Here is a 56,917-nt window from a genome sequence, read left to right on the forward strand (position 1 = left end):
TGCTCCAGGCGCAGGGCGGCCACACCGGCACCTGGAACACCGGCCCGGTCGAGATGATGCACGAGGGTGCCCACACCCCCGCGATGGGCACCACCGGCGCGACCACCGCCATGGGGCACCCGGTGCACGGGGACACCTCGCAGTTCCGCGGCCCGATGCTGCCGCCGATGAACCCGGACGACGGCGGCTACGACGGCTACGGTCACGGCGGCCAGAAGCGGGGCGGCGGCCGGGGCAAGATGGTGCTCTTCGTGGTGCTCGCCATCGTCGCGATCGCCGCGGGGGTCGCCTTCGCGCTGAGCGCCGCGAAGAGCTCGGGCGGCGGTTCGAGCGGCACGACCTCGAACTCGCCGAAGGCTCCGCCGTCGGTCTCCCAGTCGGACACCCCGTCGACGCCGGACACCCCGGGCGCCAGCCAGGGCCAGTCGTACGGCAGCAGCACGAGCGGCGGCAACGAGTCGCCCTCCCAGCACCGCTCGCGCCAGTCGTCGCCTTCGCCGAGCAAGTCGCACCCCTCGCACTCGCCCGGCACCAGTCAGGGCACTACCTCGGGTACGGACCAGGGCACCAGTCAGGGCACGACCTCGGGTACGGACCAGGGCACCAGTCAGGGCACGACGACCGGTACCGATCAGGGCACCAGCCAGGGCACGACCACCGGCACGGACCAGGGCACCAGCAAGGGCACCACCACCGGCACCAGCCAGGGCACCAGCAAGGGCACGACCACGGGTACCTCCTCCGGGACCGGCGGAGGCACCCCGAGCCCGGGGCACTGACCGCACGCTCGCCTCAGCCCGCGAAGGCCTCGCACACCGCCTCGTACTCGCGGGTCCACCAGACCGCCAGGGCCGACGCCGCAGGAAACTGCGGGTCGGCCCTTCGGTCGTCCAGCTGGTAGCGCCAGCGCAGGATCCAGAAATCGTTGAGCCGCTCCCACCACACCCGGTGGACGGCGGCCGCCAGTTCCCCGGCGTCGGCCCCGGTGGCCCGCCGGTAGGCCCGTGCGTACGCCCGTACCTTCGCCAGCGCCAGCTCGCCCGACGGGCGGACGAAGAAGATCGCCGCGGCCCGGACCGCCTCCTCGGCGCGCGGCTGCACGCCCAGCCGGTCCCAGTCGACGATCGCGGCGGGTTCGGCGGAGCGGCCCTCGCCCCGGTAGAGCAGGTTCAGCGGATGGAAGTCGCCGTGCACCCAGGCGCCGGTGGCGGGGGCCGCGGGGCGGCGGTGGGCGTGCCGGCCGAGCAGCACCCGCCGCTCCAGGAGCCGGTGCTCGGCCAGTTCGTCGAAGGCGTCCCGCGGCCGGTGCCTGCGGGCCCGCGCCACCAGGTCGTCGATGAGCGCGAGGGTGTCCGCGGGATCGGCGCTGCGGTGCTCGGCCTGCGGCACGTCGTGCTCCATGACCTGGGCCAGGCAGGTGTGGACGAGTCCGAGCAGCGCGCCGAGGCGGCGGGACTCCACGGCGGAGAGCTGGGCGCCGTCCCGGTGTCTGCCGTGCACCCAGGGGTGCAGGGCGTAGCAGTGGCCGCCGATCACCGCGACGGTGTCGCCGTCGGCGTCGGGTACGGGCGGGGCGACCGGCACGCCGAGGGCCTGGAGGCGTTCGGTGGCCCGGTGCTGGCGGGCGATGGCCTCGTGGTCGCCGTCCAGGTGGTGCTTGAGGAAGTACTCGCCGCGGGTGGTGGCGAGCCGGTAGCCGCGGTTCAGCAGGCCCTGGGCGACGCGTTCGCAGGAGAGCGGCTCACCGGGGGACTCGTAGCGGCGCAGCAGGGCGCCCACGGGTGGGGTTGCAGATGAGCGCGGCACTCTTCAGATGTTAGATCACGCAACGTGCTGGAGTTGTCGCTCTTTGGAGTAGTCAAGCGAATGGACCGTTACGAACTGGGGTTCGATGCGCATGTACGCGGGGTCGAAGGGCTCCCCGTCCACTTCGCTGGGCGCCGGCCCGAAGAGCCTCAGTTCGTCGGCGGTCGGCTCGAAGCGCTCGGCGGTGCCGGTGAACTGCACCGACCACACCTGCTCGCGGTCCGAGCCGAGGTTGTCTGCGCTGTAGGCGACGACGCTGCCGAGGCAGGCGTGGTGGTGGCCGAGCCCCGCGTGCAGGCGCAGCAGCACACAGCCGTCGGCCACGATGTGGCGGGCCGGTGCGACGAACGGCAGGGCGCGCATGCTGGTCGCCACGCGGCCGTACGGGACGCGGCCGAGCAGGTCGATGGCGCGGGCTTCCTCGAAGGACATGCCCCCACTCTGCGCGGTGCCCGGGGAGGCGGGAAGAGCCCGCGGCCCCTTGCGGGCGGGGACATAGGTCCCGAATGCGCGCAGGGGCCGGTCGTCAGTCCCGGGAAGCCGGGCTCAGTGGTGCTTCTCCGCCTGGATCCGGGCCACGTACGCCGCCGCCTGGGAGCGGCGCTCCATGCCCAGCTTGGACAGGAGCGAGGAGACGTAATTCTTGATCGTCTTCTCCGCCAGGTGCAGGCGCTCGCCGATGACGCGGTTGGTGAGGCCCTCGCCGATCAGGTCGAGGATCTTGCGCTCCTGCTCGGTGAGGTTGGCGAGGCGGTCGTCGCCCTTGCTCTTGCCCCCGTCGCGCAGCCGCTCCAGGACGCGCGCGGTGGCCACCGGGTCGAGCAGCGACTTGCCGGCCGCCACGTCACGTACGGCGGTCAGCAGTTCGCTGCCGCGGATCGCCTTCAGGACGTATCCGGAGGCGCCGGCCATGATCGCGTCGAAGAGGGCCTCGTCGTCTGCGAACGAGGTGAGCATCAGGCATTTGATGTCCTCGTTCTGCGAACGGATCTCGCGGCAGACCTCGACTCCGCTGCCGTCCGGCAGCCGGACGTCGAGTACGGCGACATCGGGGCGGGTCGCGGGGATCCTGACCAGGGCGTCCGCCGCGGTGCCGGCTTCGCCGACCACTTCGATGTCGTCCTCGACGGACAGCATTTCGTGGACGCCTCGGCGGACCACCTCGTGGTCGTCGAGCAGGAATACGGTGATTTTGCCTGGTTCGCGCACGGAATCAGTCTCACACATTCGTCCGAAGCGCGCCGGAGAGTGCCATAAGTGACCCCTTCCCGAGTACTGCGTGACCGGGATAACGTGCCGTTGTTCCGGCGGCCTGCAAGGCTGTGACCAGGGGCTGTTCCCTACTTTCTCGATTTACTTGGAAATCCAAGCAAAATCGCAGGTCAAGTGGGGTTTCGCAGTAATGCGCAGCACTGGGTAACGTGCCTTTTGCAGGGCGCTCGCCGGGGCACCTGTCACGCCTGATTCCCGGCTGAGCGCGCACACCCCGTGCACTTGACGGACAGGCGAGCCTCCCCCAGGTCCTGACGGGCGGGGGGATCCCCAGGCTTACCGGCGAACCCGGAAGCCGGACAGACGGAGGAGCACGCACGTGACCGTGGAGAGCACTGCCGCGCGCAAGCCGCGACGCAGCAGCAAGCGCACCGCCGGCGCCGGCGCAAGGAAGACGGGCGCCGACCCCGAGCTCGTACAGCTGCTGACGCCCGAGGGCGAGCGGATCGAGCACCCTGATTACGACGTCGATCTGAGCCCCGAAGAGCTGCGCGGCCTCTACCGCGACATGGTGCTGACCCGGCGCTTCGACGCCGAGGCGACCGCCCTCCAGCGGCAGGGCGAGCTGGGCCTGTGGGCCTCGCTGCTCGGCCAGGAGGCCGCCCAGATCGGCTCCGGCCGCGCGCTGCGGGACGACGACTACGTCTTCCCGACCTACCGCGAGCACGGCGTCGCCTGGTGCCGCGGCGTCGACCCGACGAACCTGCTCGGCATGTTCCGCGGTGTGAACCACGGTGGCTGGGACCCGAACAGCAACAACTTCCACCTGTACACGATCGTCATCGGCTCGCAGACGCTGCACGCGACCGGGTACGCGATGGGTGTCGCCAAGGACGGCGCGGACAGCGCGGTCGTCGCCTACTTCGGCGACGGCGCCTCCAGCCAGGGCGACGTCGCGGAGGCCTTCACGTTCTCCGCGGTCTACAACGCCCCCGTGGTGTTCTTCTGCCAGAACAACCAGTGGGCGATCTCCGAGCCCACCGAGAAGCAGATGCGGGTGCCGCTCTACCAGCGCGCGCAGGGCTTCGGCTTCCCCGGCATCCGGGTCGACGGCAACGACGTGCTGGCCTGTCTGGCCGTGACGAAGTCCGCCCTGGAGCGGGCCCGGCGCGGCGAAGGACCCACCCTGGTCGAGGCGTTCACCTACCGCATGGGCGCGCACACCACCTCCGACGACCCGACGAAGTACCGGGCCGACGAGGAGCGGGAGGCGTGGGAGGCCAAGGACCCGATCCTGCGCCTGCGCATCTACCTGGAGAACGCCGGCCACGCGGACGCCGCGTACTTCGAGGAGCTGGAGAGCGAGTCGGAGACGCTGGGCAAGCGGGTGCGCGAGGCGGTCCGGGCCATGCCCGACCCCGAGCCCCTGGCGATCTTCGACCACATCTACGCCGACGGCCACGCGCTGGTCGACGAGGAGCGCGCCCAGTTCGCCGCCTACCAGGCGTCGTTCGCGGACGGGGAGGGCAACTAGCCATGACCGTACAGAAGCTGCCGATCGCCAAGGCGATCAACGAGTCGCTGCGCAAGGCGATGGAGACCGACCCCAAGGTCCTGGTCATGGGCGAGGACGTCGGCAAGCTCGGCGGTGTCTTCCGGGTCACCGACGGCCTGTTCAAGGACTTCGGCGAGGACCGGGTGATCGACACCCCGCTCGCCGAGTCCGGCATCGTCGGCACCGCGATCGGCCTGGCCCTGCGCGGCTACCGGCCCGTCGTGGAGATCCAGTTCGACGGTTTCGTCTTCCCCGCCTACGACCAGATCGTCACCCAGCTCGCGAAGATGCACGCCCGCGCGCTCGGCAAGATCAAGCTGCCGGTCGTCGTCCGCATCCCGTACGGCGGCGGCATCGGCGCGGTCGAGCACCACAGCGAGTCCCCCGAGGCGCTGTTCGCGCACGTGGCCGGTCTGAAGGTGGTCAGCCCGTCGAACGCGTCCGACGCGTACTGGATGATGCAGCAGGCCATCCAGTCCGACGACCCGGTGATCTTCTTCGAGCCGAAGCGGCGCTACTGGGACAAGGGCGAGGTCGACACGGACGCCATCCCGGGTCCGCTGCACAAGGCCCGTACGGTGCGCGCCGGTTCGGACCTCACGCTGGTGGCGTACGGCCCGATGGTGAAGGTGTGCCTGGAAGCCGCCGCGGCCGCTCAGGAGGAGGGCAAGTCGATCGAGGTCGTGGACCTGCGCTCGATGTCCCCGATCGACTTCGACGCGGTCCAGGCCTCGGTGGAGCGGACCGGCCGGCTGGTCGTCGTCCACGAGGCGCCGGTCTTCTACGGCGCCGGCGCGGAGATCGCCGCCCGGATCACCGAGCGCTGCTTCTACCACCTGGAGGCCCCGGTGCTCAGGGTCGGCGGCTACCACGCCCCGTACCCGCCGGCCCGCCTGGAGGAGGAGTACCTGCCGGGCCTCGACCGGGTGCTCGACGCCGTCGACCGCTCGCTGGCGTACTGAGGAATCGTGACGACAATGACTGAGAACGCTGCCCGCTACCGCGAGTTCAAGATGCCGGACGTCGGCGAGGGGCTCACCGAGGCGGAGATCCTCAAGTGGTACGTCAAGCCCGGCGACACCGTCACCGACGGCCAGGTGGTGTGTGAGGTCGAGACCGCGAAGGCGGCCGTCGAACTCCCCATCCCCTACGACGGCGTGGTGCAGAAGCTGCACTTCGACGAGGGCGTGACGGTGGACGTCGGCACGGCCATCATCACCGTCGACGTGGCCCCGGACAGCGGGTACGCCCCGTTCGCCGAGGCCGCGGAAGCGGCCGAGGCGGCCGTGGCATCGGCCGCCGAAGCCGTCGAGGACGACGCGCCCAAGGGCCGTCAGCCCGTCCTGGTCGGCTACGGGGTCTCCGAGGCCTCGACCAAGCGCCGTCCGCGCAAGGGGAGTTCCGTTCCCGAGCAGGCGCCGGCCGAAGCACTGCGGGCCGTGCAGACCGAGCTGAACGGCCGGGCCCCAGCGCCGAGCCGCCCGCTCGCCAAGCCCCCGGTCCGCAAGCTCGCCAAGGACCTCGGCGTCGACCTCACCAGCGTGGTGCCGACCGGACCCGACGGCATCGTCACCCGCGAGGACGTGCACGCCGCGGCGGCACCGGCCGCCGAGCCGACCCCTGTTTCACGTGAAACAACTCCCGCGCCGGCCCCGTCCGTTCAGGCGGAGGGTGCCCGCGAGACCCGGATCCCGGTCAAGGGCGTACGCAAGGCGACCGCGCAGGCCATGATCGGCTCGGCGTTCACGGCGCCGCACGTCACGGAGTTCGTGACGGTGGACGTGACCCGCACGATGAAGCTGGTCGAGGAGCTGAAGTCCGACAAGGACATGGCCGGCCTCAGGGTCAACCCGCTGCTCCTGATCGCCAAGGCACTGCTGGTCGCGATCAAGCGGAACCCGGACATCAGCGCGGCCTGGGACGAGGCGAACCAGGAGATCGTCCTCAAGCACTATGTGAACCTGGGCATCGCGGCGGCGACCCCGCGCGGTCTGATCGTCCCGAACATCAAGGACGCCCACACCAAGACCCTGCCGCAACTGGCCGAGTCGCTCGGCGAGTTGGTGTCCACGGCCCGCGAGGGCAAGACGTCGCCCGCGGCGATGTCGGGCGGCACGGTGACCATCACCAACGTCGGCGTGTTCGGCGTGGACACCGGGACCCCGATCCTCAACCCGGGCGAGTCCGCGATCCTCGCGGTCGGTGCGATCAAGCTCCAGCCGTGGGTCCACAAGGGCAAGGTCAAGCCCCGCCAGGTCACCACGCTCGCGCTCTCCTTCGACCACCGCCTGGTCGACGGCGAGCTCGGCTCGAAGGTGCTCGCCGATGTGGCGGCGGTCCTGGAGCAGCCCAAGCGCCTCATCACCTGGGGCTGACCGCCCTTCGTCAACATGGCCGTCCAGCACGGCAGTTGAGCCCTGGCCCCCGGTGCGTATCCGTACGCGCCGGGGGCCTCGGCGTGCCCGGGTGGACAGGGCCCCGCGAGCGGCGGACAGTGGTGGGAGGGGCGGCGCGGTCTGCCCACCTCGTGACCTGGGCAGACAGGGGGTATGGGGGTTGTGGGCTCTGTCACCCGCCCGTGACATGGAACAGACCGTTCTCGCACAGGTGATCCATAGATTTTCCTGTGCAGCCCCGCCCAGCCTCAACGGCCCCACCCGACAGAGGAGGCGGCATGCAACCTCTCCTTCTTCCTCTCGCGGCCCGCAGGCCGCCCCGCTCCATGGAGTCGTTCATGTCGACCTACGCCCCTTCCCGTCGCCGCACCGCCCTGCGCGCCGCCGTCGCCACGGCCGCCCTCGCCGGTGCGCTCCTCACCCCGGCCGCGGCGTTCGCGGTCACCCCGGCGCAGGCCCCGGCCGCGGCCCAGTCCTCCGCCGGCCGTTACGACGGCGAGAAGGTCCTCGTCTACAAGGACGCCACGCACGGCGTGCTCGCGGTGCTGCGCAACGGCCCCGAGGGCCCCGAGGCCTGGCTCCGCGCCGTGGGCCCCAACTGGAAGCCGGGCGATGTCTGGGCCGTGCGGGTCATCGCCGAGGTGAGCCGCCAGCAGCCGACCGCCACCGCCAAGGAGTACGTCGTGGGGCTCAAGGCGCGGCTCCTCGACGCGTCGGGCGCCACCCCGAGCGTCCAGGTCACCGCCCCCGACGGCAGCGTCAAGACGTACGCGCTGCCGAAGGGCAAGCCCGCCGCGAAGCCCACCACCCCGGCGAGCGGCGCCGCCAAGGGCTGCACGGTCACCCGGGACGTCTCCATCGGGGCCGGTACCGACGCGGTGATGACCCTGGGCCCCAACGGCCCGACGGTCACCTTCACGAACGGCCCCGGCGACCCGGTCCCCAGCCTCGGCAAGCTCGACCGCAACCACCCCAAGCTGCCCGCCTCGGCCGGCATCTACGCCGAGATCCTGCGTCCGTACTCCACCACCCCGCAGCTCAAGACCAAGGTCGAGGGCGGCCCCCACTCCTCGTACGCGGTCCAGGACTTCCCCAGGCTCCCCAAGGGCTGCGAGCCGGACGCCGCATCGCCCTCGGCGAACCCGTCCGGCCAGACCTCGGTCGTGCCCAAGGGGGCCGTCGCGGCCGGTGCCGAGTTCAAGGACGGGTCCGGCGACAGGACGGCCCTGGCCGCGGGCGGCGCCGGTCTCGCCGTCGCGGGCGCGGCGGGCTACGTGGCCCTGCGCCGCCGTGGCGCCGCGAACCGCGGCTGATCCGTAGGAGTTCCGCAGGTCCGTGCCCCGGGCGCCGTACGCGTCCGGGGCACGGGCGTGTCCGGACCCGGCCCGTCCCGCGATCCGGACGGTCTTCCTGATGCACCTCTGTTGTATCTATCCTGTGCGCATGCCTTCCGCCCCGGCCCCCGCCACCAAGCAGCCCCCCGCCGCCGACCGCGTATACATGCACGTCAAGCAGGCGGTACTCGACCGCCGCTACGAGGGCGGCACACTGCTCACCGAAGGGGAGCTGGCCGAGGCCGTCGGGGTGTCGCGGACACCCGTGCGCGAAGCGCTGCTCAAGCTCGAAGTGGAAGGGCTGCTCAAGCTCTACCCGAAGAAGGGCGCCCTGGTGCTCGCCGTCTCCGCGCAGGAGACCGCCGATGTGGTCGAAACCCGGCTGCTCGTCGAGGAGTTCGCGGTGCGCCGGGCCGTACCGGCGCCCGAGCGCCTCGTCGTGCGGCTCCAGGAGCTGCTCGCCGAGCAGAAGGCGCACGCCGCCGCCGGTGACCTGGCGGCGGTCGCCGTCTCTGACCGCTGCTTCCACGCCGAGATCGTGCGCAACGCCGGCAACGAGATCCTGGCCCGGCTCTACGACCAGATGCGCGACCGGCAGCTGCGGATGGGCGTCGCCGTCATGCACGCCCAGCCCGACCGCGTCGCCAAGAACATCGCCGAGCACGAGGAGATGCTGGCCGCGATCCGCGACGGCGACGGCGAGCGGGCCGCGCAGTGCGTGCGCCAGCACCTCAGCTGGGTGAAGGTCCTGGTCAGGGGGGACGACCGATGAGCTCCGCCGCACTGGAGACCCGGGATCCGCTCGGCGGGCGCCGGGCCCTGTTCGTGTGGGGCATCGGCGTCGGCGTCTACTTCGTCGCCGTCATCTTCCGCACCTCGCTCGGCGTCGCCGGGCTCGACGCCGCCGACCGCTTCCACGTCAACGCCTCGGCGCTGTCCACCTTCTCCATACTCCAGCTGCTCGTGTACGCCGGGATGCAGATACCCGTCGGCCTCATGGTCGACCGGCTCGGCACCAAGAAGGTCCTCGTGCTCGGGACCGTCCTGTTCACCGTCGGACAGCTCGGCTTCGCCCTGTCACCCTCGTACGCCACCGCGCTCGGCTCCCGCGCGCTGCTCGGCTGCGGGGACGCGATGACCTTCATCAGCGTGCTGCGGCTCGGCTCGCGCTGGTTCCCCGCCAAGCACGGGCCGATGATCGGGCAGGTCGCCGCGCTGTTCGGGATGGCCGGGAACCTGGTGTCCACCATCTTCATCGCCCGCGCGCTGCACGGCCTCGGCTGGACCCAGACCTTCGCGGGCAGCTCGCTCGCCGGGGTCGTCGTCCTCGTACTCCTGCTGCTCTTCCTGCGCGACCACCCCGAGGGCCACGAGCCGCCGCCCGCGCACCACGCCGGTGTCGCCTTCGTGCGCCGCCAGATCGCCGCGTCGTGGCGCGAGCCCGGCACCCGGCTCGGGATGTGGGTGCACTTCACGACGCAGTTCCCCGCGATGGTGTTCCTGCTGCTGTGGGGGATGCCGTTCCTCGTCGAGGCGCAGGGCCTCAGCCGGGGCACGGCGGGCACGCTGCTGACCCTTGTGGTGCTCTCCAACATGGTCGTGGGCCTGGTGTACGGGCAGCTCGTCGCCCGCCACCACGCGGCCCGGCTGCCGCTGGTGCTCGCCACCGTGGGGGCGACCGCGCTGATGTGGGCCGCCACCATCGCCTACCCCTCGGCGCACGCGCCGATGTGGCTGCTCGTCACCCTGTGCCTGGTGCTCGGGGCGTGCGGGCCCGCCTCGATGATCGGCTTCGACTTCTCGCGCCCCGCGAACCCGCCGGAACGCCAGGGCACCGCGTCCGGCATCACCAACATGGGCGGCTTCATCGCCTCCATGACGACGCTGCTCGCGGTGGGCGTGCTGCTTGACGCGACCGGTGACAACTACCGCGTCGCGTTCTCGTCGGTGTTCTTCCTGGAGGCGGTGGGCCTCGCCCAGATCCTGCGGCTTCGGGCGCGCGCGGTTCGGCGTGAGCGGGAACGCCTGGTGGCCAGCAGAGTGGAGGCGGTGCACGTCCCCGTGTGACCGCCGCTTACGGCGTCACCGCGAACCCCCGCAGGATCGCCTCGGCCAGCGGCTGGTCGCCCTCCGTCTTGACGCGGTCGGCGACCGCGTGCGGGCGGACCCGGCCGCAGGCCAGGCGCACGAAGGTCTCCCAGTCCATGGCCAGGGTGACCAGCGGGCCCAGCGAGGGCGTGCCGTCGATGGTGCCGTGGCCGTCCGCGTCCACCCGTACCGTGCGCAGGAACTCCAGCGGGCCGTGGATGTCGAAGACCACCGCCGAGCCGGCCGGGGCGCCCGCGTCCTTCGCGACCACCCGGGGCAGCGTGTGCAGCAGGATGTCGCGGGCCACGTACGCGCCCGGAGAGTCCAGGTTCCCCGGCCTGTTGAGGGCCCAGCGCAGATCCTGCTCGTGCACCCACACATCGAACGCCCGCATCCGCAGGGCCAGTTCCAGGGTCTGCTCGGCGCCGAGGGGGGCCCGCACCTTGGTGTCCGGATCCCGGTTCTCGTTGCGCAGCTGCCGCGCCCGGCGAATGATCGTGTACTCCAGCTCGGAGGTCATCTCCGGCGCCGTGTGGTGCCGGCGCACATCGACCTGCATCTCCATGTAGCGCGCGAACTCGGTCTGCACATGGAACAGGTCGCGCGGCAGTGTGTGGATCGGCCTCGGATCGCCCAGCTGCTCGCACTCCATGCCGATGATGTGGGACACGATGTCGCGCACCGACCAGTTGGGGCACGGCGTGGCACGGTTCCACTCGCCCTCGACGAGCGGCTGCACCAGCTCCGATATCGCCTCGATGGAGTGGGTCCAGGCATCGGCGTAGGTCTGAAGGCTGGGATGGACGGTCACGGGACCCCTCGGCGGTTCTTTTGTACGCGGGCTGGACTGCGGGACTGCGTGGGAGGCTTGATGGCTAAGTTACGCTGCCGGTAGGCACCCCGGCAGTGCTTTCGTATGACGATCGTAGGCTGTTTCCAATAGTGCTGACGGCTCGAAGGCCAGGACGGTGGTACTGTGCGCGCCTCGCTCATTCAGATCGATGTAAACCCGCAGGAGACGGTCAATTCCCGCCGCCGGCGCGTCGGTTCGCTGGTCCGGGAGCAGCGGGGCAGCGATCTGGTCGTCCTCCCCGAGCTGTGGACGGTGGGGGCCTTCGCGTACGAACTCTTCGCGGACGAGGCGGAGAAGCTCGACGGGCCGACGGTCCAGGAGATGTCCGGCGCGGCCCGGGACGCCGGGATCTGGCTGCACGCCGGGTCCGTTCCCGAGCGGGGCGGTGACGGGGCGCTCTACAACACCTCCCTCGTCTTCTCGCCCGACGGCGCGCTGGCGCACACCTACCGGAAGATCCACCGCTTCGGCTTCGACAAGGGCGAGGCGGTGCTGATGGGCGCCGGCGAGCACCTCGTCACCGCCTCCCTTCCGGACCTCACCCTGGGCCTGGCCACCTGTTACGACCTGCGCTTCCCCGAACTGTTCCGGGGCCTGGTCGATGCGGGCGCCGAGGCTTTCGTGATCCCGGCCGGCTGGCCCGAGCGGCGCCGCGCCCACTGGACGCTGCTCGCGCGGGCCCGCGCGGTCGAGAACCAGGCGTACGTCCTGGCCTGCGGCACCGCTGGCACCCATGCCGGTGTGGAGCAGGCCGGCCACAGCATCGTGGTCGACCCCTGGGGCGAGGTGCTCGCGGAGGCGGGCCCCGGCGAGGAGATCCTGACGGTGGACCTGGACCCGGCGAAGGTCACCACCACGCGGGAGGTCTTCCCGGCGCTGAAGGACAGGGTGCTGGGGCCGGCGGCGCCCCGGCGGTAGCGGCCGCGGGCGCCCTGAACGACCGGGGCGGGCGGATCCGCGCACCGTCGGCACCGGGCGCGGGGCGGGCTCAGTGGTCGTGGCCGCGCTCCTTCTCGTCCATGCGGATCACGCAGATCACCACCGCGATGATCAGCGCCGCGTCCGCGTCCTTGCGTACGACGTTCACCGCGTACGTCTCCCGCACCCGGAACCACTTGCGCGAGACGTGCGCGAGCAGCTCCCCGTCGTACTCGACGGTGAACTCGCGGTCCAGGATCTTGCCGCTGACGTCGAGCTCGGTGCCCTCGACCAGGCTGACCCGGTAGTGGTTGCGCAGCAGCGAGAGCCGTTTGCGGCGGACGGTCGCCAGCGCTCGGTCGTCCCGCTCGATGGTCATCGCGTCGCGCAGGCTGAACATCTTCTCCCGCAGCGTGATGAGCACGTGCCCGGAGGGGTCCTTCAGCTCCAGGGTGTCGCGCAGCCGCAGCGCCTTGCCGTCGGCGAGGAAGGCCTGGCGACCGTCCTCGGTCTCGATCCAGTAGTCGTCACCGATGGCGAAGATCTTGTCGCGCACGAGGTATTTCATGCAGGCAACCCTGCCCGTGCCGGAGCCCCGCCGAACTGCGTCACAGGGTGTTCATACCGGGATGGCAAGCTTGAACCATGAACGATGCCGCCCCGGCGCCCACCCCCGCGCCCCGCCGTGCCCGTGTCCGCGCCCCCGAGCTGATCGGCAAGGGCGGCTGGCTCAATACCGGCGGGCAGCAGCTCAGCCTCGCCGAGCTGCGCGGGCGCACGGTGATCCTCGATTTCTGGACCTTCTGCTGCATCAACTGCCTCCACGTCCTCGACGAGCTGCGCGAGCTGGAGGAGAAGCACCGGGACACCGTGGTCGTCGTCGGGGTGCACTCGCCGAAGTTCGTGCACGAGGCCGAGCACCAGGCCGTTGTCGACGCGGTGGAGCGGTACGGGGTGGAGCACCCCGTCCTGGACGATCCCGAGCTCGCGACCTGGAAGCAGTACGCGGTGCGGGCCTGGCCCACGCTCGTGGTGATCGACCCCGAGGGGTACATCGTCGCCCAGCACGCCGGTGAGGGGCATGCCCACGCCATTGAGCGGCTGGTCGAGGAGCTGGAGGCCGAGCACGGGGCGAAGGGCACGCTGCGGCGCGGGGACGGGCCGTACGTGCCGCCGGAGCCGGTCGCCACGGATCTGCGCTTCCCCGGGAAGGCGCTCGTGCTGCCCGGCAGCGGGAACTTCCTGGTGTCCGACACCACCCGCCACCAGCTGGTCGAGCTGGCCCCGGACGGGGAGGGCGTGGTGCGGCGGATCGGCGGGGACGGGCAGTTCAAGGAGCCGCAGGGGCTCGCGCTGCTGCCGGACGGGAAGGTCGTCGTCGCCGACACCGTGCATCACGCGTTGCGGGTCTTCGACCCGGCGACCGGGGACATCGAGCTGGTCGCGGGCACCGGCAAGCAGTGGTGGCAGGGGCAGCCGACCTCCGGGCCCGCGCTCGAAGTGGACCTGTCCTCGCCGTGGGACGTGGCCTGGTGGCGGGGCAAGGTGTGGATCGCCATGGCGGGCGTGCACCAGCTGTGGACGTACGACCCGGAGACGAAGACCGTCGAGGTGGCGGCCGGCACCACCAACGAGGGGCTCGTCGACGGGCCCGGCGCCGAGGCCTGGTTCGCGCAGCCGTCCGGGCTCGCGGCCACCGAGGACCGGCTCTGGGTCGCCGACTCGGAGACCTCCGCGCTGCGCTACGTCGACGTCGACGGCGCGGTGCACACCGCCGTCGGTACGGGCCTCTTCGACTTCGGGCACCGGGACGGGGCGGCCGGGCAGGCGCTGCTTCAGCACCCGCTGGGTGTCACCGCGCTGCCCGACGGCTCGGTCGCGGTGGCGGACACCTACAACCACGCGCTGCGCCGCTACGACCCGGTCGGCGGTGAAGTGACCACACTGGCAACGGACTTGAGGGAGCCGAGCGACGCGGTGCTCGTCGGGGACGACATCGTGGTCGTCGAGTCGGCCCGGCACCGGCTGACCCGGCTGCGGCTGCCCGAGGAGGCGGTGCGGGTCGAGGCCGTGGCCCACCGCACCCAGCGTGCCGCGACCGAAGTCGCCCCGGACGGGCTCCAGTTGGACGTGGTGTTCCAGGCGCCCGCCGGGCAGAAGCTGGACACCCGCTACGGTCCCTCCACCCGGCTGCTCGTCTCCTCGACCCCGCCCGAGCTGCTGCTCGCGGGCGAGGGCACGGGCACGGATCTGGCGCGCGGGCTGAGCCTCAACCCCGAGGTCGCCGAGGGCGTGCTGCACGTGTCCGCGATGGCGGCCTCCTGCGACGACGACCCTGCGAACGAGTACCCCGCCTGCCACGTCCACCAGCAGGACTGGGGCGTCCCGGTCCGGCTCGCCGAGGGCGGCGCGACCCGGCTGCCGCTGGTGCTGGCCGGGATGGATCCCGCCGCGGCCTCGTAGCCGAAGCCATGGCGAACGGGCTAGCCGAAGCCCGGCTTGAACGGTCCGATGCGCAACGGCGGCCCGCACAGGGGCAGCGCGGTCGGGCGGCCGTGGGCGTCGAGGACCGGCAGGGTGCTCGCGGTGTCGGAGCCCGGCAGGGTCACCCGCACCGCGGAGCCCAGGATCTGGCAGGCGCGGCGCGCGTTGTAGTGGACGCGCGCCGTGCCGCTCGCCCCGGGGTGCAGCGCGAAGGCCTGCGCGTACGGCAGGGCCGGGGTGGAGGTGAGCGGGGCGGCCCGGCCCTTGTCGTCGGTGAGGGTCAGTGCGGGTGAGCCGTGCAGGACGCAGGCGTGCCCGGAGGTGTTGCGGACCGCGAGGACGGCGTCGCCCCCGGCCCGCACGTCCCCCGGGGTGCGGGCGTTGCCTCCGGTACGGAAGGTGAACGACAGCGCGGTGGGCGGGCAGTTGGTGCGGGCGTCCTCCCCGCCGTCGTCCCCGGGGCCGGTGCGGGTGTCCGTGCCCGGGAGGGACGGCGCAGGGGAGGCCGCGGGCGAGCCGGCCGGGGCGGTGGGACCGGCGCTGGGCGGCGGGCTCTGCGGGGTGCCGCTCGGGCCGGGCGACGCGGGTGCGGCCGGGTGCGGCTGCCCTCGGGAGGCGCGGGCCTCCGGCGCGGGGGAGCCGCTGCGCACGGTGGGTCCGCCGGTCCCCGGCGCGGCGGCGGGCACGCCGTCGGTGCAGCCCGTGAGCGCGCCGAGCAGCACGGCGAGTCCGGCGAGGACCGCTCCGGTCTGCCCCACGCCGGTCCTCCCCCTGCCCATCGCGTCCCCCGGTCCGAGTCGAAACATGTGCCTCAGGAGCCTCGTGGGTCTCCCTATTGATCCGCTAACGCGCGTCCGTCCCCCGGGCGGCGGCCCCCGAAGCACCGAGACCCGCACCCCCCACGCTGCCGGACCGCCGCACCGGTGGCAGCCCCGCCAGCTCGGCGCGGGCCGCTGCCGCGCCCTCCTCGTAGCCGTGGGCGTCGGCCTCGCGGGCCGCGTCGGTGAGCTGGCGGCGGGCCTCCTCGGTGCGGCCGAGCCCGGCCAGCGCCTCGCCGTAGCTGGTGCGCAGCAGCACCCGGCGGGGGATCGCCTCCGGCGAGGGGCCGAGTTCGAGGCCCCGCCGGGCGTGCTCCATGGCCAGGTGGTGGGCGCCGGAGTTGAGGAAGTGCCGGGCCAGGTGCTGGTGGGCGAGCATTTCGGTGGAGCGGTCGCGGGCCCGGCCGGCCAGCGTGAGGGCGTGGCCGAGCAGATCGCCGGCCCGGTCGTTCTCGCCGTACTGGATGAGGATGACGGCGAGGTTGATGCGGGCGATGGCCTCGCTGGTGACGTCGCCGGCCTGCCGGGCGAGCTCGGGGGCCTTCTCCAGCTGGGCGAGCGCCTCGTCGTAGCGGCCCTCCTCGTGCAGCACCCAGCCGAGCAGCGCGCGGGTACGGGACTGCGCGTCGAGCTCCTGCTCCAACTCGGCCGATTGCAGGGCCTGTTCGAGGAGCGGGACCCAGCCGTCGCGGACCCGCCACAGGATCAGCGGCCACTGGAGCAGGACGAGCCGCCAGGCCCGGTCGTGCATTCCGGCGGCGACCGCGGCGGCGACCGCCCCGCGCAGGGTGGCCCGTTCGGCGTCGTACCAGGCGAGCGCGGCCTGGCGGTCCTCGAACTCGCGCACCGCCGCGGGCCGGCGGGCCCCGGCGGGCGGCACGAAGCAGGGCTGGCTGCCGGGTTCGGCGGTGGCGGTCGCCACCAGACCGGTGTGCAGATAGTGGTCCAGGAGGCGGGCCAGCCCGTCCGGGTCGGCCTCGGGGGCGAGCGCGCGGGCGTAGAGCCGTACGAGATCGTGCAGGGTGTAGGAGTCCGGCCGGGTGCGGGAGTGGTCGGGGCCGTGCGGGCCGGACTCCACCACGAGGTGGGCGGCGGCGAGGCGTTCGAGGGCGGCGGCGGCCTGGTCGGGGGTGCAGCCGGCCAGCGCGGCGGCCGTGTAGCGGTCGAGTTCGGAGCCGGTGTGCAGGCCGAGCGCGCGGAACATCCGGCGGGCCTGTTCGGGAAGTTGCTGCACGGTCAGGCGCAGGGCGGCGGCCACCCCGGTGTCCTCGACGCGCAGCAGCCCCAACCGGCGCTGTTCGTCGGCGAGTTCGCAGGCGAGCGCGGCCAGCGTCCACTGGGGGCGGGCGGCGAGGCGGGCGGCGGTGACGCGCAGGGCAAGCGGGAGGCCGTCGCAGAGCGCGGCCAGGTGGGCTGCGGCGGCGGGTTCGGCGGCGACGCGGTCCTCACCGAGGACGGCGGCGAGCAGGGCGGTGCAGTCGGCGGCGGGCAGTTCGTCGAGGCGGACCGGGCGGGCCGCGTCGGTGGCGACCAGGCCGCCGAGCCGGTCGCGGCTGGTCACCAGGGTGACGCAGTGGTCGCCGCCGGGCAGCAGCGGGCGGACCTGTTCGGAGTCGCGGGCGTTGTCGAGCACGACCAGCATCCGGCGGTCGGCGGTCAGCGAGCGGTAGAGCGCCCCCATCCCGGCCTCGGTCTCGGGTATGCGCTGGACGGGAACGCCGAGCGCGAGCAGGAACTCCCGCAGGACGACGGTGACGTGGCGGGCGGGGGTGTCGCTGTAGCCGCACAGGTCGGCGAAGAGCCGGCCGTCGGGGAAGCCGGACTGGCGCTCGTGCGCCCAGTGCACGGCGAGCGCGGTCTTGCCGACGCCCGCGCCGCCGGTGACCAGGGCGGTCGCGCCGTACTGGCCGGCGGTGGCCACGTCGAGCGCGGCGAGCTCGGCGTGGCGGCCGGTGAAGCCGCGGGGTCTGCGCGGCAGCAAGTCCGGTACGGCGACGGCCGGTTCGGGCAGGGTGCGGGGCTGGGGCGGGACCGCGGGGGTGCCGGCCCGCAGGATCGAGGTGTACGCCTCGGCGAGCACCGGGCCCGGGTCCACGCCGAGCTCGTCGGCGAGCAGGCGCCGGGTGCGGTGGAACCATTCCAGGGCGTCGGACTGCCGTCCGGAGCGGCTCAGCGCCAGCATCAGCGCGGCCGACAGGGGCTCGCGCAGGGGGTGGGCGACGGCTTCGGTGCGCAGGACGGCGGCGGCCCGGCCGTGCTCGCCGAGCTCCCCGTACGCCTCGGCGAGCGCCTCCACCGAGGCGAGCCGGAGCTCTTCCAGGGTGTGGGCGGCGGCTTGCAGGGGCGCGCTGGTGACGGTGCCGGTGAGGGCGGGACCCTGCCACAGGGCGAGCGCCTCGCGCAGCAACAGCACCGCGTCGCCGGGGCTGCGCCGGCCGCGGGCGAGGGAGACCAGCTCCTCGAAGCGGTGGGCGTCGATCAGGGTCTCGGGCAGCCGCAGGACGTACGCCGGTCCCCGCGTGGCCAGTTCGATGCCGTACGCCTCGGCGCCGTGCTCGGCGAGCAGCGCCCGCAGCCGCGAGACATGGCCCTGCAGGACGGTGCGGGAGTGGGTGGGCGGCTCCTCGTCCCACAGGGCCTCGGTGAGCCGGTCGACGGCGACGGGGGTGTTGGGCTGGAGCAGCAGCATGGCGAGCAGGCTGCGGCGCTTGGCGGGACCGAGCGGCAGGAACGCACCGTCCTCCGTCGCCACGCCCACCGTTCCCAGGACACGGAACTCCACGGTGGCGCTACCCCCTTGCTCCCCGTTCCCGGTCTGCTCGGGCCTGGTCAGGGCCCGGACAGTCGAGGATACGCGGGGCTCAGGGGGTGCGGTTCACGTCCGGGGGCCACGGGGCCCAGAGGTGGCGCGGGTCACCTCACCCGGGGTGGTTCCGACGGCGTCGGCGGGCCGTTCAGCCCGCCAGGAACGCGGTCAGCGCGCCCGCGAGCAGGTGCGGGTCGTCGGCTCCGCACAGTTCGCGGGCGCTGTGCATCGACAGGATGGCCACGCCGATGTCGACGGTCTGGATGCCGTGCCGGGCCGCGGTGATCGGGCCGATGGTGGTGCCGCAGGGCATCGCGTTGTTGGAGACGAAGGTCTGCCACGGCACCCCGGCGCGCTCGCAGGCCGCCGCGAACACCGCGCGGCCCGCGCCGTCGGTGGCGTACCGGGCGTTCACGTTGACCTTGAGGATGGGGCCGCCGTTGGCGCGTGGGTGGTGCGTGGGGTCGTGCCGCTCCGCGTAGTTGGGGTGCACGGCGTGGCCGGTGTCGGAGGAGAGGCAGACCGTCCCGGCGAAGGCGCGGGCGCGGTCCTCGTACGTGCCGCCGCGGGCGAACACCGAGCGCTCCATGACGTTGCCGAGCAGCGGCCCGTCCGCGCCGGTGTCGGCCTGCGAGCCGTCCTCCTCGTGGTCGAAGGCGGCGAGCACCGGGATGTAGGGGAGGTCGTCGCAGGCGGACACGGCGGCGAGGGCGGCCGTCCCGGCGTGCACGGAGAGCAGGTTGTCCATCCGGGGTCCGGCCACCAACTCCCGGTCGCGGCCCAGGTACGCGGGCGGCTCGACGGAGTGCAGCATCAGGTCCCAGCCCGCCACCTCGCCCTCGGCGAGGCCCGCCTCCTGCTCCAGGAAGCGGATCAGATCGCCTTCCCGCACGTCGTCGCCGAGGCCCCAGACCGGCTGGAGGTGACGCTGGCGGTCGAGCTTGAGCCCGTCGGTGTTCACCGAGCGGTCCAGGTGCACGGCGAGCTGCGGTACGCGCATGAGCGGCCGGTCCACGTTGACCAGGCGGTGGCTGCCGTCCTTCAGGGTGAGGCGGCCCGCGACGCCGAGGTCGCGGTCGAGCCAGGTGTTGAGCAGCGTCCCGCCGTAGATCTCGACGGCCACCTGCCGCCAGCCGTACGCCCCCGAGTCGGGCTGCGGCTTCACGCGCAGGTTCGGGGAGTCGGTGTGGGCGCCGACGATCCGGTACGGGGTGTGGGGCCGGGCGCCCTCGGGCACGTACCAGGCCACGATGGCGCCGCCGCGCAGCACGTACTTCCCGCCGTGCGTCCCGTCCCACGCGTCCGTCTCCTGGACCTGCCGGAACCCGGCCTTCTCCAGGCGTGCGGCCGCGTTCGCCACGGCGTGGTACTGCGACGGGCTCGCCGCGAGGAAGGACATGAGGTCGTCGGTGTGGCCGCGGTCGAAGCGGGCGGGTGTGCTCATGCCGCCACCCTAGCGGCGGCCCGGCTCTTGCTCCGGGGCTCTGCCCCAGCCCTGCCCCCCGGGGGCCTCCCACCGCTGCCCGCCCGCCCCTCGCCGTCCCCGGGGCTCCGCCCCGGACCCCGCTCCTCAAACTCCCCCAAGGCCTAAAGGGCCAGGGGGGACCCCCATGAGGGGCTTGATTTTGCCGACCAGCACGGGAAGGGGGCCAGGGGTTTGCACACCCCGAGCCCCCCCCGCACCGTGAGGCCAGAACCGCACCGTGCGGCTAGAACGCCGCCTCGTCCAGCTCCATCAGGGAGTTGTCCACCGTCTCGGCCAGCGCGCGGGCGGCGCCGACGCCCGGGAGGACGTTCGCGGCGAAGAACTTCGCGGCCGCGATCTTGCCCTGGTAGAAGGGCACGTCCTTCGCCGAGGCCGAGCCCAGCTTCTCGGCCGCGACCGCCGCGCCCTTGAGCAGCAGGTAGCCGACCACCACGTCGCCGGAGGCCATCAGCAGGCGGGTCGTGTTGAGGCCCACCTTGTAGATGTTCTTGACGTCCTCGCCGGTCGCGGTGAGGTCGGTGATCATCGTGCCGACGATCGCCTCCAGGTCCACGGCCGCCTTGGCGAGGGCGTCGAGCGCGCCCGCCAGCTCCTCGTGGCCGCCGTGCTGCTCGGCGAGGAACTTCTTGATCTCCTCGGCCAGCGCGTTCAGCGAGGCACCCTGGTCGCGGACGATCTTCCGGAAGAAGAAGTCCTGACCCTGGATCGCCGTGGTGCCCTCGTACAGCGTGTCGATCTTGGCGTCCCGGATGTACTGCTCGATCGGGTACTCCTGGAGGTAGCCGGAGCCGCCGAAGGTCTGGAGCGACTCGGCGGACAGCTTCTCGTAGGACTTCTCCGAGCCGTAGCCCTTGACGATCGGCAGGAGCAGGTCGTTCAGGCCGACCAGCGCCTTGGCGTCCTCGCCCGCGGCCTCCTTGATCTGGATCGCGTCCTGGATCGAGGCGGTGTAGAGCACCAGCGAGCGCATGCCCTCGGCGTACGCCTTCTGCGTCATCAACGAGCGCCGCACGTCCGGGTGGTGAGTGATCGTCACCTTCGGCGCGGTCTTGTCCATGAACTGCGAGAGGTCCGAACCCTGGACGCGCTCCTTGGCGTACTCAAGGGCGTTCAGGTAACCCGTGGACAGCGTCGCGATGGCCTTCGTGCCGACCATCATGCGGGCGAACTCGATGATCATGAACATCTGGCGGATGCCGTCGTGCTTGTCGCCGATCAGCCAGCCCTTGGCGGGGTGCTGGTCGCCGAACGTCATCTCGCACGTGTTGGAGGCCTTGAGGCCCATCTTGTGCTCGACGTTGGTGGCGTACACGCCGTTGCGCTCGCCCAGCTCGCCGGTCTCCCAGTCGAAGTGGAACTTCGGGACGAGGAAGAGGGAGAGGCCCTTGGTGCCGGGGCCGTGGCCCTCGGGGCGGGCGAGGACGTAGTGGAGGATGTTCTCCTCCATATCGTGCTCACCGGAGGTGATGAAGCGCTTCACGCCCTCGATGTGCCAGGAGCCGTCCTCCTGCTGCACGGCCTTGGTGCGGCCGGCGCCCACGTCCGAGCCGGCGTCCGGCTCGGTGAGGACCATGGTGGAGCCCCAGCGCTTCTCGACGGCTATCTCGGCGATCTTCTTCTGCGCCTCGTTGCCCTCTTCGAAGAGGATGCCCGCGAACGCGGGGCCGGAGCAGTACATCCAGATCGCCGGGTTGGAGCCCAGGAGCAGCTCGGCGTACGCCCAGATCAGGGAGCGGGGCGAGACGGTGCCGCCGATCTCCTCGGGCAGGCCCAGGCGCCAGTACTCGGAGTCCATGAACGCCTTGTAGGAGCTCTTGAAGGACTCCGGGACCGGAGCGGTGTTGGTGGCCGGGTCGAAGACCGGCGGGTTGCGGTCGGCGTCCGCGAAGGAATCGGCCAGCTCGTTCTCGGCGAGGCGGGCGATCTCCTCCAGGATCGACTTGGCGGTGTCGACGTCCATCTCCCCGAACGGGCCGGTGCCGTACAGCTTGTCGCGTCCGAGCACCTCGAAGAGGTTGAACTCGATGTCGCGGAGATTCGACTTGTAGTGCCCCATGGCGACGGCTCCGTAAGCAGGGTCGGTTACATCTTTACCAGCAAGTAGCTACGATGATGCTACCCGTCGGTAATAAGACGCAACCCCTAACGGGACAACTGTGACGCGGCTCTAATGGCCGCGCACTACGCTGTGGGCCATGTACGGCTACGACCAGCACGCAGGCGGCCCTGCCGCGCAGCAGCAGTACGCCCCGCCGCAGCAGGGCGGGTACGGGGAGCAGCCGCTGTACCCCGAGCCGTCGCCGCCCTCGCTCGCCGACGCGGTGCGGGCCTTCACCACCGGGTCGCTGTCCGCCGAGGACTTCCAGCAGATCTTCGCCGGGTCGAAGGTGTACTGCCCGCGCGGCGACAACCCCGGGTTCCTGGCACTGCACAACACCCAGCAGCCCGTCATCCCCATGTTCACCTCGCTCAAGGAACTGCGCCGGTACGCGGGCAAGGAGTCCAAGTACTTCGTCATCACCGGCGCCGAGGTCATCGACCTCCTGCCGACCGGGTACGGCTTCGTGCTCGACATGGAGGGCGACCACCGGATGGTCTTCGACGCGAAGGCCGTGGAGCAGATGGTCGACTTCGCGATGCGGCGCATGTACGGATAACCGCTGCTCAGAGGCCGACTTTCGGGCCCGTACCCCTTGGGGGTGCGGGCCCGAAGTGCGTCTGGGGGGGGCGGCGGGAACGGGCCGGGAATGCGGGCGCCTTGCTAGATGTTCACCATTCAACTACTTTGGATGCTGAGCATCCCGCAAGGAGGGCCGTCCCATGCCTGCTGTGACCGTCGAAAACCCGCTGACCCTGCCCCGCGTCACCGCGCCGGAGGGCGCAGCGGCACGCCCCGTCCTTGCCGTGACCACCGCGCCGCAGGGCTTCGAGGGCGAGGGCTTCCCGGTGCGCCGCGCGTTCGCCGGGATCAACTACAAGTACCTCGACCCGTTCATCATGATGGACCAGATGGGTGAGGTGGAGTACGCGCCGGGCGAGCCGAAGGGCACCCCGTGGCACCCCCACCGCGGCTTCGAAACCGTCACCTACATCATCGACGGCACCTTCATCCACCAGGACTCCAACGGTGGCGGCGGCACCATCACCGACGGCGACACCCAGTGGATGACGGCGGGCTCCGGTCTGCTGCACATCGAGGCGCCGCCGGAGTCGCTCGTCATGTCCGGCGGGCTGTTCCACGGCCTCCAGCTGTGGGTCAACCTGCCCGCCGCCGACAAGATGAAGGACCCCCGCTACCAGGACATCCGCGGCGGCCAGGTCCAGCTGCTCACCTCCGGCGACGGGGGCGCGCTGCTCCGCGTCATCGCGGGCTCGCTCGACGGGCACGAGGGGCCGGGCATCACGCACACCCCCATCACGATGGTGCACGCGACGCTGCGGCCGGGTGCGTCCGTCACGCTGCCGTGGCGCTCCGACTTCAACGGGCTCGCGTACGTGCTGGCCGGGCGCGGCTTGGCCGGTGCCGAGCGGCGGCCGGTGCACATGGGGCAGACGGCGGTGTTCGGCGACGGCGGCTCGCTGACGGTGCGGGCGGACGAGCGGCAGGACGCGAACGCGCCCGACCTGGAGGTCGTGCTGCTCGGGGGTCGCCCGATCCGTGAGCCGATGGCCCACTACGGCCCGTTCGTCATGAACACCCGCGAGGAGCTCCAGCAGGCCTTCGACGACTTCCAGAAGGGCCGCCTGGGCACGATCCCGGCGGTCCACGGCATGTGACTTCCGGGGTCCGGGGCGGAGCCCCCCACGCGGCGGAGCCGCAAAATGTCACAGCGGGAAGGGGCGGGCAGGGGGAAAGCCCCGCTTGCTGACGGACCGTCACCCGACCGGGTCGCACGGGAGGCGGCGGGGCCCCCGGCGTGGTCGGGTGGGTGGGTGGAGAACCCCAAGGCGCTGCTCCCCGACGGGGCGCGGCGGACCGCCGCCTGGTGTGTGGTCGTGCTGCTCGTCACCGGCGTCGCCGCCATCGCCATCTGGCTGTGCATCGTCTTCAAGACCGCCGTAACTCCCGTACTGCTGGCGCTACTTGGCACCGCCCTGCTCGGCCCCGTACACCGTTGGCTGATCCGCATGGGGGTCCGGCGGTCCATCGCCGCCGGGCTGACCTGTGTCGCCCTCGTCGGGGTGGTCGGCGGCGCGGGCTACGTCGTCGTCAGCGCCCTCATCGACACCGGTGACCAGATCGTCGCCTCGCTCAAGCAGGCCGGGCAGTGGGTGGCCGATCACCTCGGGACGGCCGGCGGGGACGGGGTCACCAACCTCGCCGACAACGCCAAGCAGCTGCTGTCCAAGTTCGGGGCCGGCGCGGCCAGCGGGATCCTCGAAGGGCTCAGCGTGCTCGGCTCGCTCATCGCCACCAGCGTGCTCGCGCTGCTCCTCACCTTCTTCTTCCTCAAGGATTCCGACCGGGCCGTCGACCTCGCGCACTCCCTCGCCCCGCGCGGCACCGGCGACACCGTCGAGGCCATGGCCCGGCGGGCCTTCGAGGCGGTCGAGGGGTTCATGCGGGGCACGACGCTCATCGCGTTCATCGACGCCATCTGCATCACCGCCGGGCTGCTGATCCTGCGTGTGCCCGGTGCCATCGGGCTCGGGGCCCTCGTCTTCATCGGCGCGTACATCCCCTATCTGGGCGCTTTCGTGTCCGGCGCGGTGGCCGTACTCGTCGCGCTCGCCGACCGGGGGCTCGGCATCGCCCTGTGGACCGTCGGGGTCGTGCTCGCCGTGCAGCAGCTCGAAGGGCACATCCTCCAGCCCGTCATCCAGAGCCGCACCGTGCAGATGCACCCCGCGATGATCATGATCGCGCTGACCGCGGGCGCCAGCGTCGCCGGGCTCGTCGGGATGCTGCTCGCGGTGCCGGTCGCGGCGGCGGCGTTCGGGGTGCTCGGGGAGCTGCGCAGGCGTTACGCGGCGGACGGCCCGGCGAGTCCATCGCCCGGGGAACCCGCCGGGTAGCGCGGGGCAGTCCTTACGCCGCCGACGCGCCGCCGTCCGCGGACTTCGCCTCGTACAGCTCGAACCAGATGGACTTCCCGTCGCCCCTGGGGTCCACCCCCCACGCGTCCGCGAGCATCTGCATCAGGACCAGGCCGCGGCCGCTGGACGCCATCTCGCCGGGGCGGCGCCGGTGCGGCAGCTCGTCGCTGGCGTCGGCCACCTCGACGCGCAGCCGGCGGGTGCCGAGCGGGCCGCGGGCCTCCGCCACGAGGAGCGCGTCGCCGTCGGTGTGCACCAGGACGTTGGTGATCATCTCGGAGACCATCAGGACCGCCGAGTCGATCTGCTCCTCGTCCGCCCAGTCGTGGAGGAGCTCGCGCAGCTGCTTGCGGGCGCCCGCGATCCGCTCCGGTTCGGCCTGGGCGACGGTCAGCGCGGTGCGGCGGACCGCGGCGGCGGCCACCGGAGCGGCGCCGCGGCCGACGGCGTTGCGGGAGAGCAGCAGCAGCGCGATGTCGTCCTCGCGGCGGTCGACCAGCGGGCCCGTGGTGTGGTGCGAGGAGGGGCCGTGCACGGCCTGGACCAGTTCGTCGGCGAGCTGCTCCAGGCTGTCGCCGGTGTCCTTCTCCAGGACGGGGCGCAGCCGCGTCCAGCCGCTGGCCATGTCGTGGCCGCCGGTCTCGATCAGCCCGTCCGTGCAGATCATGATCGTCTCGCCCGGGTCGAGGACGAGCCGGGTCGTCGGGTAGTCGGAGTCCGCCTCGATGCCGAGCGGGAGGCCGCCCGCGGTGGGCCGTATCAGGGCGGTGCCGTCGGCGGTGCGGATCACCGGGTCCGGGTGGCCGGCCCGCGCGATGTCGAGGGTGCCGGAGGCCGGGTCGACCTCGATGTACAGGCAGGTGGCGAAGCGCGGCGCGTAGTCCTCGTACACGTCGCCGCTCGGCTCGGGCACCCCGTACGACTCGGTGATCCCGTACAGGAAGCGGGAGGCGCGGGAGAGGACCGCGTCGGGGCGGTGGCCCTCGCTCGCGTACGCCCGCAGCGCGATCCGCAGCTGGCCCATCAGCCCGGCCGCCCGTACGTCATGGCCCTGTACGTCGCCGATGACCAGGGCGAAGCTGCCGGTGGGCAGCGGGATCATGTCGTACCAGTCGCCGCCGACCTGGAGGCCGCCGCCGGTCGGGACGTAGCGGGCGGCGACCGTCATGCCGGGGATCTCGGGACCGAGCGTCGGCATCATCGAGCGCTGCAGGCCGAGCGAGAGCTCGCGTTCGTTCTCCGCCTCGCCCGCCCTGGCCAGCGCCTGCGCCAGCATGCGGGCCACCGTCGTCAGGACCGAGCGCTCGTCGGGCGTGAACGCCACCGGGTGCTTGAACGCCGCCATCCACGCCCCGATCGTCCGCCCGGCGACGATCAGCGGCACGAACGCCCACGACTGGCGGTCGAAGCGCTGCGCCAGCGGCCAGGTGGCGGGGAAGCGGCGCCGGTACTCCTGCGGAGTGGGCAGATAGATCGCCCGTCCGTTGCGTACGACCTCGGCCGCCGGATAGTCCATGTCGAGCGCCATGTCCGCGAAGGGGCCGTCGTCCCCGGGGTTGTGCCCGTGGTGCCCGATGATCGTCAGCCGCTCGCCCGCCACCCCGAACACCGCGAGGCCGTCCGGCGAGAAGCCCGGCATGGAGAGGGAGGCCGCCACCCGCAGCACTTCGGAGGTCGAGCGGGCCTCGGCGAGCGCCCGGCCCGCGTCGAGCAGGAACGCCTCGCGCGAGCGGCGCCAGTCGCCGGTGATCGAGGGGTGGGCGGCGGTGGTGCCGGGCTGCGGCTCGGCGACCTCCTGGATGGTGCCGATCAGAACGTAGCTGTCGCCGCTGGTCAGCGGCTTGGAGCGGCTGCGTACGGTACGGATCACCCGGCCGCTCTCGTCCATGATCCGCATCCGGGCCTCGGCGAGGGTGCCCTCGGCGACGGCCAGGTTGATGATGCCGTCGACCTCGTTCCAGTCGACGGGGTGGAAACGCGACCGTACGGCCGCCTCGGTCAGGGTCGTCCGCTCCGCGGGCAGGCCGAGGAGCCGGGCGGCCTCGGCGTCGAGGGTGACCGTCCCGGATGCGTTGTCCCAGCGCCACAGGCCAGTCGCGATCGCGGCCAGGACGTCCTCTGTGCGCATTGCCCCACTTTAGGAACGTTTACTGCCTGGTCGCCACCGAGAGTGCCCGTCGCACCGGGCGGTAACCTGGACTGGTTGATTCCCGCCTGTCTCGCGAAGAATCTCGCGAAGAAGTCGCGACCACCGCTCGCGAAGAATTGGATGAACGATGCACCGGTACCGGTCCCACACCTGCGGCGAGCTCCGCGCCTCCGACGTCGGCAGCGACGTCCGGCTGAGCGGCTGGCTGCACAATCGCCGAGACCTGGGCGGCATCCTCTTCATCGACCTGCGGGACCACTACGGCATCACGCAGCTGGTCGCCCGGCCCGGCACGGCCGGCGCCGAGGCCCTGGACAAGCTGTCCAAGGAGACCGTCGTCCGCGTCGACGGCAAGGTCGTCTCGCGCGGCACCGAGAACGTGAACGGCGAGCTGGCCACCGGCGAGATCGAGATCGAGGTCGGCGAGGTCGAGGTGCTCGGCACCGCGGGCCCGCTGCCCTTCACGATCAACGCCGACGACGGCGTCAACGAGGAGCGGCGCCTGGAGTACCGCTTCCTCGACCTGCGCCGCGAGCGCATGCACCGCAACATCATGCTGCGCTCGGCCGTGATCGCCTCCATCCGCTCGAAGATGGTCGCGCTCGGCTTCAACGAGATGGCGACGCCGATCCTGACGGCGACCTCCCCCGAGGGCGCCCGCGACTTCGTGGTGCCCTCCCGGCTGAACCCGGGCAAGTTCTACGCGCTGCCGCAGGCCCCCCAGCAGTTCAAGCAGCTCCTGATGATCTCCGGCTTCGACCGGTACTTCCAGATCGCGCCCTGCTTCCGCGACGAGGACGCCCGCGCCGACCGCTCGCCGGGTGAGTTCTACCAGCTCGACGTCGAGATGAGCTTCGTGGAGCAGGAAGACGTCTTCCAGCCCATCGAGAAGCTGATGACCGAGCTCTTCGAGGAGTTCGGCGGCGGCCGCCACGTCACCTCGCCGTTCCCGCGGATCCCGTTCCGCGAGTCGATGCTGAAGTACGGCAACGACAAGCCCGACCTGCGCGCCCAGCTCGAACTCGTCGACATCACCGACGTGTTCGAGGGCTCCGAGTTCAAGGCGTTCGCGGGCAAGCACGTCCGCGCCCTGCCGGTGCCGGACGTCGCGTCGCAGTCGCGGAAGTTCTTCGACGGGCTCGGCGACTACGCCGTCTCGCTCGGCGCGAAGGGCCTGGCCTGGGTGCGCGTCGCCGAGGACGGCTCGCTGTCCGGCCCGATCGCCAAGTTCCTGACCGACGAGAACGTCAAGGTGCTCACCGAGCGCCTCGGCCTCGTTCCCGGCCACGCGGTCTTCTTCGGCGCGGGCGAGTTCGACGAGGTCTCCAAGATCATGTCGGGCGTCCGGGTCGAGGCCGCCAAGCGGGCCGGGCACTTCGAGGAGGGCGTCTTCCGGTTCTGCTGGATCGTCGACTTCCCGATGTACGAGAAGGACGAGGACACCGGGAAGATCGACTTCTCGCACAACCCGTTCTCCATGCCGCAGGGCGGCCTCGCCGACCTGGAGGAGAAGGACCCGCTCGACATTCTGGCCTGGCAGTACGACATCGTCTGCAACGGCATCGAGCTGTCCTCCGGCGCGATCCGCAACCACGAGCCGGAGCTGATGCTGAAGGCGTTCGAGATCGCGGGTTACGACCGCGAGACGGTGGAGCACGAGTTCGCGGGCATGCTGCGCGCGTTCCGCCTCGGCGCCCCGCCGCACGGCGGCATCGCCCCGGGCGTGGACCGCATCGTGATGCTGCTCGCGGACGAGCCGAACATCCGGGAGACCATCGCGTTCCCGCTGAACGGCAACGCGCAGGACCTGATGATGGGCGCGCCGACGGAACTGGACGAGTCCCGCCTGCGCGAGCTGAACATCGCCCTGCGCAAGCCGGCGGCAGCGGACAAGACCAAGTAAGGGACCCCGCGCTCCCTTTCCCAACCCCCTGGGCTGCGGCCCGGGGGGTTGGGTGTTTTCCGTCCTCCGCCCCCGGCGAGTGGGGTCACCGCATGATCAGCCGAGGTACGGCGCGCAGCGGTGCTCCAAGAAGTGCTGGAGGCGCAGGCGTTGGGTGTGGTGCATGGGCAGGGCGTCGAGGTCGGCCGGTGCCACGAACCGCAGTTCCGTGCTCTCGCCGGAAAGAGTCGGCTCCCCGCCGGTGATGCGTGCCGTGAAGCAGACGTTGAACTGCCTGCGTACCTCGCCGTCGCTGTACTCGATGATGTGCCGGGGATCCGTGTACGTGCCGGCCAGCCCGGTCGAACATGCCGCCGGATTCGTGGCGGCGAAGGTGGGGCGCACCGTGAGCGTTCGTACCGTGCGGTTGCCGATCGCCCCGAGCGAGAGTCAGTCCTCAGAGAGGAGGGGGATCTCCTTCCCGTGGTCTTCGCGCATATGGCGCCGGAGCCGCACTCTGGCGTCCACCTCCTGTGAGGGGTTGCGGTCCTGCCGTGCCTGCCTCAATCGGGCGATGAGCACGGTGCATGGCCCGCACCCTTCCTCACCACAGATCGGCTCCCGCGGCGTGTAGGGCGAGGGTGGCTGGATGGCGTACATGGGCGCTCCCTTCAGGCCCCTGAGGGGCGTGTTGGGTCGATCGTGCGGCACCCTTCGCGACGTATCTCCACGCAAGGGTGCGACAGTTGGGACTTTCGCCGATACGGTCGGACAAGGCCCAATCGCCTGTGCCAAGGGGGTTGACAGTGAATGTGGCTCTTCGCGCGGCCATGCATGACAAGAAGCTGTCCGCTCGACAACTGGCTCTTCGGGTCGGTGTATCCGTGAAGCAGGTGGAACGATGGCTCGGGGACGGTGAGTTGACCCCGCATGCCAGGAACCGCGCGGACGCCTGTCAGGTGTTAGGAGTGGATGAAGACGTGATCTGGCCGCGAGCGGTCAAGGACCGCATCAAGACGGGCGACGACCGCGAGCTGGTCCACAGCTACCCCTACCGGTCCGCATGCCCTTCCACGGTGTGGGCCGATCTGGTGGAACGCGCGGGCTCGGAGATCTTCCTGGCCGGGTACACCAACTACTTCTTCTGGACCCAGATCCCCGCGTTCGCGGACGTCGTGCGGAGGAAGGCCGAGTCGGGGTGTCGCATCCGGTTCCTGCTCGGGGATCCTGGCGGAGAGGTGACACGGCAGCGGGAGGCCGTCGAAGACGTGTCCCTGACTGTGTCCACACGCATTCAGGTCACCCTGGAACACCTGGCGCGGCTGGGAACCGTGGAGGGGCTGGAGGCACGGTTCAGTGCGCCTCTGGACGCCGTCAATCACGTGAGTCTGTCCGTGTTCAGGTTTGATGACGAAGCCCTGGTCACTCCGCATCTGGCACGGCTGGTCGGACACGACTCGCCGCTCCTGCACCTGCGTCGGCGCGGCCCCGGCGGCATGTTCGACCGGTTCGCGGCGCATGCCGAGGAGCTGTGGGGCAGGGGCGTTCCGGTGCGGTAATGGCTCGCCCCGCCGCACCTCCTCTTCGGCGCGACGGGGCGTTTTCGTTGTGGCACCCCCTAGTTGCGGGACCGGCTGAAGAATTCCAGTTCGGCGATCGCCACCTGCTTGTCGGGGCCCGCGCCGAAGGCGGAGCGCAGGATGAGGCGTACCGAGACGGCATTGCGTACGCGGACGTCGATGCGCTGGACCCCGCCGTCGTTGATGCTCTGGTGCGAGGTGTGCGTCTTGCCGCTGGAGTCGGTCACCACCAGGTCGAACTCCTGCGGGCGGGCCTGCTCCGACTGCTGGCCCTCGCGCTTGGAGGTGCCCGGCGTGATCAGCATGGCCAGCAGGTCGGTCGGCTGGCCGAACGTCGCCTCCAGCCACTGGGTCGCCGAATCGCCCTGCAGACCCGTGCCCCACCACGTGTTGGAGTAGCTGTCGCCGGCGAGCTCCGGCTTGTGATTGGGGTCCGAGTGGGATGCCTTCCACGCCGTCGGGTGTACGGCGACGCGCTTGGCGAAGTGGTCCTGTACGGCGCGGGCCGCCGGGGGGCCGCCGAAGACGCCGCCCACGACCAGGGCCACGACCGCCGCTGTGATCAGCGCCCTGGTGATCCAGCGCTTGCGGTCCCGGTACAGCGGGGGGCGCTGGCCGGCGTACGGGCCCTCCGCGTTGTCCGCGCGGCGGGGCGTGAGCGGGGTGGCGCAGCTGCGGCAGAAGTTGCGGTGCTCGTGGTTGGGGGTGCCGCAGGCGGGGCACGGCGTGCCGTTTTCCGGCGCGGGGGCGGGGGCTGCCGTGCGGACGCGGGGGCGGGCGGCGTCCGGGCGCCCGGGGAGGGCTGGGCCGGGGGCCTCCGGCGGTTGTACGGGGGTTGGTTCCTGTACGGGTACGAGTAGTGCCCTTGCGGCGTCCGCGGCTGAGGTCGACCTCGTGGTGGGGAGGGGGGTCGTTTCCCCAACGGGGTCTGATACTGCGGGGATTGGGGTGGTGGTGGCCTCCGGGGTCGCGGCCGGGGCCGGGGTGGGGGCGGCAGGGTGCGACTGGGCCGGGGCCGGGGCCGGGGTCGCCGGTTCGGCGGGCTTGGCGGCGTCCGGCTCGGCGGGTCCGGCAGACGCCGGTCGCTTGGAGGCGTCGGCAGGCGCGGCGGCGTCGGGGGCGGTCGCGGGGGTTGTGGCGTCCGGGGTCCGCCCCGCGGAACGATTGCCCGCGACGGGGGCGGATTCCGGTTCCTCCGCGGGCGGCGTCGCCCCCGCTGCCCCGGATGCGGCCGCCGGCGGGGTGGCCGTGTCCGGAGCCGGGGTGGTCGTCGGGGGTGTCCAGCGGAGGAAGGCTCCGCAGGAGTCGCAGAAGGACTGGCCCGTGGGGCGGGCCGGGGTGCCGCAGTCGGGGCAGGGGACGGTGGCCGGGGTCGACATCAGCTATCAATTCCCTTCGGGGATCAGGGTGTTACGGGTTACCTCGGCCGTGAAAGGGAGGTGGGCGGGGCGGGCCGCCGCCACCACTGCCTGGAGTCGGTAGGGGTCGATGGAGGAAGGGTCGGCGACGTGAAGGGTCACCGTCAAGCCGGCCCGCGGGGTGCCGGGGAACGGGCTCAGGGGGCGGACCGACCACGCCGCGCCGCCGCTCTCGGTGATCTCGGGACGTACTCCGAAGGCCAGTTGGACCGCCTTGGACAGGCCCTGGGCCGTGCCCCGCACGCGGTGCAGGGAGACCGCCGTCGCCACGGCGTGGCGGCGGATCTCCAGCGGCTCCGTGCCGTCGAGCTCCGTGCCGACCCAGCTGGTGAGCCAGTCCACGAAGTCCTCGGGGGCGATCGCCGGGTCGAAGTAGGCCTCCAGGCAGTCGAGCACGTTGAACAGGGGGGCCAGGACGATGTCCAGGCCCTCCACGAAGCGCTGCGCGAAGTCGTCGTCCGCGTACACGGCGGGCAACTGGCCGCCCAGCGGGTGCGAGGAGCCCAGGCCCTCGACGGTGCCGCGGGCGCTCATCGGGCCTCGATCACGCGGACGCGGTGGTCGAAGGGGAACAGGAGCGCCGAGGGGGAGAGTTCTATGCGGTCGGTGGCGTCGCCCCGGCGGCCGGTCAACGGGTCCGCCGGGTGGAGCAGGACCTCGTCCACCAGCTCCACGCCCGGGACGCGTTGCAGTGCCGCGAAGATCTCGCCCGCCCGCAGCGGGCGGCCGAACGGCCAGCCCGTGCCGTGCGCGCCGCCGGTCAGCGGGTCCAGGTAGGAGTAGAGCGCGTTGAGGGCCTCGTCGCGTACGTGGTCGGCCTTCGCGGCGCGGAAGGCGTGCAGGGTGGCCACCACCGTGACGCCCTGGTAGAACGGCGGGCCGACCGCCAGGCGGGTGCCCAGCGGGCGGCGCTCATCGAGGAACGAGGTGACCCGGCCCAACAGCTCGTCGCCGGGGACCAGTTGCTCGAAGCGCAGGCGGCCGCCCCGGTCGGGCACGGCCTGCGGGACGACCAGGACCCGTACCGCGTTGTCGCCCGACTCGGCCGCGTCCGCCGCCAGGCACGCGATGCGGGCGGTCTCGGGGGCGGCCCGGCGGGCCAGCTCCTCGTAGTCGCGGGCGGTCACGGCGCGCTCCTGGGCGCGCAGCGCGATCGGGGCGCGGGTCTTGGCCTCCTCGACGGTCTCGCCGTCGACGCCGCCGCGCGCCGCCTCCCGGTTCTCGACGCGCGCGATGTACGGGATGGAGCTGCGGAGCACCTGGATCGCGCCCCGGGCGACATTGCCGGAACGGCCGCCGCCGGTTCCGTAGCGCGAGGCCCGGATGGCCGCGCCCTTGATGGGGACCGCGCCGAACTGCCGTACCGTGCCGTCCGGTTGGCGGACCGAGGGGCCGAAGGCCAGCTCGCCGGTGGCGGCGTCGAGCGTGAAGTGGCGGTCGAAGGGGCCCGAGGACGCGAAGTCGTCCACCGCCTCCCACTCCTCCCAGCCCTCGCCCGCCGACACTTCCAGGCGTACGCCGCCGACGACGGGGGAGTGCGCGAGCAGCAGCCGCTGGCCCGGCACGCCCTCGGAGTCGCCGAGGGACTCGTCGCGCACCGACTCGGCGTGCGAGACCTGTGTCGTACCGCCGATGGTGAAGCCCGAGGCGCCGCGCACGGTCGGCGAGACGCTGTAGAAGGGCTGGCCGGGGGCGGCCTCGACGACGCGGCAGCGCAGCCAGCCCGCGTCCAGGCGGCCCGCCATCCGCGACACCATGTGGCCGCCCGGCATGTGCAGGACGACCTCGCCGGGCCGGTTGAGACCGCCGGTCGAGTCCTCGGCGATCTCGCACTCGGTCCAGCCGTCCGCGGTCCACGCCTCCCACACCAGGGGCGGCTGGCGCGGGTCGACGCCGACGCCGTCGACGCGGCTCTCCAGGCGCAGCGCGGCCGTGCAGTTCGGGATGGCCGCCGACAGGCCGAAGAGCAGCACGTCGCCGGGGAGCGGGCCGGAGCTGAACACGGAGACGTCGGTGTTGCCGAGCACGTCCTGCGAGCAGTCCTCGGGGCCGGACCCGGCGGGCTGGCGCAGTACGTGGGTGAGGTGGCAGGGCACGATCGTCAGATCGTCCTCGGTCGCGAAGACCACCGCCTCCTCGGTCTCGGTACGGCCGGTGGCGACCTCGGTGCCGGTGGGCAGCACCACCGGTTCCGACTGGGGCGCCGAGAGCCAGAACGTCACCGAGGCGCGGGCCGCGGCGGGCGGGAACAGGGTCACGCCGAGCAGGTCCAGGAAGGCGAGCTGGTTCTTCTCGGGGACCCGGTTGAGGCGGTACACCAGCTGGTCGGCCATGTGCGCGACGGCCTCGATGAGGGTCACACCCGGGTCGGAGACGTTGTGGTCGCTCCACTCGGGGCAGCGCTGCTGGATGTAGCGCTTGGCGTCGTCGACGAACTGCTGGAAGCGGCGGTCGTCGAGATGGGGTGCGGGCAGGGCCATCAGTGCAGTTCGCTTTCGCCGGCCGTCGGGCCTGGCTGGTCGCCGCCCTCGGAGGGAATCACATAGAAGGGGAAGACGAGGCTGCGCGGGTTGTTGGTGCCGCGCACCGAGTAGCGCACGTCGATGTGCAGCACGGTCGGCTCGTCGGGCGCCGGGGTCACGGTGACCTCCTGGACCTCGATCCTGGGCTCCCAGCGGTCCAGCGAGGTGCGCACCTCGTAGCGGATGCGCCCGGCGGTGGCGTCGTTGACGGGCGCGAACACCAGGTCGTGCACCGCGCAGCCGAATTCGGGGCGCATGGGCCGCTCGCCCGGCGCGGTGGCGAGCACCAGCCGCATGGACTCCTCGATCTCACGGTCCCGGCGGGCCAGCGCGATGCCGCCGCCGGGGTCGGTGCGCATCGGGAAGGCCCAGCCGGCCCCGACGAAGTGTTCGCTCATCTCAACTCTCCTAGAAGGGCAGGCCGTTGCGCAGCGTGATGCCGGTCAGCTCGATGGTCGCCGCGGTGACGTTGGCGTTGCCGATCGCCTTGATGGACGCCATGCCGGCCGCGTTCAGCTGCACCGCGCCGCCGGCGTCGAGGGAGGCCTCGGCGCCCGCCTTGACGTCGAAGGCGAGGCCCGCCTTGACGTTGATGGCCATGCCGGCGTCCATCTCGATGCCCGCGCCCGCTTGCATGCTCAGCTTGCCGACGGCCTTCAGGGACAGGTCGCCGCCCGAGTCGATGTCGATGCCCCGGGCGCCGTGGATCTTGACGGTGCCGTCGCTGCTGATGGTGAGGGTGGTGCGGGCCTCGTTCAGCTGGACGTACAGCTTGCCCTCGCCGGTGCGCAGCCGGATGCCGCTGGACATGCGCGCGGCCCCGCCCGATTCGAGCAGCTCGACGGTGTGCCCGCTGCGGGCGGTCACCGCCCGCCAGTTGATCTGCCCGCTGGTCGGGTCGACCGCCGGGATGTTGTCGGGCTCGCGGGTGTGCTTGTCGATGCCGTTGTAGAGGCCCGCGATGACGTACGGGTGCTCAAGGGAACCCCGGTCGAAGGCGCACAGCACCTCGTCGTTGACGTCGGGCAGGAGCAGCCCGCCGCCGCCCTTGCCGCCGAACTGCGCGACCCGGCACCAGTCGCTCTCGTACGTCTCGGACAGCCACGGGAAGCGCAGCCGGACCCGGCCGAGGTTCAGCGGGTCCTTGGTGTTGGTGACCAGGGCGATCGCCACGCCCGGCATGGGGGGCGCCTGGTCGGTGCCGCCCGCGGCGAGCCCGTACAGCGAACGGAACTGGCGGCCCGACACGTTCAGCCAGGTGGTGAACTGCTCGCCGGACGCGAACACATGGCGTACGCCGGTGGCCGTGTACTTGCCCTCGAAGGGGAAGCCGGCGCCCTTCACCGCGATGGGGGTGCCCGGCTTCAGGTCCGGGTTGCCCGTGACGGCGACCTCCAGCTCGGCGAAGGCTCCGGTGATGTCGTCGGCGAGGGCGAGCGCGGCGTGGGTGACCTCGGACTGGGTGGTGTACGGAACCTGGGTGGCGGTGACCTCCGCCGCCCCGAAGGGAGTGGTGACGGTCGCCGGGGTGATGTCGGCGACGATGTCCGGGCTGGTGACGGTCGGCGCGGGCGCCTGGAGCTGCTGCTTGGTCCGCATGTCCCAGCCGCGCACGGTGACCTGCTTGACCTGCCCGGCGGCCGTCATCGCGACCCGGCTGTGCAGGGTGTTCGCCCCGAAGTCCAGGACGTACGGGCTCTGGGCGGCCGGGGTGGTGTCGGAGGGGGCGCCGGACGCCGGCTTGAGGGCGGCGAAGTTCAGCTTGCCCTCGTTGTCGAAGGACAGCCGCACGTCGTTCTCGGCCGCAAGCCGCGCCAGGAAGTCCCAGTCGGTGGTGTTGGGCTGGGTCGCCAGGTCGTACACCGTCGGCGTCGAGTCGATCTTCCCGAGGGCGAGGCTGTTGAGCCCGGCCACGCGGCGCACGATGTCGGAGGCCGTCATGCTCGGGTAGCCCACGACGCGGCGGTTGCGCAGCAGCCGGTGGCCGGGGTCGTAGCCGCGTACGACGAGGTGGCGGCCGGTGCTCGGGTCGGCGTCGACCTCCAGCGCGGTGACCTCGCCGGTCAGCATCGGGTCGCCGCGCCTGCCGTCGGTGAACGGGCTGAGCACGGCCTTCGCGCCGATCTTCAGCTGCGGGAACTTGGTGGTGAGGGTGCCGTCCTTGTCGCTGAAGGTGAGCTGGAAGGCGGAGGGCACGTTGACGGAGGCGTCCACCCAGCCCTCGATGAGCCGCACGGCCAGCGGGTCGGGCAGCACGCCCCCGTCGAGCTGGACGTGCAGGACGGTGGTGAAGGTCTTCTCGCTCATGCGGCACCCTCCGAGGACGCGGGCAGCAGCAGCTCGGTGCCGGGACGCAGCCGCATCGGGTCGTCGATCTCGTTGGCCTCGGCGATCACCCGCCACCGGGTGGCGTCGCCGTACTCGCGCCAGGCGAGCGAGGCGAGCGTGTCCCCGGCGACCGTGCGGTGCACCCGGCGCGCCGAGAGGGCGCCCGAGGTCGGGTTCTGGCCCTTGGTGGCGGTCGCGATCTCGGTGAGCGCGAGCGTGCAAGTGGCGCGCAGCGGAACGCCGTTGGGGCTGAACAGGGTGTAATTGGCGTTCACGCTGGTGACGTACGCCGTGAACTGGACGGTCGAGAACGACCCCCAGCTGAACTTCACCCACGGCGGCGACGGCGCCTTCGCGCTGACGCTCTGCGCGGTCACCTCGCAGCACGAGAGCAGCAGCTCCACCTGCGTCTGCACGGTGTTGGAGCTGGGCGTGCCCGACGCGTCGAGGAACACCTCCAGCTGGAGCGAGGCGGGCTGCGCGCCGGTGAACTTGGGCGGCGCGCCCCGCGTGTACGCGACGGCCGGCGCGGTGTGCCAGCTGGCGGACCGGCCGAGCTGCACCTGCGACGGGTTGAACTGGAACTTGACCTCGCCGATCAGCCCGCCCATCGAACCGCCGAGGTCCGTGGGCGGCTGGTGGATGGCGAGGGTGGCGCGGGAGAGCCCCGCGGCCTTGCCTCCGGTGGGAGCGGCCATGCTCACGCACCTCCCGCGTCGGTGAAGCCGTGGTGGGCGATCTCCAGGGTCTCGGTGGCCACGCTCGGACTCGCCGGGTCGAGGCTCGGCCCCGTCCAGCGCACCGGCAGCACCTCGACGAGCCCCCACTGCGCGACGATCGAACCGTCGGCGCGCAGCGCGGCGATCTGCGCGGTGGGCCGGGTGATGCCGGTGGCCAGCGACGAGATCCACGCGGCCACCTTGGAGGTGTCGGCGGTGAGCGGCCGGGTCAGCCGGATCGTGGAGAAGGTGACGCGGGTGGGCAGCTGCCACACGAACCCGTTGTTGCCGCCCTCCTGGCGCTGCTCCACCTCGACCTCGGAGGCGAGACCGTCGCAGCCGTTGAACAGGCCGAGGTTCTGGCCGTCGATGGTCAGCTTGAAGAAGACGGTGGAGCCGGGGTCAAGGGTGCTGGGCATGGGGTGGTCTTCCGTAGGTGGGGTCAGTGGGCTGGGGGTGTGGGTCAGCGGTCGCGCAGGCGCCCGATCCGCTCGCGGTCCCCGCGCAGCTCGGCACGCAGGAGCCGGGAGAGCGGCGCGACCAGCCTGCGGGCCAACGCGTCGAGATCGGCGGGCTGTTCGGGGGCGGTGGGCTCGGGGGCAGGCGTGGGCGCGGGGGCTTGCGCGGTGCGCTGTACCTGCCGCTGTACGGGGGCGGGGGCGGGCTGCGTCGCCGGGGCGGGCGGGGGGCTTTCGCGCCGTACGGGGGTGACGGCCCGCGGCGGGGCGGGCACGGCCGGGGCACGCTGCACGGACGGCTGCGCCACCCCCCGTTGTACGGCGGGACCGCGCAGCGGAACGACCGGGCGGGACTCGCCCTGGACGGGGGCCTGCTTCAGCGGCGCGGGGGCAGCCGCCCTTTCGGCCGCCCCGCGCGCCGCCGCCTCCTGATGCCGCGTGGTGAGCGGTCGCGCGGAAGCGAGCGGAGGCCCGGCAACGGCCGCACGCTGTACGGGAGTCGGCCCGGGGAGCCGGACCTTGCGGAGCGGGGTGGCCGGGTCCGCCGGGGGCTCGGGTGCGGGGGCGCGCTGCACGGGAGGGGGCGTCGGGGCGAGGGCCGGGGCCGGGGTGGCCGGGAAGGCCGGGGCGAGGCTCGGAGTGATCGCCGGGGTGGCCGGGGGCGCCGGGGTGGCGCTCGGGGTGATGGGCGCGCCGATGAGGGGCCGCCGCCGGGGCCCGTCGGCCGCCGCACTCTGCACCCGGCTGACCCGCCGGACGACGGGCTTGCGCTGGATGGGGGGAGCGGGTGCCTCCGGCTTGGGGGCGGGCGCGGGCGCGGGTGCGGCTGCCTCCGGCTCGGGGGGCGCGGGGGCGGGCGCGGGCGCCTTGGCGGGCGCCCGTACGACGCCTACGGGGTCGAGGTGGTAGGAGGGCCGGACGGGCCGGGGGGCGGAGGTCAGGGGAGGACGGGTGGGAGTCAGGGCGCGCTGAACGGGCCGAGCGGTAGCGGGAGTTGAGGGATCCGCCGCCACGCTCGGACCCCGCTTGGCCGTTTCGCGTACGGGCATGACGGGGTGCGCCGGCTGCGGGGTGGTGGACCGCTGGACGGGGGCGGGCGCGGGGGCGTTCTGCGGTGTACGGGCTTCGGCGCTGGCGCTGCGCACGGGCATGTCGGGCTGCGGTGCGGGCGGGGTCGCCCGCTGTACGGCCGGGCCCGGGGCCGGAGCCGCCGAACTGCTGGATGCGGTCGCTGCGCTGGGCGCGGCCGACCGCTGCACGGCGGGCGCGGGCGAGGTGGCGGGGCGTACCGCTGGCGGGTTCGGCGTGGGCGGGACGGCTCGCTGAACGGCGTCAGCCGCGTTGGGCGCGGGCCGGGTCTCGGCGTGCGAGTCGCGTCGCTGTACTGAGGGGGTTGCGGTCGGCGGCGCCGGGCTGTGCGGTGCCGCAAGGGCGGCGCCGGGTGTGGTGGCCCGCTGTACGGCGGGGTCGGCCACCGGTACCTGTCGAGGTGTGGCAGCGCGCTGCACAGTCGGCGCGGCCGGGCTCGGCGGCGTCGCTGCGGGATGGTCCGCCGCGTCGGCGGACGGGGTAACTGCCCGCTGCACTACGGGAGTTGCGCCGACCGTGGGCCGCGTGGGCTCGGCTGCCGGGCTCTGCGGTGTCGCCGCAGCGCGCTGTACGGCGGGGGGTGTGCTGGTCGCCGAGCGCGGCGCCTCGGCGGGCCGGCCTGCCTGGTGCTGCGGCGAGGCCGTCGCCCGCTGGACCGGGAGTGCGGCCGGGGTGGCGGAGTGCGGTGCCGGGGCGGTGGTGCCGGTGGTGGGGTTGGCGGTCCGCTGTATGGCGGGGCCGGTGGTGGGTGCGGTGGGCGTCGCAGGCTTCGGCGCCGGAGCGCTGGGGGAAGCAACCTCGCGCTGTATCGGGGGAGTTGCGACGGGTGCCGGGCTCGTCGGCACGGCGGGGTTGACCGCCGGGCCCTGCGGCGATGCGGTGGCCCGCTGCACCGGGGCGGGGGTGCTCGGGCGCGGCGCTGCGGGGGTGGTGCCGGTGGTGGGGCTTTGTGAGGGCGTGGCGGTCCGCTGTATGGCGGGGCCGCTGGTGGGTGTTGCGGGCTTCGGCGTCGGAGCGCTGGGGGAAGCAACCTCGCGCTGTACCGGGGGAGTTGCGGCGGGTGCCGGGCTCGTCGGCACGGCGGGGTTGATCGCCGGGCCTTGCGAAGATGCGGTGGCCCGCTGCACCGGGGGTGCGGTGTGCGGCGCCGGGGCGGGGGCGGTGCCGGTCGCGGGGTTGGTGGTCCGCTGTATCGCGGGGCCAGTGTTGGACGCCGTGGACGCGCTGGGCGTCGAGGGCTTCGGCGCTGGTGCTACGGCGGGAGCAACTCCGCGCTCCACAGCGGGAGTTGTACCCGACGACGCCGGACCGGCCGACACGGCAGGCTCGGCCGCCGCCGGGCCCTGCGGAGATGCGGCGGCCCGCTGCACAGGCGGTGCGACCGGGGTCGCGGACCCGTGCCGGGGCGCGGCAGAACCCTGGTTGCCCGGAACGTGCGGCGCTGCCGCACCCGGACCCGGCGTGACGGCAGAGGTACCCGTGGAGCCGGGCGAAGACGTCGCGGCGCGCTGCACCGAAGGTGCCGACTCCGTACGGGAGTTGACCGCCGGGCCCTGCGGATCCGTGACGGCCCGCTGCACGGCGGCACTCGCGCTGGACGGAGTCGAGGCCGCCCCCTGAGCGGCAGCAGCGGACACACCAGACCCAGTCGGGGCGACCGGCGATGGCCCCGCATTCCGCACAGGAGCGACCGCCCGCTGCACCGAAGCGGGAGCGGCGGAACCCGGAGCAGGGCTCGCCCCCGTCCGGGATGCCGAAGCAGGAGCAGGAGTCGACCCCGCCCGCTGCACTGAAGCAGGAGCGGAGCCCGCAGCCGAATCGGACCCCGAAGCAGGAGCCGAACCGGAGGTAGGCGCTGACCCCGCCCGGGAAGCCGGAGCCGAACCGGAAACAGGACCCGGCACCGCCCGCTGCACCGAAGCCGGACCAGAACCCGAGCCGGAGCCCGGACCAGAACCCGAGCTCGGAAGTGACCCAGCCCCGAAAGCCGGAGTCGGGGCCGGGTCCGCTGCCTCGCCTCGCCTCCCGCCGGAGGAACCCGCCACCGGCAGGTGCAGCAATGGGGCGGACGGGCTCGGTGGGACCGGGGTCACGGCGTTGTGGAGGACGCCGTGGGGGGCCGTCGGGGAGACCGCGTGGGTCAGGGGGCGTACCACCGACAGGTCCTGGTGGGCGGCCAGGGTCGAGCCGAAGGCCGCTTCCGCGGTGAGGCGGGGGGCGGCCAGGGCACGCTGGATCGGGGGCGTGGCGGCCCAGCCGCCGTCACTCCGTACGGGAGGGGAGGCCGGAGCCGGAGCGGCCGGAGCCGCCGGGGCGGTCTCGGACGTCCGGCCACGCCGGCGCTTGAACAGGCCCATCCCCCGTCACCGCTCCCCTTCGCCTTGTTCCACCAGTGCCGCCACCCGCCGTACGTACGCCCGCCGGTCCGCATGCTCCAGGTCGAGGATGGAGTCCATGCCCCAGTGGAAGTGGTAGGCCAGGTACGCGGTCTCCTCCTCGATCCGGTCGGCCGCGTACGTCACGATTCCCCCAGGCGGCTCCCGGCCAGCTCGACCTCGAAGGACTCATTGCAGTGCGGGCAGGCCACGGCCGCCCGGGTGTGTCCCTCGGCGTTGATCTGCCGGTAGAAGTCCTGGAGGAAGGCCAGGTCGGAGGCGAACATGTTCTCCACCGTGCCGTCGTGGACATCGCCGAGGGTGCCGAGCCGGGTGATCACCCGGCCGAGCAGGACCACCGACAGGTACGCCGGGTTCTCGCGGACCCGTACGTCCCGCAGCGGCACCAGCTCGTCGCGGGCCGTGGCGAGCCGCATCGAACCGTGGCGGTGCACGGTGCCCGACTCGTCCACGTAACCGCGCGGCAGCTCGAACTCGAACTCGGTGCGCAGCGGCTCCCGCGCGGCCGACGGGGACTGGGCCTGGGCCTCGGCTCCCCCAACTCCAGGACCTTCGCGCCTCATTACTCGATGACCAGCTCTTCGAAGGTGATGGTGACCTGCTCGGTCATCGCCGAGGCGTCGCCGGCCTTGACCGAGCTGATCTCGACCTTGGTGCACCAGGCGTTGCGCAGGTGGTAGCGCTTCACCGGGTTCTCCTGGTAGTCCATCATGATGATGGAGGCGTTCTTGCGGGCCGAGCCCATGTTCCCGTCGATGGACTGCTTGATCCACTCGGAGAACGTGGACGAATGGGTGGCGCCGCGGGTCACCTGGCACTCACCGGCCTTCTTCACGCCGGGCAGCTTCTTGATGATCGGCTTGCCGGCCGAGGAGACCTGCTGGTACTCGATGACGTCCTGCTCCATCGAGAGGCTGCTGACTTCCTGCAGGTACTCGACCATGACACCGTCGATCTGCAGGCCGAAATTGTGGGTGGTGAGGGCATCACCGGGCTGAAGCGACATGCTGGGTTACTCCTGTTCGTACGAAATCGGCCTAGGGGATGGGGAGTCGGGGCCTTCTACTCCTCCAGCTCGCCGCCGCCGCCCGAGAACTGGGCCAGGCGGAACACGACGAACTCGGCGGGCTTGACGGGCGCGATGCCGATCTCGCAGACGACGCGGCCGAGGTCGACGGACTCGACCGGGTTGGTCTCCTCGTCGCACTTCACGTAGAAGGCGTCCTCGGGGCGCTGGCCGAACAGGGCGCCGTTGCGCCACTCGTTGACCAGGAACGCCGAGATGTTGCGGCGGATGCGGGCCCACAGCGCCTGGTCGTTCGGCTCGAACACCACCCACTGGGTGCCGATCAGGATCGACTCCTCCAGGTAGTTGAAGTAGCGGCGAACGTTCAGGTAGCGCCAGGCCGGGTCGGAGGCGAGGGTGCGGGCGCCCCAGACGCGGATGCCGCGGCCCGGGAAGGCGCGGATGCAGTTGACGCCGACGGGGTTCAGCAGGTCCTGCTCGCCGCGGGTGATCTGGAGCTCCAGGTCCACCGCGCCGCGCACGATCTCGTTGGCGGGGGCCTTGTGCACACCGCGCTCGGAGTCGTTGCGGGCCCAGATGCCGGACATGTGGCCGGACGGCGGCACGACCTTGGTCTGGCCGCTGGACGGGTCGAAGACCTTGACCCAGGGGTAGTACAGGGCGGCGTACCGGGAGTCGTAACCGGCCACCTCCATGCGCCACTTGCGGATGTCGCGGGCGTTGAGTCCGGGCGGCGGGTCCAGGACGGCCATCCGGTCGCCCATCAGCTCGCAGTGCGCGACCAGGCCGAGCTGGACGGCCTTGACCTGCTCCAGGTCGATCAGGCCCTGCTGGTAGATGGCCATCAGGTCGGGCACCGCGACCATGTTGATCTCGTCGAGGGCCTCCAGGCCGCCGAAGCCGGTGCGGTCGGCGGAGTCACCGATGAACTGGCCGGATTCGATCCGCGCGACCGTGCCGCCGGTGGCGGCCGGGGCGGGAGCGGCGACGGGCGGCGCGAGGGTGACGGCCTGGGCCTCGGGGCGGGTCAGCTGGCCGCCCGCGACGGCCTCTTCGAGGGTGATCGTCTTCGAGCGCTGCTTGACCTGCGTGACGACGAAGTTGCGGGCCGACTTCTTGGCGCTGACGTCGAAGTTCTCGACGATGGTGTCGCCGTCCTTGACGACCAGCTTGAAGCGGTCGGCGTCCTTCTCGCCCTCGGCGTCCTGCACCTCGACGGTGAGCGCGCCGCCGTTCGTGCCCGCCGCGATGGCGGCCACCTTGAACGCGCCGAGCGCGACGGACTCGCCGGCGGTGATCGCCTGGGGAGCCGAGGCCGCGGCGGAGGTCTGCGGTGCCGCCTGCGCCGTGCCGGTGTCGGCGCCGCCGACGCGCACGACGTAGGCCGCCGTACCGCCGTTGTTGAAGAAGCCGTAGACGGAGTGCGCCAGGTAGTACCCGTCCGTGAACTCCCCGAACTCGGCGACGTACTGGGACCAGTTGGTCACCAGCGTCGGCTCGTTCAGCGGCCCGACGGGAGCGAGCCCGACGAAGGCGGCGACGGAGGTGCCGACCCCCTCGATGGGGCGGGATCCGCTGGCGACTTCCTCGACGTAGACGCCGGGGGAGAGGTAGTTGGGCACGGTCGGGGTCTCCTCGTGAAGGTGGGGTGGTACGAGCCGGGACGGCCCGGCCGCCTGGCCGGGTCCGCTACGGGTGGTCGAGGGCGCTGCCGCCCCACGTGGCGGGCACCGCCGCGCTGCCCGCGGTGCGCTGGACGGCTGCCGCGACGGAGAGGGTCGGCTCGGTCGCGTCGACCGGGGCGTGCTGGGTACGGTCCGGCAGTCGCGGGCGGTGAGTGCCCCGTGCGGCCTGCTGGTCCTGCGCACGCATGTGGTTCCCGTTCCCCCGAGTCGCCGTGACGGCCAATGTCCCGCCCAGCCTCGCTGGCGCGGGCGGGCGGCGGGAGGGGAGAAGGTGCGGGGGCGAGGGCAGCCGGGGTTGCCCGTCCGGTCACTCGGGCGGGTGGGCGCGGGCAGCGCGAAGCGTCGGCGACCCGGGGCGTCCGGGGGCCGGGGACCGCGGGCGTACGGTCAGCGGTCGTCCTCGTCCGGCGTCACCGGCACGGGAGCGGGCGGGGAGCAGGGACGGCCGGTGCTCAGCCGGTTGGCCTCGCGGACCTTCTCCATCAGCTCCTCCCTGCGCCTGGCGTCCTCGGCCGCCTGCTGTTCCGTACTGTCACCCATGGCGCGCACCCCCTCAGAGCCACTGCCTGCGGTCCGTGATCGTGCGGTAGCTGTCCGTACGTCAAGCAGCGTGCTCCCCGGAGCACCGGCCTGGCCAGTGGGCGCGACTTTCCGATGCCTTTTGCCTACGTGTTCGAACTCCCCCGGCCGGTCGGGCCCGCGGCCTGGTCCGCCGGGCGGGACACCCGCAGCGTCAGCGGGTTGTTGAAGTACCCCGAGGCCGCCTGCTGCTCGTGGAAGCTCTCGCCGGGGCCGCCGCCGTAGACGCGGAAGAACCAGGAGCGGCAGGTGTGGTCCTCGAAGTCCTGCTGCAACTGGAGGCGGGGTTTGCCCAAGACCTGCCTGACCTCGTCGTCCTTGACCAACGCGGCGAGCACCTGGTCGAACTTCGTCTTGAACGCCTGCGGGTCGTCGCTCTCCAGGAGCGGTTTGAGCCGACTGAACAACCGGCCCTCGTTGGCCCGCTTGCGCAGCAGTTCGTACAGCTCGGAGCGGGCCTTCGCGTCGAACTCGTTGCGGGCGTAGTTCTCCAGCGTCACCTGGCAGGTGCCGTCGAGGGACCGCGCGACGACGGCCGCGAAGTGGTAGCCCCACACGTTGTCGCCGCGGTCGGTGGCGGGCGCCACGGAGTGGTCGAGGCCGTCCTCGGCCAGCATGCTGAAGATCGCGAAGCCCTCGCCGGGGCCGGGGGAGGCGTACTTGTTGATGCCGAGGCGGGCCTCGGTGGCGTCCCGGCCGCCGTCTCGGGTGGCCTCGCCGTAGGACCGGCCGAGGTCTCCGGCCGGGGCCGGGCCGCTGTCCGCCGCGGTGAGTGCGCCCGCCACGCCGAGCGTGGAGTCCGTGTCGCCCGCGACGGCGTGCGCGACCCGGTTCGCGCGGGCGTCGCTGTCGGAGCCCGGGGTGAGCAGGAAGTTCCCGGCGCCGCCGCCGAGCACCGCCGAGGCGCGCTTGGCGTGCTGGGAGCCGATCAGGCTGCACGCGAGCGAGATGCAGGTGGAGCGCAACAGGGAGACGAACGGCCCGAGTTGGCTCTCGGCGGGCGCGTCCACGACGACGGCCGGCTGCACCCGCAGCAGCCGGTGCCCGCCGATGCCGATGCTGCGGCTGCCGGTGACGAGCTCCACGCTGCTTCCGGCGCCGCGCAGCGCCGCGTTGGCGGTGTCCACGACGGCCTGCACCGCGTAGAACTCCTTGGGCTCGTCCACGCCGTGGACGGCCAGGGTGCCGTCGTCGGCCACCCGCAGCGGGGCGTCGGCGGGGTCGACCTTGACGTGTTCGTAGCGCAGCCGCTCCCTGATGTCGCGCGGTTCGCCGCCGCCGCCCATCGCGACCTTCGGCTCCGGGGCCTGCGCGACGAAGTACGGTACGCGGTCGTCCTGTTGGGGCTCGGCGTCGTAGCTGCCGCCCGCGTGGGTGCTGATCCGCTGCACGGGCGCGGGCGGGTGGGACCGGGACGCGGCGGGGCCGAGCAGCCGGGCGAGCGCCGCGTTGCCCGCGGTGCGCTGGAGGTCCGCGATGGCCGAACCGCGCCGCAGCGGGGGCCGGGCGTTCGGTCCCTCGCCGCGCGGATCGGCCGGTTTCTGTTCCTTGGCCCGCACGTGTCCGGACTCCCCTCGGTGACTGCCTCGCGATTCTTCGGCCGCCTACGAGGGAACGCACGAGGCGCCCGGACCGTCTTGGGGGCAGGGAGTTTGCCCTTTCGCCCGGTTACTCACGGGATGGAGGGCCAGTTCAAGCCAACTCCATGGGGGATACACGGGGTGATGGGGGCCGTCGGGCGCTCCTGACGTAGCGTTTCGGTGGACCGGACGAACAGGATCCGTGGGCCGGAAGGGCAAACGTCGGGGGACGAGTCGGCCGGGCGAGGGAGAGGCAGCGGCGCGTGGCGGAATCCGGCGGAACGGGCGAGAGCGGCATAGCCGGGGGAGTGCGGTTCCGCATGCTCGGGCCCGTCGAGGGTGAACTCGGCGGCACGGCACTGGCGTTGGGCCCGCCCCAGCAGCGGGCCCTGCTCGCCGTACTGCTGCTGCGCGAGGGCCGGCCGGTCTCCATGCCGGAGCTGCTCGACGCGATCTGGGGGGAGCGGCTGCCCCCGCGCGGAGTGGGCACCCTGCGCACCTACGTATCGAGACTGCGCACCCTGCTGGAGCCCGGCAGGCCCGCGCGCACCCCGGCCAGGCTCCTGGTGTCGGCCGACGACGGCTATGCGCTGCGGGTGCCGTCCGCCGCGCTGGACACCACGGTCTTCGAGGCCCGCCTCGCCGAGGCCGCGCGGCTGCGCGGCGCGGGCGACACCGCCGCCGCCCACCGCGAACTGGCCGGAGCGCTCGCCCTGTGGGGCGGCACCCCGCTCTCGGGCCTGCCCGGTCCGCACGCGGAGCGCCAGCGCGACCGGCTGACCGAACTGTGGCTCTCGGCCCGCGAGGACCACTTCCACTGCGCGCTCGCCCTGGACCGCCACGCCGCGACGATCGCCCCGCTGGGCGCGTTCGCCGCCGAACACCCGCTGCGCGAACGCGCCCAGGCACTGCTGATGCTGGCCCTGCACCGGGTGGGCCGCCAGGCGGACGCGTTCGCGGTGTACGAGACGACCCGCCGCACCCTGGACACCGAACTGGGCGTCCCCCCGGGCCCCGAACTCACCGCCCTGCACACCCGGTTGCTGTCCCGGCCGCTGGAAGCCCCGGTCACGCAGAAACCCCCCGTCGTGGGCAATCGCTCCGCCCCCGTTGTGGGCAATCGTTCCGCAGGGCGATCGGGGTCTCCCCTGGTCGAGCGAAGCCGAGACCTCGGGGAAGGGTGGGCACAACGAACCCCCGCAGTCGGAACCCCGGTTACCGCTCCGCCCGCCCCCGCCGAGCCGGAACCCACCAACCCCGTCCCCTCCCAACTCCCCCCGGACATCCAGGACTTCACCGGCCGCGCCCCCCTGCTCGCCGAGGTGACCGCCACCCTCCAAGAGGCCTCGAACGGCCAGGCGGTAGGCCTGGCCGTACTCACCGGCCTGGCCGGAGTGGGCAAGAGCGCCCTGGCCGTACACGCCGCCCACCGCATGCGCGCCGCGTTCCCCGACGGACAGCTGTACGTCGACCTCCGAGGACACGACCCCGAGCCCGCCGACAGCGCCGCCGTCCTCACCCAGCTGCTCCGCTCACTGGGCGTCCCCGAGGCCGCCGTCCCCGAGGACGCCGGGCAGCGGGCGGCGCTGTACCGCTCGCTGCTCGCCGGCCGGCGCGTGCTCGTGCTGCTCGACGCCGCGCACGACACCGCGCAGATCCGCCCGCTGCTCCCCGGCACCCCGGGCAGCGCGGTCCTCGTCACCAGCCGTACGCGCATCGTGGGCCTGCCCGGGGCGCGGCTCGTGGACGTCGAGGCGCCGGCCGAGCCGGACGCCCTGGACATGCTGGCAGCGATCGCGGGCGCCGGGCGGGTGCGCTCCGAGCCGGACGCGGCCCGTCAACTGGTCGCCGCCTGCGGCCGGTTGCCGCTCGCCGTGCGCATCGCGGCGAGCCGGCTGGTCGCCCGCCCCGACTGGGCGGTGGCCGATCTGGTGACCAGGCTGCGCAGCGAGCGCCGCCGTCTGGACGAGCTGGAGGCCGACGGGCTCGGCGTGGACGCCGCCTTCCGGCTCAGCTACGAAGGGCTCGACGCCCCGGCCGCGCGCGCCTTCCGCCTCGCGGCCGCCGCCGATGTGCCGGTCTTCGGCCGGGACACCACGGCCGCGCTGCTCGGCGTGGACGAGTACGCCGCCGAGGACGCGCTGGAGGCGCTCGTCGACGCCGGTCTCATCGAGGCGTACGGAGTGGACCGCTACCGCTTCCACGACCTGGTGCGGATCTTCGCTCGGCGCATGCTGGAGCGTTCGCCCAACGCCGCCGAACGGCCCGCCGCCCAGCGCAGGCTCCTCGACCATGTGCTCGCCGGGATGCGCAACACCCTGCGCTGCCTGCGTCCGCTCAGCGGCGTACCCGATCTGCTGCACGAGCCGCAGGCGCCCGGCTTCCGGCCGGCCGGGGCCGAGGACGCCCGGCTCTGGCTCCAGGAGTCGCACGAGCTGATCCGGGCCACCGTCGAGCAGGCGCTGGGCAAGGGCCCCTGGGAGGACCTGGGCGAGCAGGCGCTGCGGCCCGCCGTCGACCTCCTCACCGGCTGGGCCCAGCTGATCCTCGGCACCGCCCGCCGCCGCGAACTCCAGGGCCCGGCCCGCCTAGCCCTGTCGGCGGCGCACTGCCACGGCGACGCCCGCTCCGCCGGCCGGGCGCTGCGCCTGATCGCGGTCGTACCGCAGCAGGGCGCCGACACCTACCCGCGCATGGAGCGCACCCTGCGCCAGGCGCTCAGGTACGCGACGCTCGCGGGCGACCCGCTCGCCGAGTCGGAGGCCGCGCACGAACTCGCCATGATCCTGGGCGTGATGGGTCGGCCCGCCGAAGCGCTCCCCCTCTTCGAGCAGGCCTACGCCCGCTTCACCGAGCTGAACAGCCCCGGCGACGCGGTGCGCGTCCTCGCCCATGTCGTACGCACCCACATGCTGCTCGGCCAGAAGGAGCGCGCCGAGGCCGCGGCCGATGAAGTACTGCGCAGAGCACGGGAGTTGGGGGACCGGGGTACGCTCGGGCATGTGCTGTACCAGATCGGCTGCGCGCTGCTCGTCGGCGGCCGGCCGGTGCGGGCGGCCGCCCATCTGCGGGAGTCGCGCCAGCACCACCAGTGGAGCGGCGACCTGCGCTGGGAGGCGCTCGCCTGGGCGCGGCTCGCGCACTGCGCGCTGGCCCGGGAGCGGCCCAGCGAGGCCGCGGCCTGTGCGACGCAGGCCCTGTCCATCGAGGGCGACCTCGGTGACCCGTTCTGCCGGGGGCTCGCGCTCGCGGCGCGCGGCCGGGCCCTGCTCGCGCTCGGCGAGACCCCGGCGCTGTCCGCGCTGGCCTCGCTGCGCACCGCGCACCGGCTGCTCAGCGCCCGCGGCGCGGCGGAGGCCGACGAGCTGACCTCGCTGCCGTGGACCGGCCCGGCCACGGTGCCCCGGCAGTCGACTGCCCCCTCGGGCAGCCAAGTCGGCGGGGCCGCGAGTGCAGCCAGGGCTGCCCTCTGACAGAGCCTTTCGGGCAGGGGGGCGCTCGGCGCGCCCCCTAGCCTTTTCCTCATGACCATGTGGACGTCTCTGGACCCGGCCGCCGTCGCCGTCGATCCCGGTGGGCGGGCCACCGCGCGGCTGAGGGTACGGAACACCGGCGACACGGTCGAGGAATACCGCCTCTCGGTTGTCGGCACTCCCTCGGGCTGGGCCCGGGTGGAGCCCGACACCCTGCGCCTCTACCCCGGCAGCGAGGGCACCGCGGAGATCTCCTTCGCGCCGCCCCGCTCCTCCGACGCCCTGGCGGGCCCGGCCCCGTACGGCGTCCGCGTGGAGCCCCGCGAGCACCCCGAGCTGCGGGACGTCCTTGAGGGGCAGGTCACCGTCGCGCCCTTCACCGAGGTGCGCGCCGAACTGCTGCCGCCGAGCCTGGTCGGCCGGTTCCGCGGGCGGGCCGCGGTCGCCGTCGACAACCTCGGCAACACCCCGCTCACGGCCTCGCTGACCGTACGCGACGAGGCCAACCGGCTCACCTACGAGATGGCGCCGAACTCGGTCCAAGTCGCCCCCGGCCGGGCCGCGTTCGCGAAAGTGGTCATCCGGCCGCAGCAGGTCCGCTGGACCGGCACCGCCGAACAGCACCGCCTGACCCTGGCGGTGCGCCGCTCCGGCGACGACACCGGCCTTGAGCTCGGCGGCACCTTCGACCAGCGTCCGGTGCTGCCGCGCTGGCTGCTCGCCACGGGCAGCCTGCTGGTGGCGGCCGCGGTCGCGTTCGCGGTGATGTGGATGGGCTTCCAGCCGAAGATCAACACCGCGACGGGCGAGACGCAGCCCGGGGCCAGCGCGCAGCCGGTGCCGCAGGGCGCCGAGTCCCCGCTGCCGGCTGCCCCCTCGTCCCCGGCCTCACCGCCGGCGGGCGCCCCGAACCCGGCCGGTGGCGGCACGAGCGGCGGTGGCGGTGGCGGAGGCGGCGGCGACAACAGCTCCGCGCCCGGCGACGGCCCGCCGGTGATCCCCGCGGCACCCAAGCCGCCGCCCGCGCCGAAGGCGAACGCCAAGTCGGGCCCGCCCTGGCAGATGGGCTACCGGCCGGACGAGATCGTCACCTTCGCGCAGTACCGCCTGGCCACGCTCAAGAACGTCTGCTCGCTGCAGCCCGGCTGGACCGCCGGAGTCATCGACAAGCTCACCGACACCTCGCTGCGCTGCTACCAGGAGCACGTCATGCGGGACCAGAGGAGCAGCCGCGAACTGACGAAGACCGACCCGGCCGGCACGCTCGGCCGGGCCACCCTCGCCTCGCTGTGGGCGCAGGGCATCCGGCCGGACGATGTGAAGAGCGGCGCGAAGAACTACAAGGTGACACAGCTGACCGCGTCGTTCTGGTGGGCCTCGCAGGCCGTCATCTCGAACGAGGACCTGAACCGCGACCGCATGTATGCCCGCAGCGGCATCGCCTACTTCCAGAGTGGCGAGCAGAACGCCCAGGTGTCGGTGTCGGACGACCAGCTCAAGGGCTGGATCAAGCAGTACCAGCAGGAGGTCGGCCTCCCGGCGACCGGCACGGCCGACTCGGCGACGATCGGCAAGCTGGTCGGCGGTTCGGTCAACGGGCCCGGCCGGTCGGGCCGTTAGCGCGGACGTTAGCGGGCGTTAGGCACCGGCCGCGCCCGCCCCGCCCCCACAGACTCCCGGGCGGCTGTTCCCCCACAGCCGTCCGGGGCAGGCCTCCCGGTGACCCCGGGACCGGCCACCGGCCGACCGCGGCCCCGGCCACCCCGGGACCGCGGATCCGGCCGACGGGGCCCCGGCACCCCGGGCCCCGGCCGCTCAAGCGTCCGGACGGTCGTCCCCCGCGACCGTCCGGATCCGGCCACCGCGCACCACTCGGGCCATGGGAGCGTGGCCGTCAGGGCACCCACCACTGCCCTCGGAACTGCCCTTTGCGGCGATGCCCCTGCCCCTGCCGCCCCACTTGACTCATGGGGTGAGTATGTGGACATCTCTGGAACCCCCCGCGACCACCGTCGCCCCCGGGGAGAGCACCGTCGTACGGCTGCGGGTGCGCAATACGGGGGACACCGTCGAGGAGTACCGGCTCTCGCCGGCCGGGGAGGCCGCCGGATGGGCGTCGGTGGAACCGGCCGTGCTGCGGATCTACCCCGGGGCGGAGGGCACCGCAGAGATCACCATCGCGCCGCCGCGCACCCCGGACGCCGTGGCGGGCCCGGTCCCGTTCGGCATCCGCGTCGAACCGCGCGAACACCCCGACGCCTCCGATGTCGCCGAGGGCCGCCTCACCATCGGCCCGTTCACCGAACTCCGCGCCGAGCTGGTGCCGCGCACCGTACGGGGCCGTCGGCGCGCCCGGGGCCGGGTCGCGATCGACAACCTCGGCAACCAGCCGCTGACCGCCTCCTTCTCCACCCGGGACAACGGCGACGCGTTCGACGTCGACGCCAACCCCGGCGCGGTCCAGGTGGCCCCGGGCCGGGCCGGATTCGCCGAGGTCGAGATCACCGCGACCAAGGTCAGCTGGTTCGGCACCTCGCGCGAACGCCCCTTCACCGTGCAGGTGGCGCGGGCCGGCGTGCCCGCCCCCGAGGAACTGCGCGGCACCTATGTGCAGACCTCGGTGTTCCCGCGCTGGCTCCTCGCGGTGGGTTCGCTCCTGCTGGCGCTCGCCGTGGCGTTCGCGCTGCTCTGGTTCAAGCAGGCCCCGTCGGTGACGAGCCAGGCCACCGAGAAGGCGCCCTCCAAGGAGGAGCCGCTGCCGCAGGGCGCCAAGAGCCCGCTGCCGTCCGCCCCGTCGGCCTCGCCGTCCGGCCAGCCCAAGGGCCCCGACGCCCCGCCCGCGCCGCCGAACCCCGCACCCAAGCCGAACCCTCCCGGCGGCGGCAGCACGGGTGGCGGTGGCGGCGGGGACGGCCCGAAGCCGCCGAAGTACGACCCGAACAAGAAGGTGCGGATCCAGTCCGGGCTCGGGCTGTTCCTGACGACGGCCACCGACCAGAAGCCGGAGGGCCGGTACGTCTACAGTGCGCCCGACACCCATGGCCAGCCGCCCTGGGACCAGTTCTGGGCCGTCCATCCGCTGCCGAACAACGAGTTCGCCTTCACCTCGTCGTCCGAGACGTGGGCCGTCGCGGACAAGACCAGGGAGGGCAACCAGATCCAGATGTGGGGCGCCTCCGGCGGCCTGCCGAGCCTGACCGACGGGTCGATGACCAGCAACCAGAAGTGGGCGATCCAGCCGATCGACGGCAGTGACGGCTACGTGCGCCTGGTGAGCCGGGACGTCGTCTGGTGCCTGTCCGACCTGTCGCCGAACGACAAGGCCCACCTCCAGGTCGCCGAGGTCCGCCCCTGCGGGGCCCTGCCCGCCGACCAGCAGCGCTGGAAGATCGTGCCGTAGCCGGTCGGTGCCGGGGTGCCCGCAAGGGCACCCCGCCGGGGGCGCGGGGAACTGCGCGACCGGCTACGCACGGTCCGCCGTCGCACACCCGCCCCCCTGCGGGGCTACGGGGCCCAGGCCGTGCCCACTCCCGGCACGAGCCGCCCCGACTTCACGTACTCCCGCCGCGCCCCGGTGCGCACGTCCTCGGCCGTCACCGGAGAACCCCGGTCGGCCGCGAGATACCCCGCCGTCACCGCCGCGGAGCGGACCGCCCCGCCCGCCAGCTCGAACTCCTTGGCGCAGGCGTCGAGTTCGGCCCCGAGACCGTCCTCCTGCGGCACCCCGGCCAGGGCGCCGCGCCACAGGGCGGCCCGCAGTTCCACGTCGGGGAACGGGAAGTCCACCACCAGGTCGAGCCGCCGGGTGAAGGCCTCGTCGATGTTGGCCCGCAGGTTGGTGGTCAGGACCGCGATGCCGTCGAAGGCTTCGAGGCGCTGGAGCAGATAGGCGCTCTCCAGGTTGGCGTACCGGTCGTGCGAGCTCTTGACCTCGGAGCGCTTGCCGAACACGGCGTCCGCCTCGTCGAAGAGCAGCACCGAGTCGGTCCGGTCGGCCTCCGAGAAGATCCGCTCCAGGTTCTTCTCGGTCTCGCCGACGTACTTGTCCACGACGGACGACAGGTCCACCACGTACAGGTCGAGACCGAGCTCGCCCGCGACGACCTCCGCCGCGAGGGTCTTGCCGGTGCCGGAGTCCCCCGCGAACAGCGCGACGACGCCGCGCCCGCGCCCGCCGCCGGTGCGCAGCCGCCACTCGCCGAGCACCCTGTCCCGGTGCCGGGCCCGCCCGGCCAGCTCGTGCAGCAGCGCGAGCGGCTCCTCGGGCAGCACCAGGTCACCGAACCCGACGGCGGGCCGCACCCGTCGCGCGTGCTTGTCGAGCAGCGGCGCCGACAGCAGCCGCGCGCTCTTCTGTACGTGGCCGAGACCGACCGGCGTCCCTTCGAAACCGGCCAGGGCCAGCGCCCCCCGGGCGGCCCGCCGCACCTGCCCGGCGCCGAGCCGGTAGGGCCCGACCGCCTCCGCCAAATCACCTTCGTAGGAGGGTAGTTCCTCGGTCCAGGCGGCCAGCGGGTCGGTCTCGACTGCCGTGTCCTCCAGGGCGAGGAGCCCCGCGTCCGGCGCCCAGCCGGGGTCGTACGGCTCGGTCCCCGCGAACACCACGGTGACGTCCCCCGCTGCCAACTCCCGTATGAACGGCCCGGGTTGTTCCTGCGGCAGTTCCACCACCACCGCGCAGCCGGAGCCGCGCAGCCGGGCCTCGCGCAGCAGGGCGCGGCCGGTCGCCGGGTCGGCCTTCTCGGGGCGGTGGCGCAGCACGGAGCGCCCGGCGCCGCGCAGGGCCGCGGTCACGGCGTCCGCGCCGCTGCCCGCCCTGCGCTCGCGCAGATGGACGGCGACGGGACGCGGCGAGCGGGCAATCCGCGCCGCGAGCCCCTCGGCGGGGGCACTGCCGCCGGGGGCGAGCAACTCGACGCGGGCGTCGCCCAGTTGGCCGTCCAGGGTGTCATCGCCCAGGAGGTGGGCGACCACCCGTTCCGGGACCCGCAGGGCCCGGCCCGGCAGCGGCCGGTCCTCGTCCTCCACGACGATCAGACCCGCACCGATCAGCGGCGCCGCCGGGTGGAGCCGGCCGCGGGCGACCGGGTCGTAGGGTCCGGTCCCGGCGAGTTCCAGGGCGAGGGCGACCGAGGCGCGGCGCCGGCCCACGTCGTCGTTGAGGTAGCCGTAGAGCGGCTCGAAGCGCCGGTCCACGTCGGGGGCGAGCGCCGTGAGGAGGATCAGTTCGTCGAGCGCGGTGAGGCCGAAGCCGGCCGCCGCCTCGTGCAGGCGGTCCCCGGGCTCGGGCGTGAACGGGGCGTCGGGCGCCGGAAGTTCGGGGACCGGGGCGTTCGCCAGACGGGTGGCGGACTCCGCCGACACGTACAGCCCGCGCAACGGGTCGCCGGCCGTCGGGTCGTCGGCGGAGCGGGCCGCCACCAGCGTGGCGACCGAGGTCCGCAGGCGTTCGAGGCGGCGCAGCAGGGCGGGGGCGGCCTCGTTCACTTGGCGCCGCCCCGCGTGGTGCGCGTCATCCGGGGCCGCGAGTCGTTCGGCACGCCGTCCCGGCCGGACACGGTGACCACCGCGCCCTCGGTGACCGGCGGTGCCACCTCGTACACCGGGGTGACCGGGAACGGCGTGGTGATCACCACGTCGAGCGAGGGCTTGAGCTCGCCGCCGAGCGCCGACCAGATGTCGGCAAGCGAACGCGATTCGGCGGGCGGCACCGCGACCGTGAGCGGAATCGTCGCCTTGTACGCGTCGAGCGCCTTCGGCACGGACTCCTCGGGCAGCATCTCGTGCGGCAGCAGACACGCCAACGCGCCGGAAAGCAGCCGGTGTTCGTCCTCGGGGCGGCTGGTCCACGCGGTGAGGAGGTAGGAGAGCCGGTACCAGCGGGGCGGCTGACGCCTGCGCAGCACGATGCCGTTGGCGTCCCGCTCCGCGTACGCGCCGCGCTCGCGGCGGGCCACGTCCTCGCGGATGTCGTACAGATAGGCGTTGAGGGTGGGCGTGTTGCGGCGCGCCGCCCAGTCGCGGGTGGGCGCCTCGAAGACGACGTCCCCCGTTCCCTCGGGCAGCGCCCCGCCGCGCAGGATGCGCCGCAGCGCCTCGTCGATTTCGTGGATCATTGAGCCAATTTCCCGAGTCCCGGACACCGGCCGAAAACAGACGGTCGCGGCGGCGATGTGAGCGGTTGGAGCCGTGTCGGCTGGGGGGTGCCCGCCGGGCATCCCCTAGATGTAGCCCTCGCGCAGGGCGTAGGCGACGGCGTGCGCGCGGTTGGTGAGCTGCAACCGCGTCATGAGGGCGTGCAGGATGTTCTTGACGGTGCGCTCCGAGTAGGCGAGCTTCTCGGAGATCTGCCGGGTGTCCAGGCCCTCGGCGACGAGCCGCAGCACGTCCACCTCGCGCGGCGCCATCCCGAAGAGCGGCGCGGACGACGCGGACCCGGTGGACGAGGTGGTCTCCGAGCGGCGCAGCCGCCCGACCTGCACGAGCAGCCGGCTGATCAGGTCCGGCGGCAGCTCGCCCTCGCCGCGCGCCGCACTGTGCACGGCCTTCAACAGCCGCTGCTCGGTGGCCTGGTGGCGCCACAGTATGGCCCGTACGCCGTACTCGACCACGGTCAGCAGATCCGGCTCGCGCAGCTCGCGGGCGATGAGCACCACGCGCTGCTCGCCGCCGCGCACGACCCGGCGCAGCTCGGCGGAGGCCGTGTCGTCCACCTGGTCGACGAGCATGACGGCGACGGCGGGGTCGGCCGGGCGGCCGTCCGTCTCGCGGGGCTCGCGGGTGTCGCGCAGGACTTCCACGGTCGGCTGGTGCTGCAGATGACTGATGACTCCGGCCCGGCTCAGCGGATCGGAGGCGTGAACGGTCACCGTGACACGATTCGCGAGCAATGGCATTCCCTGTCCCTTCTCCCACCCCGTGCGTACCCAACTGGCACAGAGTGGGGCGGCCCGATCAACAGCGAATCAACAACCGTTGAATGGGGCACCAAACTGGCCAAGATCGAGCAGAAGGTGAAGGGCGCAGGGACGCGGGGCCCGGGATCGTCCGACCCCGGGCCCCGCGAAATCCGTACGACAGCCGCTGCGGCAGCCGCCGCACCAGCCGCTTACGCGGGCTTCTCCTCAAGGCGCGGGAAGAGCACCGCGCCCTTGGTGACCTTCGCCCCCGGGGCCAGCAGGCCCCAGGCGCCCGCGTCCTGGACGCGCTGGCCGTCGAGCGCGCCGAGCGAGGCCTCGG

Annotated in this window: 48 protein-coding genes and 2 pseudogenes (1 of these 50 cut by a window edge); 19 read left to right on the top strand and 31 right to left on the bottom strand. The window is 72.8% G+C overall.

What is annotated here, in order from left to right:
- A pseudogene (locus ACIQ8J_RS22625) lies at positions 1-779 on the top strand (serine/threonine protein kinase); the annotation flags it as partial.
- Positions 780-792: 13 nt separating this feature from the next.
- On the opposite strand, the gene ACIQ8J_RS22630 reads toward ACIQ8J_RS22625, so the two are convergent.
- The 3 genes from ACIQ8J_RS22630 to ACIQ8J_RS22640 form a co-directional block, all read right to left on the bottom strand.
- Positions 793-1,806: a phosphotransferase gene (locus tag ACIQ8J_RS22630; RefSeq protein WP_403272570.1), complete on the bottom strand. Its 1,014-nt coding sequence runs from the start codon at positions 1,804-1,806 to the stop codon at positions 793-795.
- Positions 1,807-1,821: 15 nt separating this feature from the next.
- The gene (locus ACIQ8J_RS22635; protein WP_403272571.1) at positions 1,822-2,238 is read right to left on the bottom strand and encodes a pyridoxamine 5'-phosphate oxidase family protein; all 417 of its coding nucleotides are present in this window, start codon (positions 2,236-2,238) and stop codon (positions 1,822-1,824) included.
- 114 nt (positions 2,239-2,352) lie between these two features.
- The gene (locus ACIQ8J_RS22640; protein ID WP_403272572.1) at positions 2,353-3,015 is read right to left on the bottom strand and encodes a response regulator; all 663 of its coding nucleotides are present in this window, start codon (positions 3,013-3,015) and stop codon (positions 2,353-2,355) included.
- 382 nt (positions 3,016-3,397) lie between these two features.
- On the opposite strand from ACIQ8J_RS22640, the gene pdhA reads away from it, so the two are divergent.
- The 6 genes from pdhA (at position 3,398) to ACIQ8J_RS22670 (ending at position 10,370) form a co-directional block, all read left to right on the top strand.
- Complete coding sequence (pdhA, locus tag ACIQ8J_RS22645) at positions 3,398-4,552, top strand: pyruvate dehydrogenase (acetyl-transferring) E1 component subunit alpha (protein ID WP_403272573.1); 1,155 nt, start codon at positions 3,398-3,400, stop codon at positions 4,550-4,552.
- Positions 4,553-4,554: 2 nt separating this feature from the next.
- Positions 4,555-5,535, top strand: coding sequence for an alpha-ketoacid dehydrogenase subunit beta (locus ACIQ8J_RS22650; RefSeq protein ID WP_403272574.1), 981 nt, complete (start codon positions 4,555-4,557; stop codon positions 5,533-5,535).
- A gap of 6 nt (positions 5,536-5,541) precedes the next feature.
- Positions 5,542-6,948 (top strand): dihydrolipoamide acetyltransferase family protein, encoded by a 1,407-nt coding sequence (locus tag ACIQ8J_RS22655; RefSeq protein WP_403272575.1) that lies wholly within the window; start codon positions 5,542-5,544, stop codon positions 6,946-6,948.
- A 299-nt stretch (positions 6,949-7,247) separates the two neighbouring features.
- Complete coding sequence (locus ACIQ8J_RS22660) at positions 7,248-8,282, top strand: hypothetical protein (protein WP_403272576.1); 1,035 nt, start codon at positions 7,248-7,250, stop codon at positions 8,280-8,282.
- Positions 8,283-8,412: 130 nt separating this feature from the next.
- Positions 8,413-9,075, top strand: coding sequence for a GntR family transcriptional regulator (locus ACIQ8J_RS22665; RefSeq protein ID WP_403272577.1), 663 nt, complete (start codon positions 8,413-8,415; stop codon positions 9,073-9,075).
- Positions 9,072-10,370, top strand: coding sequence for a nitrate/nitrite transporter (locus tag ACIQ8J_RS22670; RefSeq protein ID WP_403272578.1), 1,299 nt, complete (start codon positions 9,072-9,074; stop codon positions 10,368-10,370). Before ACIQ8J_RS22665 ends, ACIQ8J_RS22670 begins: the two co-directional genes overlap by 4 nt.
- A 7-nt stretch (positions 10,371-10,377) precedes the next feature.
- Here ACIQ8J_RS22670 and ACIQ8J_RS22675 read toward each other — a convergent pair whose 3' ends face one another.
- Complete coding sequence (locus tag ACIQ8J_RS22675; RefSeq protein WP_403272579.1) at positions 10,378-11,202, bottom strand: maleylpyruvate isomerase family mycothiol-dependent enzyme; 825 nt, start codon at positions 11,200-11,202, stop codon at positions 10,378-10,380.
- A 165-nt stretch (positions 11,203-11,367) separates the two neighbouring features.
- Here ACIQ8J_RS22675 and ACIQ8J_RS22680 point away from each other — a divergent pair, with 165 nt between their 5' ends.
- On the top strand, positions 11,368-12,162 hold the full coding sequence (locus ACIQ8J_RS22680; RefSeq protein ID WP_403272580.1) for a carbon-nitrogen family hydrolase: 795 nt from the start codon (positions 11,368-11,370) through the stop codon (positions 12,160-12,162).
- Between the two features lie 70 nt (positions 12,163-12,232).
- On the opposite strand, the gene ACIQ8J_RS22685 is transcribed toward ACIQ8J_RS22680, so the two are convergent.
- Positions 12,233-12,730: an LURP-one-related/scramblase family protein gene (locus ACIQ8J_RS22685; protein WP_403272581.1), complete on the bottom strand. Its 498-nt coding sequence runs from the start codon at positions 12,728-12,730 to the stop codon at positions 12,233-12,235.
- Between the two features lie 77 nt (positions 12,731-12,807).
- Between ACIQ8J_RS22685 and ACIQ8J_RS22690 the strand changes: the two genes are divergently transcribed.
- Positions 12,808-14,625, top strand: coding sequence for an NHL domain-containing thioredoxin family protein (locus ACIQ8J_RS22690; RefSeq protein ID WP_403272582.1), 1,818 nt, complete (start codon positions 12,808-12,810; stop codon positions 14,623-14,625).
- Between the two features lie 20 nt (positions 14,626-14,645).
- Here ACIQ8J_RS22690 and ACIQ8J_RS22695 read toward each other — a convergent pair whose 3' ends face one another.
- The 4 genes from ACIQ8J_RS22695 to ACIQ8J_RS22710 form a co-directional block, all read right to left on the bottom strand.
- Positions 14,646-15,404, bottom strand: a complete 759-nt coding sequence (locus tag ACIQ8J_RS22695; RefSeq protein ID WP_403272583.1) for a DUF4232 domain-containing protein — start codon at positions 15,402-15,404, stop codon at positions 14,646-14,648.
- A gap of 85 nt (positions 15,405-15,489) precedes the next feature.
- Positions 15,490-18,246 (bottom strand): BTAD domain-containing putative transcriptional regulator, encoded by a 2,757-nt coding sequence (locus ACIQ8J_RS22700; protein ID WP_403272584.1) that lies wholly within the window; start codon positions 18,244-18,246, stop codon positions 15,490-15,492.
- Between the two features lie 172 nt (positions 18,247-18,418).
- Entirely contained in the window at positions 18,419-19,714 is a 1,296-nt protein-coding gene (locus ACIQ8J_RS22705; protein ID WP_403272585.1) for a M18 family aminopeptidase, read from the bottom strand.
- Between the two features lie 265 nt (positions 19,715-19,979).
- Positions 19,980-21,812 carry an acyl-CoA dehydrogenase gene (locus ACIQ8J_RS22710; RefSeq protein ID WP_403272586.1) on the bottom strand — a complete coding sequence of 611 codons (1,833 nt, stop codon included), beginning with the start codon at positions 21,810-21,812 and terminating at the stop codon, positions 19,980-19,982.
- Between the two features lie 139 nt (positions 21,813-21,951).
- Between ACIQ8J_RS22710 and ACIQ8J_RS22715 the strand changes: the two genes are divergently transcribed.
- From ACIQ8J_RS22715 to ACIQ8J_RS22725, 3 genes are all read left to right on the top strand, one after another.
- Complete coding sequence (locus ACIQ8J_RS22715) at positions 21,952-22,413, top strand: SseB family protein (protein WP_329464222.1); 462 nt, start codon at positions 21,952-21,954, stop codon at positions 22,411-22,413.
- Between the two features lie 163 nt (positions 22,414-22,576).
- Positions 22,577-23,533, top strand: coding sequence for a pirin family protein (locus ACIQ8J_RS22720; protein ID WP_403272587.1), 957 nt, complete (start codon positions 22,577-22,579; stop codon positions 23,531-23,533).
- Positions 23,534-23,689: 156 nt separating this feature from the next.
- The gene (locus ACIQ8J_RS22725) at positions 23,690-24,772 is read left to right on the top strand and encodes an AI-2E family transporter (protein ID WP_403272588.1); all 1,083 of its coding nucleotides are present in this window, start codon (positions 23,690-23,692) and stop codon (positions 24,770-24,772) included.
- A 13-nt stretch (positions 24,773-24,785) separates the two neighbouring features.
- On the opposite strand, the gene ACIQ8J_RS22730 is transcribed toward ACIQ8J_RS22725, so the two are convergent.
- A complete protein-coding gene (locus ACIQ8J_RS22730) occupies positions 24,786-26,921 on the bottom strand; it encodes a SpoIIE family protein phosphatase (protein ID WP_403272589.1) in 2,136 nt (711 codons plus the stop codon).
- A 148-nt stretch (positions 26,922-27,069) separates the two neighbouring features.
- On the opposite strand from ACIQ8J_RS22730, the gene aspS reads away from it, so the two are divergent.
- Complete coding sequence (gene aspS, locus ACIQ8J_RS22735; RefSeq protein ID WP_403272590.1) at positions 27,070-28,845, top strand: aspartate--tRNA ligase; 1,776 nt, start codon at positions 27,070-27,072, stop codon at positions 28,843-28,845.
- 96 nt (positions 28,846-28,941) lie between these two features.
- Here aspS and ACIQ8J_RS22740 read toward each other — a convergent pair.
- Together ACIQ8J_RS22740 and ACIQ8J_RS22745 are read right to left on the bottom strand one after the other, a co-directional pair.
- Positions 28,942-29,187, bottom strand: a pseudogene (locus tag ACIQ8J_RS22740) (NUDIX hydrolase); the annotation flags it as partial.
- Between the two features lie 87 nt (positions 29,188-29,274).
- Positions 29,275-29,484 carry a hypothetical protein gene (locus tag ACIQ8J_RS22745; RefSeq protein ID WP_403272591.1) on the bottom strand — a complete coding sequence of 70 codons (210 nt, stop codon included), beginning with the start codon at positions 29,482-29,484 and terminating at the stop codon, positions 29,275-29,277.
- Between the two features lie 308 nt (positions 29,485-29,792).
- Between ACIQ8J_RS22745 and ACIQ8J_RS22750 the strand changes: the two genes are divergently transcribed.
- Positions 29,793-30,383, top strand: coding sequence for an XRE family transcriptional regulator (locus tag ACIQ8J_RS22750; RefSeq protein ID WP_403607936.1), 591 nt, complete (start codon positions 29,793-29,795; stop codon positions 30,381-30,383).
- Between the two features lie 59 nt (positions 30,384-30,442).
- Here ACIQ8J_RS22750 and ACIQ8J_RS22755 read toward each other — a convergent pair whose 3' ends face one another.
- From ACIQ8J_RS22755 to ACIQ8J_RS22790, 8 genes are read right to left on the bottom strand one after another with little or no spacing between them, the layout of a single operon-like run.
- Entirely contained in the window at positions 30,443-31,783 is a 1,341-nt protein-coding gene (locus tag ACIQ8J_RS22755) for an NADase-type glycan-binding domain-containing protein (protein ID WP_403272593.1), read from the bottom strand.
- A gap of 6 nt (positions 31,784-31,789) precedes the next feature.
- Complete coding sequence (locus tag ACIQ8J_RS22760) at positions 31,790-32,356, bottom strand: phage tail protein (protein WP_403272594.1); 567 nt, start codon at positions 32,354-32,356, stop codon at positions 31,790-31,792.
- Positions 32,353-34,302, bottom strand: coding sequence for a putative baseplate assembly protein (locus tag ACIQ8J_RS22765; RefSeq protein ID WP_403272595.1), 1,950 nt, complete (start codon positions 34,300-34,302; stop codon positions 32,353-32,355). Before ACIQ8J_RS22765 ends, ACIQ8J_RS22760 begins: the two co-directional genes overlap by 4 nt.
- The gene (locus ACIQ8J_RS22770) at positions 34,302-34,742 is read right to left on the bottom strand and encodes a GPW/gp25 family protein (protein WP_403272596.1); all 441 of its coding nucleotides are present in this window, start codon (positions 34,740-34,742) and stop codon (positions 34,302-34,304) included. The genes ACIQ8J_RS22765 and ACIQ8J_RS22770 overlap by 1 nt, the downstream gene beginning before the upstream one ends.
- Positions 34,743-34,752: 10 nt before the next feature.
- Positions 34,753-36,651 (bottom strand): VgrG-related protein, encoded by a 1,899-nt coding sequence (locus ACIQ8J_RS22775; RefSeq protein ID WP_403272597.1) that lies wholly within the window; start codon positions 36,649-36,651, stop codon positions 34,753-34,755.
- Positions 36,648-37,370, bottom strand: coding sequence for a LysM peptidoglycan-binding domain-containing protein (locus ACIQ8J_RS22780; protein WP_403272598.1), 723 nt, complete (start codon positions 37,368-37,370; stop codon positions 36,648-36,650). Before ACIQ8J_RS22780 ends, ACIQ8J_RS22775 begins: the two co-directional genes overlap by 4 nt.
- A gap of 2 nt (positions 37,371-37,372) precedes the next feature.
- Entirely contained in the window at positions 37,373-37,810 is a 438-nt protein-coding gene (locus ACIQ8J_RS22785; RefSeq protein WP_120722522.1) for a phage tail protein, read from the bottom strand.
- Between the two features lie 44 nt (positions 37,811-37,854).
- The gene (locus ACIQ8J_RS22790; protein WP_403272599.1) at positions 37,855-38,898 is read right to left on the bottom strand and encodes a hypothetical protein; all 1,044 of its coding nucleotides are present in this window, start codon (positions 38,896-38,898) and stop codon (positions 37,855-37,857) included.
- Here ACIQ8J_RS22790 and ACIQ8J_RS22795 point away from each other — a divergent pair.
- Together ACIQ8J_RS22795 and ACIQ8J_RS22800 are read left to right on the top strand one after the other, a co-directional pair.
- Positions 38,897-39,175 (top strand): hypothetical protein, encoded by a 279-nt coding sequence (locus tag ACIQ8J_RS22795; RefSeq protein ID WP_403272600.1) that lies wholly within the window; start codon positions 38,897-38,899, stop codon positions 39,173-39,175. The genes ACIQ8J_RS22790 and ACIQ8J_RS22795 overlap by 2 nt on opposite strands.
- Positions 39,176-40,399: 1,224 nt before the next feature.
- Positions 40,400-40,558, top strand: coding sequence for a hypothetical protein (locus ACIQ8J_RS22800; protein WP_403272601.1), 159 nt, complete (start codon positions 40,400-40,402; stop codon positions 40,556-40,558).
- Positions 40,559-41,301: 743 nt separating this feature from the next.
- On the opposite strand, the gene ACIQ8J_RS22805 is transcribed toward ACIQ8J_RS22800, so the two are convergent.
- The 7 genes from ACIQ8J_RS22805 to ACIQ8J_RS22835 all read right to left on the bottom strand — a co-directional run bounded on the left by ACIQ8J_RS22805 (position 41,302) and on the right by ACIQ8J_RS22835 (position 46,184).
- Positions 41,302-41,460, bottom strand: a complete 159-nt coding sequence (locus ACIQ8J_RS22805) for a DUF6760 family protein (RefSeq protein WP_329464241.1) — start codon at positions 41,458-41,460, stop codon at positions 41,302-41,304.
- On the bottom strand, positions 41,457-41,897 hold the full coding sequence (locus ACIQ8J_RS22810; protein ID WP_403272602.1) for a hypothetical protein: 441 nt from the start codon (positions 41,895-41,897) through the stop codon (positions 41,457-41,459). The genes ACIQ8J_RS22805 and ACIQ8J_RS22810 overlap by 4 nt, the downstream gene beginning before the upstream one ends.
- Entirely contained in the window at positions 41,897-42,340 is a 444-nt protein-coding gene (locus ACIQ8J_RS22815) for a phage tail protein (RefSeq protein WP_403272603.1), read from the bottom strand. Before ACIQ8J_RS22815 ends, ACIQ8J_RS22810 begins: the two co-directional genes overlap by 1 nt.
- A gap of 56 nt (positions 42,341-42,396) precedes the next feature.
- Positions 42,397-43,983, bottom strand: a complete 1,587-nt coding sequence (locus ACIQ8J_RS22820; protein WP_403272604.1) for a phage tail sheath subtilisin-like domain-containing protein — start codon at positions 43,981-43,983, stop codon at positions 42,397-42,399.
- A 67-nt stretch (positions 43,984-44,050) separates the two neighbouring features.
- Positions 44,051-44,233 carry a hypothetical protein gene (locus ACIQ8J_RS22825; RefSeq protein WP_403272605.1) on the bottom strand — a complete coding sequence of 61 codons (183 nt, stop codon included), beginning with the start codon at positions 44,231-44,233 and terminating at the stop codon, positions 44,051-44,053.
- A 200-nt stretch (positions 44,234-44,433) separates the two neighbouring features.
- On the bottom strand, positions 44,434-44,586 hold the full coding sequence (locus tag ACIQ8J_RS22830) for a hypothetical protein (protein WP_403272606.1): 153 nt from the start codon (positions 44,584-44,586) through the stop codon (positions 44,434-44,436).
- Between the two features lie 125 nt (positions 44,587-44,711).
- Positions 44,712-46,184 carry a hypothetical protein gene (locus ACIQ8J_RS22835; RefSeq protein WP_403272607.1) on the bottom strand — a complete coding sequence of 491 codons (1,473 nt, stop codon included), beginning with the start codon at positions 46,182-46,184 and terminating at the stop codon, positions 44,712-44,714.
- Positions 46,185-46,468: 284 nt separating this feature from the next.
- On the opposite strand from ACIQ8J_RS22835, the gene ACIQ8J_RS22840 reads away from it, so the two are divergent.
- The 3 genes from ACIQ8J_RS22840 to ACIQ8J_RS22850 all read left to right on the top strand — a co-directional run bounded on the left by ACIQ8J_RS22840 (position 46,469) and on the right by ACIQ8J_RS22850 (position 53,078).
- Positions 46,469-49,678, top strand: coding sequence for an AfsR/SARP family transcriptional regulator (locus ACIQ8J_RS22840; RefSeq protein WP_403272608.1), 3,210 nt, complete (start codon positions 46,469-46,471; stop codon positions 49,676-49,678).
- Positions 49,679-49,729: 51 nt separating this feature from the next.
- On the top strand, positions 49,730-51,298 hold the full coding sequence (locus ACIQ8J_RS22845) for a hydrolase (protein ID WP_403272609.1): 1,569 nt from the start codon (positions 49,730-49,732) through the stop codon (positions 51,296-51,298).
- Between the two features lie 358 nt (positions 51,299-51,656).
- A complete protein-coding gene (locus ACIQ8J_RS22850) occupies positions 51,657-53,078 on the top strand; it encodes a hypothetical protein (protein ID WP_403272610.1) in 1,422 nt (473 codons plus the stop codon).
- 104 nt (positions 53,079-53,182) lie between these two features.
- On the opposite strand, the gene ACIQ8J_RS22855 is transcribed toward ACIQ8J_RS22850, so the two are convergent.
- The 4 genes from ACIQ8J_RS22855 to metG all read right to left on the bottom strand — a co-directional run.
- Positions 53,183-55,165, bottom strand: coding sequence for an AAA family ATPase (locus tag ACIQ8J_RS22855; RefSeq protein ID WP_403272611.1), 1,983 nt, complete (start codon positions 55,163-55,165; stop codon positions 53,183-53,185).
- Positions 55,162-55,794, bottom strand: coding sequence for a DUF4255 domain-containing protein (locus tag ACIQ8J_RS22860; RefSeq protein ID WP_403272612.1), 633 nt, complete (start codon positions 55,792-55,794; stop codon positions 55,162-55,164). Before ACIQ8J_RS22860 ends, ACIQ8J_RS22855 begins: the two co-directional genes overlap by 4 nt.
- Positions 55,795-55,899: 105 nt before the next feature.
- Positions 55,900-56,574: a LuxR C-terminal-related transcriptional regulator gene (locus tag ACIQ8J_RS22865; protein WP_403272613.1), complete on the bottom strand. Its 675-nt coding sequence runs from the start codon at positions 56,572-56,574 to the stop codon at positions 55,900-55,902.
- A gap of 212 nt (positions 56,575-56,786) precedes the next feature.
- A protein-coding gene (gene metG / locus ACIQ8J_RS22870; protein WP_403272614.1) for a methionine--tRNA ligase crosses the window boundary here: on the bottom strand, positions 56,787-56,917 show its 3' end. It continues 1,450 nt past the right edge of the window; 131 of the gene's 1,581 nt are visible here — the last part of the coding sequence; its start codon lies off the right edge, out of view — the gene reads right to left on this strand; its stop codon occupies positions 56,787-56,789.

It is taken from the genome of Streptomyces sp. NPDC094147 (genome assembly GCF_044764265.1).
Taxonomy (GTDB): domain Bacteria; phylum Actinomycetota; class Actinomycetes; order Streptomycetales; family Streptomycetaceae; genus Streptomyces.

Coding starts and splice junctions, on each gene's coding strand:
- ACIQ8J_RS22635 (WP_403272571.1), bottom strand. CDS start 2,238: ATGTCCTTCGAGGAAGCCCGCGCCATCGACCTGCTCGGCCGCGTCCCG.
- ACIQ8J_RS22650 (WP_403272574.1), top strand. CDS start 4,555: ATGACCGTACAGAAGCTGCCGATCGCCAAGGCGATCAACGAGTCGCTG.
- ACIQ8J_RS22660 (WP_403272576.1), top strand. CDS start 7,248: ATGCAACCTCTCCTTCTTCCTCTCGCGGCCCGCAGGCCGCCCCGCTCC.
- ACIQ8J_RS22665 (WP_403272577.1), top strand. CDS start 8,413: ATGCCTTCCGCCCCGGCCCCCGCCACCAAGCAGCCCCCCGCCGCCGAC.
- ACIQ8J_RS22670 (WP_403272578.1), top strand. CDS start 9,072: ATGAGCTCCGCCGCACTGGAGACCCGGGATCCGCTCGGCGGGCGCCGG.
- ACIQ8J_RS22685 (WP_403272581.1), bottom strand. CDS start 12,730: ATGAAATACCTCGTGCGCGACAAGATCTTCGCCATCGGTGACGACTAC.
- ACIQ8J_RS22690 (WP_403272582.1), top strand. CDS start 12,808: ATGAACGATGCCGCCCCGGCGCCCACCCCCGCGCCCCGCCGTGCCCGT.
- ACIQ8J_RS22705 (WP_403272585.1), bottom strand. CDS start 19,714: ATGAGCACACCCGCCCGCTTCGACCGCGGCCACACCGACGACCTCATG.
- ACIQ8J_RS22710 (WP_403272586.1), bottom strand. CDS start 21,812: ATGGGGCACTACAAGTCGAATCTCCGCGACATCGAGTTCAACCTCTTC.
- ACIQ8J_RS22715 (WP_329464222.1), top strand. CDS start 21,952: ATGTACGGCTACGACCAGCACGCAGGCGGCCCTGCCGCGCAGCAGCAG.
- ACIQ8J_RS22720 (WP_403272587.1), top strand. CDS start 22,577: ATGCCTGCTGTGACCGTCGAAAACCCGCTGACCCTGCCCCGCGTCACC.
- ACIQ8J_RS22730 (WP_403272589.1), bottom strand. CDS start 26,921: ATGCGCACAGAGGACGTCCTGGCCGCGATCGCGACTGGCCTGTGGCGC.
- aspS (WP_403272590.1), top strand. CDS start 27,070: ATGCACCGGTACCGGTCCCACACCTGCGGCGAGCTCCGCGCCTCCGAC.
- ACIQ8J_RS22745 (WP_403272591.1), bottom strand. CDS start 29,484: ATGTACGCCATCCAGCCACCCTCGCCCTACACGCCGCGGGAGCCGATC.
- ACIQ8J_RS22755 (WP_403272593.1), bottom strand. CDS start 31,783: ATGTCGACCCCGGCCACCGTCCCCTGCCCCGACTGCGGCACCCCGGCC.
- ACIQ8J_RS22760 (WP_403272594.1), bottom strand. CDS start 32,356: ATGAGCGCCCGCGGCACCGTCGAGGGCCTGGGCTCCTCGCACCCGCTG.
- ACIQ8J_RS22765 (WP_403272595.1), bottom strand. CDS start 34,302: ATGGCCCTGCCCGCACCCCATCTCGACGACCGCCGCTTCCAGCAGTTC.
- ACIQ8J_RS22770 (WP_403272596.1), bottom strand. CDS start 34,742: ATGAGCGAACACTTCGTCGGGGCCGGCTGGGCCTTCCCGATGCGCACC.
- ACIQ8J_RS22775 (WP_403272597.1), bottom strand. CDS start 36,651: ATGAGCGAGAAGACCTTCACCACCGTCCTGCACGTCCAGCTCGACGGG.
- ACIQ8J_RS22780 (WP_403272598.1), bottom strand. CDS start 37,370: ATGGCCGCTCCCACCGGAGGCAAGGCCGCGGGGCTCTCCCGCGCCACC.
- ACIQ8J_RS22785 (WP_120722522.1), bottom strand. CDS start 37,810: ATGCCCAGCACCCTTGACCCCGGCTCCACCGTCTTCTTCAAGCTGACC.
- ACIQ8J_RS22795 (WP_403272600.1), top strand. CDS start 38,897: ATGACGGGGTGCGCCGGCTGCGGGGTGGTGGACCGCTGGACGGGGGCG.
- ACIQ8J_RS22790 (WP_403272599.1), bottom strand. CDS start 38,898: ATGCCCGTACGCGAAACGGCCAAGCGGGGTCCGAGCGTGGCGGCGGAT.
- ACIQ8J_RS22810 (WP_403272602.1), bottom strand. CDS start 41,897: ATGAGGCGCGAAGGTCCTGGAGTTGGGGGAGCCGAGGCCCAGGCCCAG.
- ACIQ8J_RS22815 (WP_403272603.1), bottom strand. CDS start 42,340: ATGTCGCTTCAGCCCGGTGATGCCCTCACCACCCACAATTTCGGCCTG.
- ACIQ8J_RS22825 (WP_403272605.1), bottom strand. CDS start 44,233: ATGCGTGCGCAGGACCAGCAGGCCGCACGGGGCACTCACCGCCCGCGA.
- ACIQ8J_RS22830 (WP_403272606.1), bottom strand. CDS start 44,586: ATGGGTGACAGTACGGAACAGCAGGCGGCCGAGGACGCCAGGCGCAGG.
- ACIQ8J_RS22845 (WP_403272609.1), top strand. CDS start 49,730: ATGACCATGTGGACGTCTCTGGACCCGGCCGCCGTCGCCGTCGATCCC.
- ACIQ8J_RS22850 (WP_403272610.1), top strand. CDS start 51,657: ATGTGGACATCTCTGGAACCCCCCGCGACCACCGTCGCCCCCGGGGAG.
- ACIQ8J_RS22860 (WP_403272612.1), bottom strand. CDS start 55,794: ATGATCCACGAAATCGACGAGGCGCTGCGGCGCATCCTGCGCGGCGGG.
- ACIQ8J_RS22865 (WP_403272613.1), bottom strand. CDS start 56,574: ATGCCATTGCTCGCGAATCGTGTCACGGTGACCGTTCACGCCTCCGAT.